Source organism: Bacillus sp. PPSBB_11 (genome assembly GCF_038023285.1).
In the GTDB taxonomy this organism is placed as follows: domain Bacteria; phylum Bacillota; class Bacilli; order Bacillales; family Bacillaceae; genus Bacillus; species Bacillus altitudinis.
The window spans coordinates 171,706-229,376 of record NZ_CP150633.1 but is presented as its reverse complement, the minus strand read 5'-3'; the positions used below and the strand labels follow the sequence as shown (position 1 = coordinate 229,376).

The window sequence follows — 57,671 nt, the reverse complement described above, 5'->3', positions numbered from 1 at the left end:
AAAGAGAGAAAAAAGGAGCGAGGAGCATGCCGGAATTACCAGAGGTTGAGACCGTCCGGCGCACTCTTCAGCGGTTAGTCAAAGGAAAAACGATTGAAACGGTCGATATCAAATGGCCAAATATCATCAAACGTCCTGGGGAACCGGAAGAGTTCGCTAGAAGGATGGTAGGAGAAACCATTCAAACCATTGAAAGAAGAGGGAAGTTTCTACTCTTTCATTTAGACCACTATGTGATGGTCTCCCATTTAAGAATGGAAGGGAAATACCGTGTACATGAAACTGGTGAGCCTTATGATAAACATGTACACGTCGTCTTTACGTTCACAGATGGTACCGAACTTCGGTACCATGATGTCCGTAAATTTGGGACGATGCATCTATTTCAGCCAGGCGAAGAAGAAAAAGAACTTCCGCTATCACAGCTGGGATATGAACCTTTTTCAGACTCATTTACACCAGACTATTTATGGGAGCAATTAAAGAAAACCTCCCGCGTGGTCAAAACGGCTTTACTTGATCAAAAGATTGTGGTTGGCCTTGGTAATATTTATGTAGATGAAGTGCTGTTTAAATCAGGCATTCATCCAGAAACAAAAGCGAATCAGCTAAGTCTTGCATCTTGTAAGGTGCTCCACAAACATATTATTGATACGCTTCAAGTGGCTGTTGATGCAGGAGGTAGCACGATTCGTTCCTACATCAATTCACAAGGTGATATTGGGACTTTTCAATTACAGCTTCTTGTATATGACCGGCGGGGAGAACCTTGCCAGACGTGCGGCAGTATCATAGAAAAAACAGTGGTTGGAGGGCGCGGCACTCATTTTTGTGTGACCTGCCAAAAACGCCCTTCATAAAGGTAAGCCGTCAGCATGCTTCCTTTTTGCCATGCATACGATAAAAAACATTCTTTTTTCAGCAAGGTGTAGACTGACACACAGCCCACCTGCTCTTCATATAGTGAAGAAGAGTCTAAGGACGCCTAGAGACTCTTGATCATCGTTGCATGAACAGAAAGGAAGAGTACAGGTATGATTTCGTTTTCGCTTCTGTTTTTAGCTATTGCCGTCAGCATTGACAGCTTTTCTGTAGGTTTTACGTATGGTCTTCGCAAGATGAGAATTCCATTTAAAGCCATCGTTATTATTGCTTGCTGTTCAGGAATTGTGTTGCTCATTTCCATGCTGATTGGCAGCCTGCTCACGACATTCCTCCCTGTCTCAGTGACAGATAAACTGGGTGGAGGCATTTTAATTGCCATCGGACTTTGGGTTCTGTATCAATTTTATAAACCAGCGAAAGAGCGTGATTTGCTCCTTCATGAAAAAACACTTCTCAATGTAGAAGTGCAGTCTCTTGGGCTTGTCATTCATATTTTGCGAAAGCCTACAAGTGCAGATATTGACCGCTCTGGCACCATTAATGGAATGGAAGCGGTGCTTCTTGGAATTGCTTTATCCATCGATGCATTTGGTGCAGGGATTGGTGCAGCGATTCTTGGTTTTTCTCCAATTGTCATGAGCATCACGGTCGCTGTGATGAGTTCTCTTTTTGTATGCATCGGACTGCGTGCGGGTCATTATTTGGCCAATTGGCGCTGGATCGATAAACTCGCATGCTTACCAGGGCTGTTGCTCATTTTAATTGGGGTGTGGAAGCTGTAAAGGAGGAAACGAATTGACGCTCGTCATTGGATTAACAGGCGGGATTGCTAGCGGAAAAAGCACAGTCTCGCAGATGATAAAAGAAAAAGGCATTCGGGTGGTGGATGCTGATATCATTGCAAAAGAAGCGGTTTCTAAAGGATCGGCTGCCCTTCATCAAATCGTTCAAACTTTTGGTGAAGAGGTTCTTCTGCCAAATGGTGAACTGAACCGGCAGCAGCTTGGAACGATCATTTTTTCTGATGAAGAGAAAAGAAAACAGCTCAATGCCATCGTTCATCCTGAAGTCAGAAAGGAAATGCTTGAGCAGCGTGATGAAGGGGTGAGCAACAATGAAACATTTGTTGTGCTTGATATCCCGCTCCTATTCGAGAGCAAGCTGGAAGGGCTAGTCGACCGCATCATCGTTGTGTACACGACGCCTGAATTGCAGCTGTCGCGGCTCATGAATCGAAACGACCTGAGCGAGGAAGAAGCACTGAATCGCATTCAATCCCAGCAGTCTCTTGAGGAAAAATGCCAAAAAGCAGACCGTGTGATAGAAAACACAAAAGATCTTGCTTTTATTAGAAAGCAATTAGAGAACATATTAAACGAATGGGAACATACAGATAAGTAAGAGTACATACAGTACTCTTCTTTTTTTATGCTTTTTTCGTCAATTTCATTGCAAAGAACAGCCCTTTTTTGAAAATATACGTTTATATACTGGCAATTACATTCTAATGTGATATACTAATTTCATAAATAAATTTATTGAGTATAACACATAATAGAGGAGTGACCTGTTCATGAAGGTAAAAGCAGCGATCAATGGGTTTGGCAGAATTGGACGCATGGTCTTCAGAAAAGCAATGCTTGATGATCAAATTCAAATTGTAGCGGTGAACGCAAGCTATCCTGCCGAAACGCTAGCACATTTAATTAAATATGACACAAATCATGGACGTTACGAATGCGATGTGACAGCAGAAGATGACGCGTTGATTGTCAATGGCAAAAGAGTGCTTTTGCTCAATAATAGAGACCCAAAGCAGCTTCCATGGGGAGAGCTTGGGATTGATATCGTGATCGAAGCAACAGGGAAATTTAATTCAAAAGATCAAGCGATGGGCCATATAGATGCCGGAGCGAAAAAGGTCGTACTTACAGCTCCAGGTAAAAATGAAGACGTTACAATTGTAATGGGTGTCAATGAGGATGATCTTGATCCTGAAAAGCACGTCGTTATTTCAAACGCATCTTGTACAACAAACTGTTTAGCGCCAGTTGTCAAATTGTTAGATGATGAATTTGGCATCGACAACGGCTTAATGACAACGGTTCATGCTTATACAAATGATCAAAAAAATATCGACAACCCCCACAAGGATTTGCGCCGGGCAAGAGCATGTGCCCAGTCCATCATTCCAACGACGACGGGTGCCGCTAAAGCGCTTTCTTTAGTACTGCCGCACATGAAAGGGAAATTACATGGACTTGCACTTCGCGTACCGGTTTCAAATGTGTCGATGGTTGATCTTGTGGTCGACTTGAAAAAAGATGTCACGGCAGAAGAGGTCAATGCTGCCTTTGCAACGGCTTCAAAAACATCTCTTGCTGGCATATTAGATTACACCGATGAACCACTTGTCTCCACAGACTTTAACACAAACCCTTATTCTGCTGTCGTTGATGGACTCACAACGATGGTGATGGAAGGCAGAAAAGTAAAAGTTCTTGCATGGTATGACAATGAATGGGGCTATTCTTGCAGAGTGGTTGATCTTGTAAAGTTTGTTGGTTCACAGATGAAAGAGCTTTCAGCTGTTTGAAATGAAGAAGACTGAACGTCCCTTTTCAAGAAATGAGAGAAAATCCCACTAAAAACACAGCTTGCAAAATGGGTCTAAACAAAGTATACTATTTTTCGTGAACTTCTTGTTCGCAGACTCATTCGGGTATACTTAAAGGGTTAGGACCTCTTTGGACTAACTTTCCCCCGTGGTATATGTCCGGTCCGGCTGCTTAGAACTTCACTCTTTCATTCTTGTTTAAGGGGGGTCCATGATGGAAACAATCGGACGTCACGTTATCTCCGAGTTATGGGGATGCGACTGTGATAAACTGAACGACATGGATTTTATTGAAAAAACGTTTGTAAATGCAGCTTTGAAATCAGGAGCTGAAGTAAGAGAGGTTGCTTTTCACAAATTTGCACCTCAAGGAGTAAGTGGAGTTGTCATTATTTCTGAATCTCATCTGACAATTCACAGCTTTCCTGAACATGGTTATGCGAGCATAGATGTTTATACTTGCGGCGATCTAGATCCGAATATTGCAGCAGATCATATCGGAGATGAACTAGGTGCTGAAACAAGAGAAAACATCGAAATTCCTCGAGGCATGGGACCTGTACAAGTGAAACAGGCGCAAGCCAAAGCACTGTAAACATAAAAAAGATTGCAATGGGAGCTGGCCAAAAGCATTAAATGCCTTTGTGTTATGCTCCTTTTTATATTTGTTCCATACACGGGCATCCAGCATGATCCAACCTGTCTATACTTTTGTTCTAGGAAAACAAAGGTTTTTTTTATAAAATAAAGAAGAGGGTTTATGACAAAGGGGATACGTGTATGACTTTAGGACAAAAGCTCAAACGATTCATTTCAAATCATACAGAAACATCTGACCATCATCCAGTGTCAGAGCTGAAAAGCCATTACTACAAATCGACACAAACTCAAGTTTTTCAAGCGGTAGAAGCCGTTCTTTCAAGAAACGATTCCTATCAAGTGACATCTGTTTCAGCAGAACGAGGTGAAATCAGCGCAAACATACGAACGCCGAAAAAAGCTTTTCTCGTGGCGACTGTCATTTCAATTCGTCCTTTTGAAACAGCTGTCGATTTTAACGTGACAACAGAAACAGCACTGCCAACAGACTTTGGCTACAGTCAAAAGGCTGTTTTGTCCCTCTATAAAGAACTAGACAAACAACTTCCAAGAAGAGATCGGAGCTGATGAAATGAAATGTCCCACATGTCAGCACCTTGGCACAAGGGTGCTTGATTCAAGACCAGTAGATGAAGGGAAGTCCATCCGTCGGAGAAGAGAGTGTGAAAGCTGTCAATATCGCTTCACGACGTTTGAAAAATTAGAAGAATTGCCATTGATTGTGGTGAAAAAAGAAGGAATTCGAGAAGAATTCAGCCGGGAAAAGATGCTGAGAGGCCTCATCAAAGCGTGTGAAAAACGTCCTGTCGCTTTAAAACAGCTCGAGGATGTCTGCTTTAACATCGAGAAGGAATTGCGTAACCAAGGCATGTCAGAGGTGAAAAGCGAGCTTGTAGGGGAAATGGTGATGGACGAGCTGGCGAAAATTGATGAAGTGTCTTACGTCAGGTTTGCCTCGGTTTACCGTCAATTTAAAGATATCAATGTATTTATTGATGAATTAAAAGATTTATTAAAGAAAGAACGCTAAAAAAGAGCTGAAGATTCTTCATGCTCTTTTTCCTGCGTAAAGCGTAAAACGCAAAAAGAGTGTACAATGAAGACAACCGTATTAAGGGAGGATCAGCATATGACAGAGCATTGGAAGGAAGTGCTAGCCGTCGATCCGTATGTCGTCAAAAGCGCTTCATTGCTCGGTGACATCGATAGACAGCTTATTACTCTTTTATATCAGCCGCTTATTGGCATGTCCGCTTTCAGTTTATACATGACGCTGTGGGGAGAGCTGGAACAAAATCGAATGTGGGGGAAACCCGCACCTCACCGTCAGCTGATGGTGATGCTGCAAACGAATTTAAATGATATTTTTGAGGAGCGCTTAAAGCTTGAAGCGATCGGATTACTCCGCACATATGAACAGGAAACGGAAGAAGGCAGACTGTTTACATATGAGCTCGTGCCGCCGCTGAGACCGGATGAATTTTTCCAAGACGGTATGCTGAATGTCCTTTTGTATCATCGGGTAGAGAAAGCAAAATATATGCAGCTTCGTGATTATTTTTCTTATCCAGGAGTTCCTGCTGATGCAAAGAACATCTCCCGATCGTTTGAAGAAGTGTTTCACGTCTTGCAGCCAGGAGAGCGCAAGATGACAGAGGAAATCAATCAGGCGTCATCGCTTGACGAGGGCTACGAATATGTGACAGTTGGCTCAAGTCAGCCTGCACCGCTTTCAGATGAATCTTTTGATTTTGATCTATTGTTAGCAGGCATGTCGGATATGATGATTCCGAGAAAGGCTTTGACAAAGCAAGTGAAAGAGACAATTAAGAAGTTAGCGGTCGTCTATGGCATCACCCCACTGCAAATGCAAAATATTGTCGCAGGTGCCTGTGGTTCAGATCAGATGATATCAACTGAGGATCTGCGAAAAGCAGCGAGAGACTGGTATCAAATTGAATACAGAGGTGAACAGCCGAAGCTGATTGATCAAAAACAGCCAAGGCATTTACGTCACAATGTCACGCAGAATTCAGGTGCAGATGCGCCTGATGCGAAATTGATTGAAAAGCTTGATCATATTTCGCCTAGAGAGCTTCTAAAAGATATGGCAGATGGCATTGAGCCGACGTATGCAGACTTAAGAATTGTTGAAGATATTATGCTTGAGCAGCAGCTAGAGCCTGGGGTCATGAATGTCTTGATCTACTATACACTGCTAAAAACGGATATGAAGCTGTCCAAAACATATATGCAGAAAATTGCCGCCCACTGGGTGCGAAAGAAAATTAAAACCGTGGCAGCTGCTATGAAAATTGCCAAAGAAGAGAATAGGCAAATGACAGAATGGGCGCAGCAAAAAAATAAGCGTCAATCATATGGATCAGGAAAAGTGATCCGCGAGGAGAAGCTGCCTGACTGGATGAAAGAAGCTGAAACGAAAGAACAGCCAAAAGAACAGACAGATAACTTGTCTACAGAGGACCTCGAACGAGAAAAAGAAAAATTGTTAGATCAGTTTAATAATATGAAAAAGTACAATGCACATTAATGTGAGGTGAGATGGAGATGAAACCGATCGGTCGTTCATTTGATCAGCTAAAAGGGCGGGTAGATTTTCGCGTGAGATACAATCAGATTAAAGAAAGTGTCCTAGCTGATGAAGATGTAAAAGCTTTCTTAAAGGAGCATCAAGAGGACATCCAAGAAGACATGATCAATCGCAGCTTGAACAGGCTCTTTGAATATGTACAACAATCAAAGGGCTGTTCTTACTGCTTAGAGGAAGAGAATGTAAATGTCATTTTAGACGGGTATCACCCGAAGCTTGTGATCAAAGGTCAAAGCATTGATATTGAATATTCCCCTTGTCCTGTCAAACTGCGGCTTGATAGACAGAAAAAACAGCAAGAACTCATGAAAAGCATGTACATTCCGCAGAATGTTCTTCAAGCGACGTTTGCTGATTTAAATGTGGTTGGAAGACAAGAAGTCATTCAAAAAGTAGGTCAATTCCTGCAAAGTTATGATGAAACAGGTAAGGGGAAAGGCCTCTATTTACATGGAAAGTTTGGGGTCGGAAAAACATTTATTCTGGCAGCGATTGCGCAGCAGCTAGCGGTAAAAGAGTATCCATCTCTCCTTGTATACGTGCCTGAATTTGTGAGAGAGTTAAAAAATTCGTTAGCCGATCATACACTCGAAGAGAAGCTGAATATGGTCAAGTCTACACCGATTTTAATGCTTGATGATATTGGAGCAGAGTCGATGACAAGCTGGGTACGAGATGAACTTTTAGGAACAATCTTGCAATACCGCATGGCAGAGCAGCTGCCGACTTTTTTCTCTTCTAATTTCTCACCGAATGAGTTAAAGCATCACTTTACGTACTCGCAGCGCGGGGAAAAAGAAGAGGTGAAGGCAGCTCGATTAATGGAACGTATTCTCTACCTAGCTGAACCAGTTCTGCTTGAAGGGGAAAATCGCCGTCATTTATAAAAAGATAGGTCACGTGAAGGGGAGCGGATGAAATGAATAAAAGAAAATGGCTGCTTTTCCTCGTGATTGGCGTTCTAGCTGCTGTGCTATGGTGGCTCAACAAACAGCATCTTCAACTGTCGCCGAAAGATGTGAAGAATTGGATTCTTCAATTTGGGATGCTAGCTCCCTTTGTCTTTCTTTTCTTATCACTTTTTCGTCCATTTGTGCTTGTCCCTCTCACCGTCTTTTCATTAGCAGCAGGTTTGGCATTCGGCAGTGTGCTTGGGACCATTTATGCCTTAGCTGGTGCGACAGCAGGTGCAACAGGATCTTTCCTGCTTGCCTCAACCTTCCGTTCAAACAAGCAGGAAACCGAATCAAGCAATCGGAAGCTAAAAGCGGTGACGTCCCGTATTCAAGAGCATGGATTTCTTTATATCCTCTTATTACGCATCGCGCCCATTCACTTTGATTTTGTCAGTTATGCCGCAGCAGCTTCACGTGCGAATTATCGTGCATTTGCGGCGGCGACTTTTTTAGGATTGATACCTGGTACTGTGGCGTTAAATGTCCTTGGATCAAGCTTTGTAAGCGGAAATTATGCCGCCTTAGCGATTGTTTGTTTGATTTATTTGATCTTTATCTCAGTGCCACTGATTTTAAAAAGAAAGATGCCTGATTTATTTTAGGCGTCTATTTTTTATGTTCCCCCCATATATATGTAACAGATGTCGTTAGGGGGGACAAACATGCTTGAAATAATCTTTGAAGATGAATATGATACCGCCGCTTTTTTACATCTTGCTGAACACTTGGACAGTCGGCATCACATTTCGATTCAACAAGGGAAAGACCGGCTTCTCATAGAAGCGAAGAAATCAGGAGAAGCCATAGAGCACATTGTGCGGACATTACTGATTCACTTTTTTTTGGAATGCAAAGAAAATGAACGCATGCGCAGCATCCTTGAAAACACATACTTATTTAAAGATCCAGAAGAGCAGCACCAAATTCTTTCAATCGCCCATAGCATCATGAAAGGGGATCTAGATGATATTCCTGGAATTCATCAAGACCCACCGAGGGAGGATCTGTTAAAAAAAGAGCTTGAGACGATTTCTTTACAGAAAGGTGTTTTTTCCATTGGTTCATTTATGACATTTAGGCTCTCAGCGTATGACAGAAGGCTGAAGAACTATGTTGAAGTATCCATCGAAGAATATAAAATGGAACAAGAATATCAAAACTTTATTCAATCCCTTCGAGACTATGTGATGTCAAGAGAACCTAAGCTTGAAAAAGTACATGTTGTGCATCAGGACCGCCTGATGATTTGGGAATTTCGGTACGCTTCTGAGCGTGATCAAAAACAATACATAGACAGACAGTTTGTAAGAGAGCATCCAATGTATATTGATTCGCAGTTGATTGCACCGCTTGTATCCATTGCGCCACAAAAAATTGACCTATTTACAGATGATACAGGTCACTCGATGGTGCAAACCATTCAAAATATTTTTCAAGAAAGAGTTGAGGTATTCCCTTCTCATTCGTTTCAGGAACAGCATGTTCAATTTGTTCCTAGTCATTTGGAAAAGAAAAGTGAAAAGCTTTCTTGATTTTCACGAAAAAACGTTTTATAATACGGTGTAACTTCATACAGAGACCGTATTGATAAGGACATGAACAAATGAACACCCGCTTAAAGAGAGGGAAGCCGTGGCTGAAAGCTTCCTAGCAGAGGACCATTTGCTTTACCACCTTTGAACATCAGCTGTGAACTGTTTAGTAATAGCTGACGGGAATTCCCGTTATTGAACCACAAGCCGTATTTGCTTTTGACAAAGCAAGCTGCAAATACGGGAAAAAGGGTGGAACCACGATTCCGTTTATTCAACCTCGTCCCTTTCCAGGGGGCGGGGTTTTTATATTGCCAAAAAAAGGAGTGACTAGAGATGTCAGAACAAATTCAACTTACATTTCCAGATGGAGCAGTCAAGGAGTTTGACAAAACAGCTACAACAGAAGACATCGCGGCATCAATTAGCCCAGGCCTAAAGAAAAAAGCGCTTGCCGGTAAATTGAACGGCAAAGAAATAGATCTGCGTACGCCGCTGTTAGAAAGTGGAACAATCGAGATCATCACAGATAAGAGTGAAGAAGCGCTCGATATTATGCGCCACAGCACAGCGCATTTGCTTGCACAGGCAATCAAACGCATTTATGGAAAAGAGCATCACGTCCAGTTTGGCGTAGGCCCTGTCATCGAAAATGGCTTTTACTATGATGTCGACATCGATGTAGCGATTACACCTGAAGATTTACCAAAGATTGAAAAAGAAATGAAAAAAATCATTAACAGCAATTTGCCGATTGAGCGCATTGAAGTTTCAAGAGAAGAAGCGAAAGCACGCTTTGAAGCAATTGGCGATGAATTGAAGCTAGAGCTGTTAGAAGCAATCCCAGAAGGCGAAGCCGTCACAATTTATGAGCAAGGTGAATTCTTCGATCTATGCCGCGGTATTCACTTGCCGTCTACAGGGAAAATCAAAGAATTCAAGCTGTTAAGCCTTGCAGGTGCTTACTGGAGAGGCGACAGTAACAACCAAATGCTTCAGCGTATTTACGGAACAGCTTTCTTCAGCAAAGAAGAATTAAACGAGCATTTACGTCTGCTTGAAGAAGCAAAAGAGCGTGATCACCGTAAACTAGGCAAAGAATTGAAACTGTTTGCGAACTCTCAAAAAGTGGGCCAAGGTCTTCCGCTTTGGCTGCCAAAAGGGGCCACAATTCGCCGCGTCATTGAGCGTTATATTGTTGATAAAGAAGTACGCCTTGGTTATGAGCATGTGTATACACCCGTTCTTGCGAGTGTAGAATTGTACAAAACATCAGGCCACTGGGCGCATTATCAAGAAGACATGTTCCCAGTCATGGAAATGGACAACGAAGATCTTGTTCTCCGTCCAATGAACTGTCCGCACCATATGATGATTTATAAAAATGAACCGCATAGCTATCGTGAACTGCCAATTCGGATTGCAGAGCTTGGTACAATGCACCGCTATGAAATGTCAGGTGCTTTATCCGGCCTTCAGCGTGTTCGCGGGATGACATTAAACGATGCCCATATCTTTGTTCGTCCAGATCAAATCAAAGACGAATTCATTCGTACAGTTCGCCTAATTGAAGAAGTGTATCAAGACTTTGGCTTGAATGACTACACATTCCGCTTATCTTACCGTGATCCAGAAGATACTGAGAAGTATTTTGACGATGATGCAATGTGGAATAAAGCACAGTCTATGCTGAAAGATGCAATGGACGAGCTTGGACATGACTACTATGAAGCAGAAGGCGAAGCGGCATTTTATGGTCCGAAGCTTGACGTCCAAGTAAAGACAGCTCTTGGAAAAGAAGAGACTTTGTCTACTGTACAGCTAGACTTCTTACTTCCAGAGCGTTTCGATCTCACATATATCGGAGAAGATGGAAAACACCATCGTCCAGTTGTCATTCATAGAGGAGTTGTGTCCACAATGGAACGCTTCGTTGCCTTCTTAATTGAAGAATACAAAGGAGCTCTTCCAACATGGCTGGCACCTGTACAATTCCAAGTCATCCCGGTTTCACCATCTGTCCATCTAGATTACGCAAAAAAAGTGCAAGAACGTTTGCAGCTTGAAGGACTGCGTGTAGAACTAGACAGTCGTGATGAAAAAATCGGATACAAAATTAGAGAAGCGCAAATGCAAAAGATTCCGTACATGCTAGTTGTCGGTGATCAAGAAGCAGAAAATGGCGCGGTCAATGTAAGAAAATATGGGGAACAAGATTCAGAAACAATGGACCTCGAAGCTTTTGTGAAACATGCAGTCGCAGAAGCAAAAAAATAATGAAGGCAAACGAAACAGTCAGTGATCTCATCTATTGAGGTTGCTGGCTTTTTTCTTATGGAAAAAAATTCTCCACTAGTGATCCATTTGCGCAAATGATACGTTTAGATAGTACGAAAGTATGGGTAAGTATGTACTATTAGAGAGAGGCAAATTGGGGGAATGAAAGCGATGATTCAAACAACAAACACTTCATCAACACAAGTATTGGAGCAATCAGCTGTGCTTCGTGCGTTAGAGCACTCACTGGCGATGATTGAATTTGATGTCACAGGTAAGGTCCTATGGGTCAATGATATTTTTGCAAAAGCCATGAAATATTCAAAGGAAGAAATGATTGGTTTAAAGCATAGACAGTTTTGTCCTCCGCATATTGCAGAAGACGCAAGTTATCAAATGTTTTGGAAGCGTTTGAAGAATGGTCAAGTGTTTCAGGAAAAGGTGCAGCGGATCACGAAGTACGGTGACACCTTATGGCTTGAAGCGACGTATACACCAGTGCTCAATGAAGAGGGGAACGTAGTGGCTGTCGTGAAAGTGGCAACAGATATTACGGAGAGAGAAAACACAATGAAGCAGGTAGTAGAAGACCTAAAAGATATGTCTGCAAAATTAATGGAGCGAGCGGAAATCGGCATCCAGCATAGTCAAAGTGTAAATGCTTCTTTTGAACATATCGCGAGTGAAACGGATCAAAACATGAGTTTGCTAGAAGGGTTAACAGAGCAGGTGGAGTCGATCAGCTCAATTGCTACAACGATTAACAGTATCGCTTCCCAAACACAGCTGCTCGCATTGAACGCGGCCATAGAAGCTGCGCATGCGGGTTCCTATGGAAATGGCTTTAGTGTCGTCGCGGCAGAAATCCGTAAGCTTGCGACAGATTCAAAGGAAGCGATTGTAAAGGTGGATCGTTATGTGAAGGCGATCCATTTAGAAGTTGAAAAGGTCAGCAACGGAACAAGCCGTGCAAAGACAAGCGTGTTTACAAACCGGGATCTTGTCAAGCAAGCAAGCGAGGAATTCATGAATGTAGGAGAAGCAGCACGCGGCTTAGATCGTCAAGCACAAAGTTTAGCAGCAATTGTATAGCCGAAAACGAAAAAACACCAATCTCGATCAGGAGAAGGGTGTTTTTCCTATGGTTTATTTTAAAATATCAAACAATTCGTGTAAGTCTTTAATTTCATAATCTGGTGTCACATCTGTTTCATTTTTCTTGCCATGACGATTGATCCAAACGGTTTGGATGCCAGCGCGAGAAGCGCCGAGAATATCTGTTTTTGGATTATCTCCTACCATGATGACGTCATCTTTTGTGAGATTTAACAGCTGAAGGCAGTGCTCAAAGATGCCAGGATCAGGCTTTCCTTTTCCGTAATCTCCTGAAATCACAATTTCATTAAAGTAAGGGGCAAGTTCCGGAACACCTGCAAGTTTTTCTTTTTGCAGACTAGGATCTCCATTTGTTAAAAGAAGTAATTCATAGCTCCCCTTCAGGCGCTCTAAAACAGGATACGTTTCTTCATAGACATACGGGCGTTTTCTGCGCTCTGCTGCAAAGAAGTCTGCTAAGTATTGACCAAATGCTTCATCGTCAATTCCTGCCTCTTTTAAGCCGTTCGTCCAAGCATTTTTGCGATACTCTGGTGCAAGGGCGTTCAGCTTTTGAAAGCCTTCGCTAATCGGCTCACTAAAATTAGACCACAGTCCTTCAAAAGGATTAATGCCAATCATGACAGTATAATCATATGTTTCATAAGAAGAGTACAGCTTTCTTGCTTCTTCACGTACAATCTGTTCAAACGATTCTGGATCAAGTCCATATTTCTTTTCCGCTTCCCTGCATGTTTCCTGAAAAGTGGTATGAATGCTTTTTTCATCCCAAAGCAAAGTATCATCTAAATCGAAAAATACGGCTTTCATGATCTTCTCCCTTGTTATGTATGTAGTTACCCTCAATTGCATGTGACAGGCTCATGTTCATTTTACAATAGAAGTTTTAGAGTTTAAATAGATTATTTAGTAATAAAAAAAGTGCACAAAAATGTGCACTCTTACATTATTTTGATAAATCAATGGTCTTATACTTACCGCCAGTCCATCCTAATCCTGATGAGACTTGAAGTGAGAATTTCTTTTCGTTTGGAACTTCAAAAGCAATTCTACCTTTTTTAGATAATTTAGGATTTATTTGTTTTAAGAAGAAACTTGAATCCGTATCATTTACATACATATTATTTGTTGCAAGTGATTTGTATTCTGTGCCGTCTTTGCCAATTAACCTGAACATCTCAGTATCTACCATTCTACCTTTTTTACCTGTATTTTTGACCGTTACTTCAACAATTACAAATTTGCCGTCTGTCGTTACATCGCTCAAATACTGTTTTTGCAAAGATTTCGCTTCTGTTACGCTGTTTACTTGATAAGTAAAGTCTTCGACTGCTACTTTATCTCCAATTTTATGCGTTTTTTCTTTATCATTTTTCTTTTCGCTACTCGTTACTGCATTTTTAGAACCAGTATTTGATGTATTATCTTTTTTGCTGCCGCCCCCAGCCATACAAGATACAAAGATAATAATCAAAATGAGAATAATGATACTAAGACACCCAATCTTAAAAAACTTTTTCAAATAAATCCCCTACTTTTCCTTATTTTATTAAATGAATTTGAATACTTCTCCAATGATAAGTCTAAAGAATTATAAAATCAATCATTTTTTTGAAAAAATAGATATAATATCCTTTTTTATATGGAATATGATTTATATTTTGGTTTATTTTATATATACAACTTGATTTATATCGGTGTGTTAATGAAATATTGAAGGAATTGAACAGACTTTATTTTCTTTTTAAATAAGTCTTGTCCAAATCGTTTCGTCATGCTAAAATGAAAAAGTTGTTTCAAGAGTTCGGTTACTTGACGGACAAATGAAAATTGTGTAGAATAGTTAACGAATTGAATAGATATCACAAGCAGAAGCACCCGCTTCTCACCTGATTGACACATGTTTGTAGTTGACAGGTTGACCGTACATTTATTTTTTCATGCAAATGTTCGCAGTGTGGGTGTTTTATATGCCCACACTTTTTGTTTGCCTGTAAAACATACAACGAAATGGTCAAAATGAATTGTGAACTCAATTCAAAATCTCATGGAGGTGGCTCACTATTAGCAAAGATCAATTAGTTAATGAAGGTATTCGTGCGCGTGAAGTTCGTTTGATCGGACAAAATGGCGATCAGCTTGGGATTAAAACCCGCCAGGAAGCTCTGGAAATTGCTACGAAAGCCAATCTTGACCTTGTGTTAGTTGCTGCAAATGCAAAACCACCTGTTTGCCGAATCATGGACTATGGTAAGTTCCGATTCGAACAACAGAAGAAGGAAAAAGAGGCACGTAAGAATCAAAAAATCATTAGCTTAAAAGAAGTTCGGTTGAGCCCGACAATCGATGAACATGATTTTAACACGAAGCTCCGTAATGCAATCAAATTCCTTGAAAAGGGAGATAAAGTGAAAGCTTCTATCCGCTTTAAAGGCCGTGCGATTACGCATAAAGAAATCGGACAGCGCGTGTTAGACCGTTTCTCTGAAGCTTGCGCTGAAGTAGCAACAGTAGAAACAAAACCTAAGATGGACGGACGCAGCATGTTCCTCATGCTTGCACCAAAAGTCGAAAAGTAAAAGTAACAGAGGGAGGAAACATCCAATGCCAAAAATGAAAACTCACCGCGGATCTGCTAAACGTTTCAAAAAAACAGGTTCTGGTAAACTTAAACGTTCTCATGCGTACACAAGTCACTTGTTCGCTAACAAATCTACAAAGCAAAAACGTAAATTGCGTAAGAGCGCAATCGTAAGTGCTGGAGATTTCAAACGTATCAAACAACAACTTGCAAACATCAAGTAATCTGGAATAGGAAACATAGGAGGGAATTACAATGCCAAGAGTAAAAGGCGGAACTGTGTCGCGTCAGCGTCGTAAAAAGGTTCTTAAATTAGCAAAAGGTTATTTCGGTTCAAAACATAGATTATATAAAGTAGCAAACCAACAGGTGATGAAATCTGGAAACTACGCTTTCCGTGACCGTCGTCAGAAAAAACGTGACTTCCGTAAACTATGGATCACTCGTATCAATGCTGCAGCTCGTATGAACGGTCTTTCTTACAGCCGTTTAATGCATGGCTTAAAGCTTTCTGGTATCGAAGTAAACCGCAAAATGCTTGCTGATCTTGCTGTGAATGACCTAAACGCATTCAACCAGCTTGCTGATGCTGCAAAAGCACAACTAGACAAGTAAGTTATATAAAAGATCATTCCGCCAAGGAGTGATCTTTTTTTCTCATCATGTGAGGTGAAATCAATGAATATTGCTCTGATCGTGCTGCTCATCTTGGTCAATGTCTATGGGTTTTGTCTCATGGGAGAGGATAAACGCCGGGCGAAAGCACACAAATGGAGAATATCAGAAGCGCACTTATGGAGTGCCGCAGTACTTTTTGGTGCTGCTGGGTCATTTCTTGGCATGCAGTATTTCCGCCATAAAACGAAGCATCCTGCCTTTCAAATGGGTATGCCTGCTTTAATTGTTGTCCAATTGGTGATATTGGTCTATCTCAATCTCATCTGAAAAGGAGCAGACGCCGTTAAGTCGGCGTGTCTGCTCCCTTTTTTTGTTTGATTTTTTTGATGGGCTGATCCCAATCAATTTTTGTTTGAGGATACCGTTCAATGATGTTTTCCTCAAGTTTTTCAAAGTCTTCTAATGTGAATTCATTTAGCTTCTCAGGTGACTCCGTCCAAACGTAAATGGAGTGGACAAACAGAGGATGATCCTTAGAAGGAACATGCTTCTCCCCTTCAAACAAGACACCTTTATAGACGAAATTAAAATTTTTACGGGCATTTTGCTGTTCGTCCATAAAATAAAAGCCTTCTTTTAATTGTGCTTGTTTCAGCTTTCTTCTCGGGTTTGAGAAGAATTTTACCGCCATGTAGAAAATATAGACAAGCAATGCAACAAGAGCAAGTCTAATGAGGATGACAAACATGACAGGATGCACCTCCAATACCGTTATCTGATGTACTACGAATGAGAAAGACAAAAGGTTTCAACTTTTTTTAAAAAAATATTTCGATTAACGAAAAAATATTCATAAAAAGATCGTATTGAACGAAAGAGGTTTTGTATAATAAGAATGCACCATGAAGAAAAAGGAGGATACACAGAATGACAAAACTAGATCAAACATTAACTATGCTGAAAGACCTAACGGATGCAAAAGGGATTCCAGGAAATGAACGTGATGTAAAAAAAGTCATGCAGTCATACATAGAAACATATGCGGATGAAGTCTCTACAGACCGCCTTGGCAGCTTAATTGCTAAGAAGGAAGGAAATGCAAATGGGCCTAAAGTGATGCTTGCTGGTCACTTAGATGAAGTAGGATTCATGGTGACAAAAATCGATGACAAAGGCTATATTCGTTTTCAAACGGTCGGTGGCTGGTGGTCTCAAGTGATGCTGGCGCAGCGTGTCACCATTGTGACGAAAAAAGGAGACATTACAGGTGTGATTGGTTCTAAACCGCCACATGTCTTATCACCAGAAGCACGAAAGAAATCAATCGAAATCACAGATATGTTCATTGATATTGGGGCTTCGAGCAAAGAACAGGCAATGGAATGGGGAGTCCTCCCTGGAGATCAAATCGTACCTTACTTTGAGTTTACGGTAATGAATGACGAAAAAATGCTTCTTGCAAAAGCCTGGGACAACCGTATCGGCTGTGCAGTAGCGATTGATGTCATGAAGAATTTAAAGGATACTCAGCATGAAAATATTGCATACAGTGTAGCAACTGTCCAAGAGGAAGTTGGCTTACGCGGAGCTAAAACAGCTGCAGCTACCATCCAGCCTGATATTGGATTTGCTATTGATGTTGGAGTAGCAGGTGATACACCAGGTATTACTGAAAAAGAAGCAACAAGCAAACTTGGCAAAGGACCAACGATTGTCGTATTCGACGCTTCCATGGTTTCTCATAAAGGGCTTCGCGATTTTGTTGTCCAAACTGCAGATGAATTAAACATTCCTTATCAATATGATTCCATGCCAGGTGGAGGAACAGATGCTGGAGGTATTCACTTAACAGGTCATGGCGTTCCATCACTATCCATCGGGATTCCAAGCAGATATATTCATACCCATGCAGCTATGATTCATCGAGATGATTATGAAAATGCGGTGAAGCTTTTAACAGAAGTCATCAAAAGACTTGATCAAAAAACGGTCGAACAAATTACGTACGGTTCTTAATGATGAAACCTTTCCTCAGTATGGGGAAAGGTTTTTTAATTGCGTTGAATTTCCCAGGAAATGAACGTTGGAATGTAAGTTATGTCAAAAGAACTGTTTTCAGTAAATGAAGTGATATTTTTCTAGTGAGGAAGGCACATGTGATCCTTCTTGTATTTATGTAAGATGAAATCAATAAAAAGGACAGAGCCAATTGAGGCTCTGTCAAAAGAGAGTTTATGGAAGTAGGTGAAGCTTATATTAGATTAAATCAATTATCCCTATTTGTCAACTTGGTTTTAAAAGAAAGAAAAATCACTCAATTTATGTTATATTTGTAAAAAAATTGTTTATACAAAGGGGATGGTTAAATGAATGCGGTTTCAATTGTGATAGGATCGATGTGTATTTTAGCGATTGCCTATCGCCTCTATGGCACGTTTATGATGGTGAAGGTACTAAAGGTCACAGATGATCATCCTACACCGGCTCATGCACTCGAGGATGGGAAAGATTATGTGCCAACAAACAAATGGGTCACATTTGGGCATCACTTTGCTGCAATTGCCGCTGCCGGTCCATTAGTTGGTCCGATTTTAGCCGCACAATTTGGGTATTTACCTGGTCTCCTTTGGCTCTTAATTGGAGCGGTGATTGGCGGAGCTGTTCATGATCTCGTGGTCTTGTTTGCTTCGATGCGAAAAAAGGGGAAATCACTATCCGAGGTAGCGAAAGAGGAGCTTGGTCCTGTGGCAGGATTTTGCACAGGGCTCGCCATGTTATTTATTATTACAATTACAATGGCAGGACTGTCCATGGTTGTGCTTCATGCTTTAGAACGAAATCCTTGGGGAACCTTTGCAGTTGGTATTACCATTCCAATAGCGATGGGAGTCGGCCTTTATTATAAAAAGACAGGCAATTTAAAGCTGGCGACATCTGCGGGATTCATATTACTGATGTTGGGGGTATTCCTTGGACCGAATATTCAAGGAACAGCACTTGGAGATTTGTTAACACTTGATACAAAAACGCTTGCTCTTGCCCTGCCAATCTATGCGTTCTTTGCTGCAGCCCTGCCGGTTTGGTTGCTTTTGGCACCAAGAGACTATTTAAGCAGTTTTATGAAAATTGGTGTTTTCATCGCGCTGATTGCGGGAATCTTTGTGGTTAATCCAACCATCCAATTTCCGGCGTTTACGGAGTTTGTAAATGGAGGAGGACCTGTCTTAGCTGGACCTGTATGGCCTTTTATTTCGATTACCATTGCTTGTGGCGCGATTTCTGGTTTTCATGCATTTGTTGGCTCAGGCACAACGCCAAAAATGCTAGATCGTTGGAGTGATATGAAGCCGGTGGCGTTTGGCGCGATGCTCGTAGAATGTTTAGTGGGAATCATGGCGTTAATTGCCGCTACTGCGCTTCATCCGGGAGATTATTTTGCAATTAATAGTACACCTGAAGTGTTCCGAACGCTTGGTATGAGTGTCGAGAATCTTCCGCAGCTAAGCAAAGAAATCGGTCTTGACTTAGAAGGAAGAACAGGTGGAGCTGTTACATTAGCTGTAGGGATGGCGTACATCTTTACGGGTATTCCGTTCTTTAGTCATTTGGCCTCTTATTTCTTCCAATTCGTGATTATGTTTGAAGCCGTCTTTATTTTAACGGCGATTGACGCAGGAACCCGTGTCGCGCGATATTTGATCCAAGACTTCTTTGGAGAAGCATATAAACCGCTGAAACGAAATGACTGGGTACCAGGGTCAGTCTTTGCAAGTGCACTTGCTTGTTTTATGTGGGGATACTTGCTTTACTCTGGAGACATTGGGTCCATTTGGGCACTCTTTGGTGTGTCAAACCAGCTAATGGCCTCGGTCGGATTAATCATTGGGGCGACGGTTGTGTTAAAAATTGCGGATAAAAGGCGGTATATGTTGACTTGCTTAATTCCACTTGCTTACTTATATGTGACGGTGAATTATGCGGGTTATTGGATGGTTGCGAATGTCTATCTCAATCCTGAAGCATCTGGCTACAGTGTACTGAACGCCGTGCTTTCGATGATTATGCTGATTTTAGGTTTTGTCATTATCGTGTTCGCTATTAAAAAATGGGTCGAGATCTGGCGCGATCCAGCTCTTCGAATGGAGACGCCAATCACTGGCTAAATGAACAAAGCCGGCTTGCTCATAGATAAGCAAACCGGCTTCTTGTTATTGCTGATGCTCAGGCTTTAAGCCCTGCTCTAATGTTTCAAGAATTTCATTCTTTTCATCTTCAGATGCTTCTTGCCATAACACCTCAAACAAAACGCCAAGACCTGGCAGCATTTTTTCCTCGCCGCTTTGAATCGCATCTAAAATCGTATGCTCAAGCTGCTCTTGATTATGGCCAGTAATGTTTTGAATCACTGCGCCTCTTAAATTAAAATCCATTGCCCACACTCCTTTTTTGATGGTGATAGCCCTATTCTGTCTCAAAGACAGGTTTATTATGTAGTGTGCTTGAGATATAATAAATTCATGATATTTAAAGGAGTTAAAGTCGCTTGAAATTTATAGAATCAGCTAAAAACGCAAACATTAAACAATGGAAAAAGCTCCATACAAAAAAAGAACGAACGAAAACAGGGCTGTTCCTTGTTGAAGGAAAACACTTAGTAGAAGAAGCATTAAAAAGCGGGGTTGTGAAAGAGTTAATGGTCGCAACGCTTGATATGCTCCCTGCTGACATCGAGCCTGACATTGAGTTGTATGAATTAAGTCAAGAGGCTTTTACTGCGATGACGGAAACGGAAACATCTCAGCAAATCGCAGCGGTTTGTACCATTCCTGTATTTGAGGAGAAAAAGTATGAACGAATGCTTCTGTTAGATGCAGTGCAGGATCCGGGGAATTTAGGCACACTCATTCGGACAGCAGATGCAGCGGGTCTAGATGCTGTGGTCCTAGGGGATGGAACCGTTGATGCGTTTAACGGAAAAACGCTCCGTTCAGCACAAGGGTCTCATTTTCACCTGCCTATCTTAAAACAAACCCTACAACAGACAATTCCAGCATTAAAGGCGCAAGGCATACCTGTATATGGCAGTGCTTTGAAAGATGCGAAAGAGTATAGACACATAGCATCAGAAGGTCCATTTGCGCTAATTGTAGGCAACGAGGGAGCAGGTATTGATCCAGAGATTCTTCAAATGACAGATCAAAATTTATATGTTCCAATGTACGGACAAGCGGAATCATTAAATGTGGCTGTGGCAGCAGCAGTTCTTGTCTATCATTTGCGCGGATAGTGTTGCATCACGTCCTATTTTTCACTATAATGAAACTAATATTTTAAAAACCATGATAGAGGAAGATTGTTTCACGAAGCGTCCTATTAGGGAGAATGCATCGTAGACTGAAAGTGCATTTAAGGAATGCTGAAACAGGAATTCACCTCTGGAGTTGTCACCGGGACCGCAGGTTTTGCGTAAAGGTGGACCGGATTCGTTTGATTCCGTTATGTCAATGAAGCTTATTCGCACATATATTTGTGCTTAACAAGGGTGGTACCGCGACCACAACTCGTCCCTTCTTTTATGGAGGAACGAGTTTTTTTATTGTCTTCAAACAATCAAACACCCGTTTATTCAGACGGTTTTGTATATTAAAAGGAGGATCACACTCATGCAAGAAACGTTAAAACAGCTTGAAGCAGAAGCGATAGCAAAGGTTGAAGCAGCCAGCTCGCTCAAAGAAGTCAATGATATTCGTGTTCAATATTTAGGGAAAAAAGGTCCGATTACAGAAGTGCTGCGCGGAATGGGCAAGCTTTCCGCTGAAGAAAGACCAAAAATGGGCGCACTTGCAAATGAAGTGAGAGAGCAGATTGCTGGTGCCATTGCTGAAAAAAATGAGCAGCTAGAAGCAGAAGAAGTGAAAAAGAAACTGGCTTCTCAAACCATTGATGTCACATTACCAGCAAGTCCGATCAAAATCGGGGCAAGACATCCATTAACGATTGTCGTAGAAGATATTGAAGATTTATTTATCGGCATGGGCTATACCGTTGAAGAGGGCCCAGAGGTGGAAACAGATTACTATAACTTTGAAGCGCTCAATCTTCCAAAAGAACATCCGGCACGTGATATGCAGGACAGCTTCTATATTACTGAAGACACACTCATGAGAACACAAACATCACCCGTTCAAGCACGTACACTTGAGAAATATAAAGGCCAAGGTCCTGTGAAGATCATCTGTCCTGGTAAGGTATATAGACGTGACAGCGATGATGCCACTCACTCGCATCAATTCATGCAGATTGAAGGACTTGTGGTCGATCACAATATTAGCATGAGTGACCTCAAAGGAACGCTTGAGACAGTCGCAAGAAAAATGTTTGGGGAAGATCGTGAAATTAGACTGCGCCCAAGCTTTTTCCCATTCACAGAACCTTCCGTTGAAGTTGATGTGTCATGCTTTAAATGCGGCGGGAAAGGCTGTTCCGTATGTAAAGGAACAGGCTGGATTGAAATTTTAGGTGCAGGAATGGTTCACCCGAATGTATTAAAAATGAGCGGATTTGATCCAGATACTTACCAAGGCTTTGCTTTTGGAATGGGTGTTGAACGTATTGCGATGCTGAAATACGGCATAGATGACATTCGTCATTTCTACACAAATGATATTAGATTCACGAAGCAATTTAAGCAGGACTAAGAGGAGGAAATCAACATGTTTGTTTCATATAAATGGTTAGAGGACTATGTCGATTTAGAAGGCATTCAGCCGGATGAATTAGCAGAGAAAATCACAAGAAGCGGAATTGAAGTGGAAGCCGTTGAGTATAAAGGCGAAGGCATCAAAGGCGTTGTCGTTGGACACGTCATTGAACGTGAACAGCATCCGAATGCGGATAAATTAAACAAATGTCTTGTTGATATCGGCGAAGACGCACCGGTGCAAATTATATGCGGGGCTCCAAATGTGGATAAAGGACAGCATGTGGCTGTCGCAACGGTTGGTGCAGTCCTTCCTGGAAACTTTAAAATTAAAAAAGCAAAACTGCGCGGTGAAGAGTCTCATGGCATGATTTGTTCTCTGCAAGAATTAGGCGTAGAGAGCAAGCTCGTACCAAAAGAATATGCAGAAGGTATCTTTGTTTTCCCGAATGACGTGAAACCAGGAGATGATGCCCTTCAAGCGCTTCAATTAGATGATGCGGTACTTGAACTTGGCTTAACACCAAACCGTGCCGATGCTCTTAATATGCTAGGAGTGGCTTATGAGGTTGCCGCCATTTTAGGGAGAGACATCAAGCTTCCTGATACAGCGCATGACACTTCTTCTGAAAAAGCAGCAGACTATATTTCTGTTAAAATTGAGGATCAAGAAGCGAATCCACTTTATGCAGCGAAGATCATTAAAAACGTAAAGATTGGACCAGCACCGCTTTGGATGCAAACAAGATTGATGAATGCAGGTATCCGCCCAATTAACAACGTCGTGGATATTACGAATTTTGTCTTACTTGAATACGGTCAACCTCTACATGCCTTTGATTATGACCGGTTTGGTTCAAAGCAGGTGGTCGTACGTAAAGCGGCTGAAAATGAAATGATTCAAACTCTGGATGAACAAGAACGTACATTGTCTTCGAAGCATCTTGTCATTACAAATGGCACAAAAGCGCATGCTGTTGCAGGTGTCATGGGCGGTTTTGAATCAGAGGTGCGTGATGAGACGACAACGATTCTTTTAGAAGCGGCATATTTCAACGGTCAAACCGTCCGTCAAGCATCTAGAGACTTAGGGCTTCGCAGTGAATCAAGCACACGATTTGAAAAAGGGCTCGATCCGCAGCGGACGACATCAGCAGCCGAAAGAGCAGCGCAATTGATCAGCACCTATGCAGGCGGTGAAGTGCTAAGCGGTACAGTTGAGGAAAACCACCTTGAAACAAGTATGAATGTCATCCACGTATCAACTGAGCGTGTGAACAAGGTGCTTGGCATGAGCATTTCAAAAGAAGATATGATTCAGATTTTCAACAAACTAGGCTTTACTGTGGGTGAATCAAATGATGTGCTTGTCGTAACGGTTCCTTCCCGCAGAATGGATATTACGATTGAAGAGGACCTCATTGAAGAAGTTGCGAGATTATACGGATACGACAATATTCCATCTACACTGCCTGCGACAGCTGGTACCGTTGGCGGTCTCACGCCATACCAAGTGAAGCGCAGAAAGGTGAGACGTTTCTTAGAGGGCGCAGGGCTTTCTCAAGCGATTACGTATTCATTAACGAATCAGCATAAGTCCACAGCCTTTGCTTTAAATCCAGCTTATCAAACAAGACTTTCCCTGCCAATGAGTGAGGAACGCAGTGTGCTGAGACAAAGCCTTCTGCCGAACTTACTTGATTCTGTCGCATATAACTTAGCAAGACAAGCTGATTCTTTTGCCTTTTACGAAACGGGTTCTGTTTTCTTAGCGGAAACGGAAGGCGCAAAACCAGTTGAGAAAGAGCATGTGGCAGGTGCGTTAACAGGTCTTTGGCATAAAAATCTTTGGCAGGGCGAGAAAAAAGCTGTCGATTTTTATGTAGCGAAGGGTATTGCGGAAGGGCTGTTTGAAAAGCTTGGTGTATCAGAAGAGATCACGTATGTTCAAGCAGAGCGTGAGGGCCTTCACCCAGGACGTACAGCCGATGTTTATTTAAATGGAAAAGTGATTGGCTTTGTAGCTGCACTTCATCCAGTAGTGGAAAAAGAATTAGATTTAAAAGAAACGTATGTATTTGAATTTGATTTAACAGATGTGATGACGTCTGAAACAGAGGATATGAAATATACGGCTATTCCGAGATTCCCAGCAGTGACAAGAGACATCGCACTTGTCGTCGATCAGCATATTTCAAGCGGACAGCTGGAGCAAGTCATTTATGAAGCTGGCGGCCAATTGCTCACAGACCTTTCCGTCTTTGATGTGTATGAGGGTGAGCATATGGAAGAAGGCAAGAAATCTGTTGCATTCTCTCTGCAATATTTAAACCCAGAACAAACGTTGACCGAGGAAGAAGTCACGGCTGTTCATACAAACGTATTGAAAGCATTAGAAGATACGTATCAAGCCGTCTTGCGCGGATAATAAAAAGAGCTATCGCTTTATGGGCGATAGCTCTTAGCGTGTAGACAAACCCTCGCATTCTTTGTCAGTCCTGCGCGCTGGTACTCACGAATGTCAAATTCGCTCTGTGCCAGTGCTCGTCCTTCCTAGACTGCAAAGGTTTTCTATCACGCTGAAAAGAAGACAAAGGGCTAAAATCAAGTTCATTTTAGCCCTTTGTCAACAATCTGAGAGCTATCGCTTTATGGGCGATAGCTCTTTTTTAATTATAACCATTTTTTCGCTTTTTGGGTGTTGGCAAAATGAAGTTTTGTAAATTGGCGTAAAGCCTCTTCGCCGTGCTGTTTCATCAGCTTTGCTGCCGCTTTGTCAACATGCGGACCGGCCCCTTTTGGAATGTCAAAGCCCGCTGCTTTTGATAATTTATCCATTTCAATTAAAAAAGCATACCTTGCAATAATAGAAGCTGCAGCAACTGATAAGTGAATGCCTTCTGCTTTCGTACTAAAATATGTACGCTCCCGAATGATCTTTTTCCCCGCAAGGTGCCTGAAATAAATGCCTGGTTCGGCAAATTGGTCAATGAGAATGGCTTCTGGTTTCTTGCCATCCAGTTTTTCTAGCACGGAGGTGATGACTTGGTTATGAAGCAGTGCCTTCATTTTTCCTTGGCTCATACCCTTTTCCTGCATCGCATTGTATTTTTCATTCCGAAGCACGAGAAGGCTGAACGGGATGGTTTTGATCAAGTCTTTGGCAATGTTGATAATCTGCGGATCTTTGAGTCCTTTTGAGTCTTTCACCCCGAGCTCTTTCATGAGAGCAAGCTGACTGGAATCAACATAAGCCGCACAGACCGTAATGGGTCCAAAATAATCGCCAGTACCGACCTCATCTGAGCCAATAACCGACATGGAAGCAATGCCGGGTGGTGGGCTGTACTGTGTGATGGATGATGTTTTTTTGCTTTTTGTTTCAGCTGCTTGTAAATGGTTGAACTGACTCGCTTCAGCTTCTGCCTTTTGTCCTTGGAACAGCACTTTTCCAGATTTGTAAGCTGTAATCGTACAGCCGGGAACCTTTGCTTGAAATAGAGCGCCTGGCGGCAAAGTGTCAGTTAAATGCTGAGCGTACACGCTCTTCATTTTTTTCATGTCTTCTGATGTTGCTTTTAAGACGGATTGGGGCACAGTGGATAACTCCTTTTTACCTTGATATCATTGATTTCTAAAGTGTACCATAACAGGGAAGGGCTCGTCTTTCCATTCAATGTCTAAACATGTTATGATAGAGACTAGGATTCTCGTGGAATGGAGGAGAAACGTTGTCTGACGGCGGTAAAACGAAAACAACAGTTGAGATTTACGGACAGTCCTATACGATCATCGGTCAAGAAACGAAGATGCATATGCGACATGTTGCTTCAATTGTTGATGATAAAATGAGAGAAATCAATGAAAAAAATCCATACCTTGATATAAACAAATTAGCTGTACTGACAGCAGTCAATGTCGTCCACGACTACTTGAAATTAAAAGAGCAATACGAAAAACTAGAGCTTCATCTAAAAGAAAAGGAATGAAATTACCGTGATCGATATCATCATTTTGTTTTTGCTTCTTATGGGAACGCTTGTCGGTCTAAAACGCGGGTTTATTCTTCAATTTATTAAATTGATTAGCTTTGTTGTTTCTATTTTAGTGGCTTCTATGTTTTATCAGTCACTTGCACCACAGCTTACGTGGATTCCAGCACCTAATTTTAGCGGCGGTCAAGCGCAGCTTGCTTTCTTTAGTGGGAATCTAGAAACAGCTTATTATAATACCATTGCGTTTATCATTCTGTTTATCTTGACCAAAATCCTGCTAGCTATCATCGGCGGATTGCTCACAACCATTGCAAGTATCCCTGTGATTAAACAGGTCAACAAACTGCTTGGCGCTGTTTTAGGATTTCTTGAAACCTATCTATTTGTGTTTATTCTATTGTTTGTGGCCGCATTACTTCCAGTCGATGCGCTTCAAACGATGATGAGCAAATCAATGTTAGCAGATGTGATCGTAAATAGCACCCCTTACCTGTCCGGTCTTGTCAAAGACCTCTGGTCGACGTATGGAGTTTAAGAACTTCTCCTTTCTTGGAGAAGTTTTTTCGCATTCCATGACAGAAAGTTGTCGGATGAAGGGAAAGTTTGTATATTTATATAGGAAGATGCCAAAGCGGCTGGAGGATGAGAGATGAATAAAAAAGATATTATCAAACTTCTTGAAACAATTGCAGTTTATATGGAGCTAAAAGGAGATAATCCTTTTAAAATTTCTGCCTTTCGTAAAGCAGCTGCGGCACTGGAACAAGATGACCGCAGCCTTTCTCAAATAGATGACCTATTAGCATTACCCGGCATTGGAAAAGGAACCTTTGCTGTGATCACAGAGTATATCGAAAAAGGACAGTCTGAAACACTCGAACAATTAAAAAAAGAAGTGCCTGAAGGACTTGTCCCGCTCTTAAAATTGCAAGGACTCGGCGGGAAGAAGATTGCTAAGCTCTACCAAGAGCTTGGTGTTTACGATGCACAGTCTTTAAAAGAAGCATGTGAAGCGGAAAAAGTACAAACGCTTGCTGGGTTTGGCAAAAAAACAGAAGAAAAGATTCTTGCCGCTCTTGAGGAGGCAGGGAAGCAGCCAGAACGACTGCCAATTGGCTTTGCATTAGATGTGGCAGAGCGAATTGATGATGCGCTGGAACAGATGGAGGGAATCATCCGTTTTTCAAGAGCGGGCAGTTTAAGACGTGCGCGTGAAACGGTTAAAGATTTAGATTACATCATTGCGACTGATAACCCTGAACAAGTGAGAAAGCAGCTTGTTGCTCTTGATGATGTCAAAGATGTCATTGCGAGCGGTGATACGAAGGTATCTGTCATGCTTGCACTTGATTTTGAAATCAGTGTAGATTTCCGGCTTGTGACAACAGACCAATTTGCAACAACGCTGCACCATTTCACTGGCTCAAAAGATCATAACATTCGTATGCGACAGCTTGCGAAGGAGCGCGGTGAGCGTATTAGTGAATATGGGGTTGAAACGATCGAAACTGGGGATGTGAAAACATTTGAAGACGAAAGCGCTTTTTATGCACATTTCCAACTTCCGCTCATTCCGCCAGAAATTCGTGAAACCGGAGCAGAGATTGATTCGTATAAAGAAAGTATGCAATTTGTAGAACGAAAAGATATCAAAGGCGATCTTCATATGCACTCGACATGGAGTGATGGCGCTTTTTCTATTCGCGAAATGGCAGAGGCATGTATCGCAAAAGGCTATGAATACATGGCCATTACAGACCACTCACAATATTTAAAAGTAGCAAACGGTTTAACAAAAGAACGTTTGCGTTTGCAAGCAAAAGAAATTGACAAGCTGAATCAAGAATTCGAGCATTTTCACATTTTCAAAGGGGTCGAAATGGATATTCTGCCGGATGGATCGTTAGATTATGATGATGACTTTCTAGCAGACATGGATTTTGTCATTGCGTCTATTCATTCTAGTTTTTCTCAGCCGGAGGAAGTCATTATGGAGCGCCTAGAAAATGCCTTGAATAATCAGCATGTGGATTTAATTGCCCATCCAACTGGCCGTTTGATCGGTAGACGAGACGGCTATGCTTTAAATATTGATCAGCTCATAGAGCTTGCGAAAAAAACGGGCACTGCACTGGAACTCAACAGCAACCCGTCAAGACTTGATTTAAAAACAGAGCATTTAATGAAAGCAAACGAAGCGGGTGTGAACATCATGATCAACACAGATGCACACAACATCGCCATGCTCGATCATATGGACGTCGGTGTCACAGCTGCAAGAAAGGGCTGGACACCAAAAGCAAATGTCGTGAATACATTTTCACTCAATGAGATGAAAAAGTTTTTAACGCGTGACAGGTAGTCGTTAGGAGGCTGGACCATGCTGCAACAAAAAGTGTTAGCATCATTAGAATTTCATAAAGTAAAAGAAAAAGTCATGTCCTATACTGCTTCGACTTTAGGGAAAGAAAAAGCGCAGGACTTAATACCACTCACAGATATCGAGAGCATTCAGCATCTGCTAGAAGAGGTAGCAGAAGCGCAAGATGTGATTCGTTTAAAAGGATCTGCGCCGTTTGGCGGGTTAATGGATATTAGACGAGGCGTCAAACGAGCAGAAATAGGCAGTATATTAAGCCCTGCTGAGCTGATGGAAATTGCGGCGCTGTTATATACCACAAAAAACATGAAGCACTTTCTCACCTCTATGTATGAGGACGGAGTAGAGATACCCCGTCTTCATACATATGCAGAATCGCTGATTTTACTGCCAGACGTGAGAAAAGAAATCGAAAGCTGTATTGGTGATAATGGAGAAGTGCTTGATCACGCAACGCCTGCACTCCGCACCATACGAACGCAGTTACGATCACTAGAATCAAAAGTACGAGATAAATTAGAATCAATGATTCGTTCACAATCTGCCTCGAAAATGCTGTCAGACACCATTGTGACCATTCGTAATGATCGGTTTGTCATTCCCGTAAAACAAGAGTACCGCTCGAATTATGGAGGGATTGTTCACGATCAATCTTCTTCAGGCGCAACTCTTTTTATTGAGCCGCAAGTGGTCGTAGATTTAAATAACACCTTGCAGCAAACTCGCCTAAAAGAAAAGCAAGAGATTGAAAAGATTTTGCAAATGCTGACAGCGAGTGTGTCAGAGCACATTGATGAATTGCTTCATAATGTGAATGAACTTCAGACATTAGATTTTATTTTCGCCAAAGCCAAATATGCAAAAGCAGAAAAAGCCACAAAACCTACTGTGAATAACCAAGGGGAGATTTATTTAAAACGGGCAAGACATCCCCTATTGCCCCGAGATCAGGTTGTGGCAAATGATATTGAGCTAGGGAAAGATTTTTCTACGATCGTCATCACAGGTCCAAATACAGGCGGTAAGACCGTCACTTTAAAAACACTCGGACTTCTTACGCTGATGACGCAGGCAGGTCTTCATATTCCAGTCGAAGAAGGATCAGAAGTGGCTGTATTCGATCAAGTCTTTGCTGATATTGGAGACGAGCAGTCTATTGAACAGAGCTTGAGTACTTTCTCATCTCATATGGTCAATATTGTGGATATCTTAAAGCATTTGACGTCTAATTCACTCGTGTTATTTGATGAATTAGGTGCAGGAACAGATCCTGCTGAAGGTGCAGCACTTGCGATGAGCATCTTAGATGAAGTTCATCAAACAAATGCGCGCGTCATCGCAACGACTCACTATCCTGAGCTGAAGGCATACGGATATAACCGAGAAGGCGTCACAAATGCGAGTGTAGAGTTTGATATTGAAACCTTATCCCCTACATATCGCTTGCTCATCGGGGTGCCGGGACGAAGTAATGCATTTGAAATTTCCAAGCGTCTAGGACTGCCTCATCATTTAATTGACCGTGCAAAAGCAGATATGCACGCAGAACATAATGAAGTCGATCAGATGATTGCTTCATTAGAAGACAGCAAAAAACAAGCAGAAGAAGAACTGCATGAGACAGAATTTTATAGAAAAGAAGCAGAGAAGCTCCATAAAGAATTGCAAAAACAAATCCTTGAATGGAATGAACAAAAGGACAAACTGCTGGAAGAAGCTGAACAAAAAGCGGCAGAAAAAATTGAACAAGCAACAAAAGAAGCAGAAGAGATTATTCAGGAGCTTCGGTCCATTAAAAGTGAGCATCGTTCATTCAAAGAACATGAACTCATTGATGCGAGAAAGCGTCTTGAAGAAGCTGTCCCTGAGTTTGACCGTAAGAAAAAACCAGAGCCGGTGAAAAAAGCAGCAAGACAGCTAAAGCCAGGCGATGAAGTCAAAGTGCTGACGTTTGGCCAAAAAGGAACGCTCATCGAACAAACGGGTAACAAAGAATGGAGTGTCCAAATGGGCATTCTAAAAATGAAAGTAAAAGAAAAAGATATGGAATTTATCAAATCAGCACCGGAATTTAAACAAGAGAAAGCCATCACGGCGGTCAAAGGAAAAGACTATCATGTATCACTTGAGCTTGATTTAAGAGGAGAGCGTTATGAGAATGCCTTAAGCAGAGTCGAGAAATACTTAGATGATGCCGTCTTAGCTGGCTATCCGCGTGTGTCGATCATTCACGGTAAAGGCACTGGCGCCTTGAGAAAAGGGGTCCAGGAATTATTAAAACAGCACCGTAGTGTAAAAAATGCTCGTTTTGGAGAACAAGGCGAGGGAGGATCAGGCGTCACCATCGTCGAATTAAAGTAAAAAGGAGAAAACGCATGAAAGCCTTTTGGGAAAATGAACTTGTGGAAATTGCCGCCTATTACAGCGTGGCCGTCCTATGTCTTGTCTTATTTCTGACCATATTTGAACTCGTGACCTCCTATAAAAACTGGGAAGAGATTCAGCGGGGGAACTTAGCTGTTGCTATGGCAACCGGCGGGAAGATTTTTGGGATTGCCAATGTCTTTCAGCATTCCATCGCCCAGCACAACTCGCTTCTTCAAATGGTCGGATGGGGCGTATACGGCTTTGTGATGCTGCTCGTCAGCTATTTCATTTTTGAATTTTTAACACCACGATTTAAAGTAGACAAAGAGATTGAGAATGATAATAGAGCGGTCGGGTTTATTTCACTCATTATTTCTGTTGGGCTGTCTTATGTAGTAGCAGCCGGCATTTAAGGAGACGACATGGAAAAACTAGCCAAAGTATTAATTGTAGTTGCCTGCACTTTTGCGGTTATTGGTGCCGTTTACATGTTCCTGTAAAATGAAGAATACATTCTAGAAAGCTGTCAGGGAAAACCTTGACAGCTTTTCACTCATCAAAGGCGGCGAATCAGAATGAATCAAATCTTGCAAAAAGACGAACTCATAAAGCGCATTGACAGTTGTCTCAAAAAGACATCTCTTCCCCAAGACATATATGAACCGTATATTGCACGTCCTTTTCAAACGACTGGTTTTTTTGATGATTTGAGCCCCTATATTGAAATTGATCCAGCCGGCTATTTTCTTATTCAATATGAACGAGGGATTAAAGTGCTTCATAAAAGAACAAAAGAGGCGGATGAAGTCATTTATTGGATTTTAGAAGACACCATCTTTCTAACTGTGTATCTAGACATGATGAGACAATATCAAGTGGACAACATCCACACACATTTACCTAATGACCCTAGTATCCATAAACAGATCGTGGAGAGAGTCCATGAGTCATTTCGTGAGATCGGTGGATTATACGAAAAGTGGCATCATGAAGGGAAAAGAGCCTCTATAGAAACACCGGCGAAAAAATGAAGATGTGTCATGGAACGAGCTCGATTTGAAAAAAGCAAACAGCCATAAGGAAAAGTTTGCTATAATAAAATAGTACGAAAGTTCAGGAAGGAGGGTTTTTATGCAGTCAGATAAACGTTGGCTTCTGCATTACCCGAATCAAATTCCCCACGAACTCACCATCCCAAATGAAACGTTGCAATCTTACTTATTCAGCTCCACAGAGGCAGCACCTGAGCATACAGCCATTCATTTTTTAGGAAAAAACATCACCTACCAGCAGTTACAAGAAGATGCACTGAAATTAGCCAGTCACTTGATTGACATCGGTGTCAAAAAAGGCGACAGAGTAGCGATTATGCTGCCAAACTGCCCGCAATCGGTGATTTCTTATTATGCGGTTTTAATAGCAGGTGGCATTGTCGTTCAAACCAATCCGCTTTATACGGAGAAAGAACTGGAATATCAAATGGAGGACAGCGGCTCTAAGGTGCTGATCACTCTCGATCTACTGTATCCAAAGGCCTATAAAATGAAAGCGCTGACAAGTATGGAGCATTTGATCATCACAAAACTACAAGATTACTTGCCATTTCCAAAAAACATATTGTTTCCGATTGTCCAGCGAAGGAAAAACAACATGGTCATCCAAGTGGAGAAGAGTGATTCCATTCATCATTTCTCACAGATCATGAAAGAGTCGTCAGGAGAACAGATTCCGCAAATATCCTTTCAACCGAAAGAGGATGTCGCAGTTTTGCAATATACAGGCGGAACGACCGGTTTACCAAAAGGGGTCATGCTCACACACGAAAATATAGTAGCCAATACAGAAATGTGTGCATCCTGGATGTATAAAACGAACCGCGGAAAAGAGCGGATTCTTGGAATCATTCCGTTCTTTCATGTATACGGCATGACGACCGTGCTAAACCTTGCAGTCAAAGAAGGTCATCAAATGATTCTTCTTCCGCGTTTTGATGCAGCGGATGCCTTGAAGACCATTGAAAAACAGAAACCGACGCTGTTCCCAGGAGCACCAACGATGTATATTGCCCTGCTTCATCATCCGAATATTGAGAAGTATGACCTATCATCCATCACCGCATGCTTAAGCGGATCGGCCGCTCTTCCTGTTGAAGTCAAACAGAGCTTTGAAAAACTAACAGGAGGAAGGCTGGTGGAGGGATATGGACTTTCAGAAACTTCTCCTGTCACTCATGCCAATTTCTTATGGGGAGCGAACAAAATAGGAAGTATCGGGTGCCCTTGGCCGAATACAGATGCCGGTATTTATTGTGAAGAAACGGGTGGACTCAAAGCGCCATATGAGCACGGAGAGATTATCGTCAAAGGTCCTCAAATCATGAAAGGGTACTGGAATCAGCCGGATGAGACAGCGGCAGTGTTAAGAGACGGCTGGTTTTTCACAGGAGACATTGGGTATATGGATGAGGATGGTTTTTTCTATATCGTAGACCGGAAAAAGGATGTCATCATCGCGAGCGGCTATAATATTTACCCAAGAGAGGTTGAAGAAGCCCTTTATGAGCATGAGCTTGTACAAGAAGTTGTTGTGGCGGGTATTCCAGATCCGTATAGAGGGGAAACAGTAAAAGCCTTTGTTGTCCCGAAGAAGGATGCCTATGTAACAGAGGATGAACTGGATCGTTTTGTTAGAACAAGAATAGCCTCATTTAAAGTGCCGCGTGTCTACGAATTTAAGGAATCACTGCCTAAAACGGCTGTAGGGAAAATCTTGCGCAGAGTGTTAATTGAAGAAGAAAAAAGAAAGCAATCATCTTCAACAGAAGAACCAGTCGATCAATGAGAGAATGAACCAGCATCATCCGGTCAAGCGGCCGGATGATTTGAATTGTACGTGTCTGCTCTGGTATGCTAAAGGTTGAAAAGAAAGAAGAACATCACTTGACAAATCACTCGTTTCTTTTTAACATAAAGTTATGAATGAATGCTCATTCAATTTAGAAAGGGACGAAGCACATTGAAGCAGAAAAGACCGAAGTACATGCAAATTATTGATGCAGCCGTTGTGGTGATTGCAGAGAACGGCTACCATCAATCACAAGTTTCAAAGATTGCCAAACAAGCAGGAGTAGCAGACGGAACCATTTATCTCTATTTCAAAAACAAAGAGGATATTCTGATCTCGTTGTTTAAAGAAAAAATGGGACAATTCATCGAACGGATGGAAAACGATATTCAAAAGAAACCGTCTGCGAAAGAAAAGCTTCTTCTCCTCATTCGAGAACACTTTCGCCTGCTATCGCAAGACCATCATTTGGCCCTTGTGACACAGCTTGAACTCAGGCAGTCAAACCTTGAACTGCGCCAAAAAATCAATGAGGTGCTGAAAGGGTATTTAAATATGCTAGACTCCATTTTAACCGAGGGAAAGAAGACAGGAGAATTTAGACAAAATCTAGATGTCCGCTTAGCGAGACAAATGGTATTTGGGACGATTGATGAAACCGCTACAACATGGGTCATGAATGATCAAAAGTATGACCTGCCAGCACTCGCAGAAAGTGTACATGATCTTCTCTTAAACGGAATACATCAATCTTAAAGACAATTGAAAAAGGATGATTGACATGGAAAAAATACTTAGCTTACACCAAGACGAACAGACAGCACTCATCACGATTCAACACCCGCCTGCAAATGCCTTATCCTCTCAGCTTCTCACTGAACTCAACGACATGTTTGATCAGCTTGAACAAAACAGTGAAGTGAGAGCTATTGTCATTCATGGAGAAGGTAGATTTTTCTCAGCAGGTGCTGATATTAAAGAATTTACGACCTTGCAGGAAGAATCTGATTATGCCAGCCTTGCAGACAGAGGACAGCAAGTGTTTGAACGAATTGAACAATGTCCAAAACCGGTGATTGCTTCCATTCACGGGGCAGCATTAGGCGGCGGGCTTGAGCTGGCGATGTCGTGTGATATTCGAATCGCAACAAAAGATGCAAAGCTGGGACTGCCGGAATTAAATCTCGGTATTATCCCAGGATTCGGCGGAACGCAGCGCCTGCCTCGCTACGTTGGATCAGCTAAAGCACTTGAAATGATGGGAACAGCTGAGCCAATTACAGGAGAAGAAGCATTTGCCTGCGGACTTGTTTCAAAACTTGCGGAAACAGAGGAAGAAGCGCTGGAAACAGCGAAAACATTGGCGGCGAAATTTGCAGCGAAAAGCCCTAAAACGCTTGAGTATGTGCTTGAGTTATTGAATGCGACAAAAGTGTACTCATATGATGGCGGAATGAAGCTGGAAGCCAAAAAGTTTGCTGAGGTGTTCCAGTCGAATGATGCCAAAGAAGGCATCCAAGCTTTTATTGAAAAGCGTAAACCGAATTTTAAAGGGGAATAAGGGATTAGTACGACACAAGGGGGAGAAATGAATGAATATTTTTGTTTTAATGAAGCGTACGTTTGACACGGAAGAGAAAATCTCTATTCAGTCTGGTGTTATTCAAGAAGATGGGGCAGAGTTCATTATTAATCCTTATGATGAGTACGCAATTGAAGAAGCGATTCAGCTTCGGGATGAGCACGGGGGAGAAGTAACGGTCGTGACAGTTGGCAATGAAGATGCGGAGAAGCAGCTTAGAACAGCACTTGCAATGGGCTGCGATCAAGCCGTTTTATTAAATGTTGAAGATGATTTGGAGGAGTGGGATCAGTTTTCCGCTTCTACGATTCTATATCACTATTTCAAGGATAAAGAAGCTTCCTTGATCTTAGCAGGGAATGTAGCGATTGACGGCGGGTCTGGACAGGTGGCCCCGCGTCTTGCTGAATTACTCGGTTTTCCATATGTCACAACCATTACAAGTATTCAAATCGACGGCGGCTCAGCTTCAATTGAGCGAGATGCAGAGGGTGATGTGGAAGTGATTTCTGCCGAGCTCCCGCTAGTGGTCACCGCGCAGCAAGGTCTCAATGAGCCTCGTTATCCATCGTTACCAGGCATCATGAAGGCAAAGAAAAAGCCTTTAGAAGAACTGGAATTAGACGATCTAGATCTAGATGAAGACGATGTGCCATTTAAAATCAAAACAATCGAACGTTTCTTACCGGAGAAAAAAGAGGGTGGCAAGGTGCTGAGCGGCGAGCTTCAGGATCAGGTCAAGGAACTGACAGACCTGCTAAGAAATGAAGCAAAAGTCATCTAAACATCCACTTTACGATATCACGAGAACAAGGGGGAGCTTATAGGATGAGTAAAAAAGTTGTTGTACTTGGAGAAAGTCGTGACGGTAAATTAAGAAATGTGACATTTGAAGCGATTGCTGCCGCTCACGAGGTGGCTGATGGCGGTGAAGTGATTGGCGTTTTAATAGGAGATCACGTCAAAGATCAAGCGGATGAACTGCTTTATTATGGAGCGGATCATGTGATGATCGTCGAGCACCCGCATCTTTCTTATTATACGTCTGATGGTTTTGCGCAGGCGCTTCAAGCAATATTAGATCAAGTCAATCCTGATGCAGTGCTCTTCGGTCATACATCAATCGGAAAAGACTTGTCACCCAAAATAGCTGCACGCCTGCAAACTGGCTTAATTTCAGATGCAATAGATGTAAGCGTTACCGGTGAACATCTTGTTTTCACTAGACCGATTTATTCAGGAAAAGCTTTTGAAAAAGTCATTTCAACAGATCGTCTGCTTTTGGCTACTATCCGTCCAAACAACGTGGCACCGCTGGAGCGTGATGCGTCACGCAGCGGAGAAGTGACGCCAGTTTCTGTCGATATTCAAAACCTAAGAACGATCGTGAAGGAAGTCATTAAAAAAACATCAGAAGGTGTAGATTTATCTGAAGCGAAGGTTATTGTCGCAGGAGGCAGGGGGGTCAAGAGCAAAGAAGGCTTTGAACCGCTGAAAGAACTTGCCCAAACGCTTGGCGCAGCAGTCGGTGCCTCGCGTGGTGCATGTGACGCTGACTACTGCGATTATGCCCTGCAAATTGGTCAAACCGGTAAAGTGGTCACACCTGACCTTTACATTGCCTGCGGGATTTCAGGAGCTATTCAGCATTTAGCCGGTATGTCCAACAGTAAAGTCATTGTTGCAATCAACAAAGACCCAGAAGCTGAAATCTTCAAAATCGCTGATTACGGAATAGTTGGTGACTTATTCGAAGTCGTTCCGCTTTTAAATGAAGAGTTAAAAAAGATGAATATCCATTCTTAACGCTCATACACTCAGAATGCCTAGGTATTCTGGGTTTTTTTGTATGTTATCACGAAACAAAGGAGCGGTTTACAAGTGAATGGGACAGTAAAAGTCAATGAAGTGATTGGACGCATTTCTAAACACATCTATGGACACTTTCAAGAGCATTTAGGAAGAGGAATTTATGACGGAATTTGGGTAGGGAAAGATTCAGAGATTGATCATGTTGAAGGGATTCGTACTGATGTGCTAAAGGCCCTTCAAGCCTTACATATCCCGGTGCTGAGGTGGCCGGGTGGCTGTTTTGCAGACGAGTATCATTGGGCAAACGGCGTCGGTGATCTGAGTGAACGAAAGCCGATGGTGAATACTCATTGGGGTGGCACCGTTGAATCAAATGCGTTTGGTACACATGAATTTATGAGACTGTGTGAATTACTTGAATGTGAGCCTTATATTTGTGGAAACGTTGGAAGCGGTTCTGTTCAAGAATTAGCAGAATGGATTGAATATATCACATTTCCTAAAGGGACACCTATGTCGGATTGGCGCATTCAAAATGGAAAACAAGAACCGTGGGAGCTGACGTATGTTGGTGTAGGTAATGAAAGCTGGGGATGTGGTGGAAATATGACGCCAGAGTATTATGCAGACTTATATAAACGCTACCAAACGTATGTGAGAGAATTTGCTGGTCAGCGCATTTACAAAATCGCATGCGGTGCGAATTCAAATGATGTGAATTGGACAAAAGTATTAATGGAGCGTGCAGCGCCTTGGATGGATGGGCTCAGTTTGCATTACTATACGGTCCCAGGAACATGGGAGAAAAAAGGGTCTGCGACTGATTTTGATGAGGATGAGTGGTTTACAACGCTGAAAAAGGCGTCTGAAATGGAGCGGCTTGTCGTGGAACACGGAAAAATCATGGATCGTTATGATCCAGACAAGCGAATTGGGATGATTATTGATGAATGGGGGACATGGTATGATCCAGAACCGGGGACAAATCCAGGTTTTTTGTATCAGCAAAACACATTAAGAGATGCTCTAGTCTGTGCCTTGCATTTTCATATTTTTCATCGCCATTGCGAGCGGATTCATATGGCGAATATTGCCCAGACCGTCAATGTGCTACAAGCGATGGTGTTAACGCAGGACGAAAAGATGCTCCTGACACCTACCTATCATGTATTTCACATGTTTCAAGTGCATCAAGAAGAAGAAGCGCTTGAAGTAGAATTGAATGCGCCTTCGTATGAACGCCGGGGTGAAAAAATTCCTCAAGTCAGTGTGTCAGCCTCGCGGTCATCTGACAAGATGCATATTAGTTTATGTCATGTGAATCCCCATGAAAAAGCAGACGTATCTCTTGCGATAGAGGGAATCGATGCAAAAACGAAGGTCACTGGCCGTGTGCTGACTGCTGATCGGATGAATGCACACAACACGTTCGATGATCCTCAATCCGTTCAGCCTGCGGACTTTCGGCAATTTGCTGTTAAGCACGGCGAGCTGACTATTGATCTGCCGCCTATGTCGGTTGTCATGTTGACCGTCGATCTGGCTTGATCGCATATTTCAATGTTTGATGAGAAGAATGTTGGGGCATCATACATTGTAAATGAAGCGGAAAGGGAGTTATGTCATATGCTTAGAACCATTCTGATGATCATTGGTGCGATTGTTGTTATTGGTGCGATTATACGGTTTGTTTTTTAATTCATTTCATAAAAAATGATTCGTAAGCATTTCATTCGCAAGTCACTTTGGTAGATGCTATACTAAAAAGCATAATTTACATTGGAGGAATGAATAATGGCAATCGTAAAAGCTACTGACGCAACATTTTCACAAGAAACTGCAGAAGGTGTTGTTCTTGCAGATTTTTGGGCACCTTGGTGCGGACCTTGTAAAATGATTGCTCCAGTTCTTGAAGAACTTGATCAAGAAATGGGCGATAAAATGAAAATTGTTAAAATTGATGTGGATGATAACCAAGAAACTGCTGGTAAATACGGCGTTATGAGTATCCCAACACTTCTTGTTTTAAAAGACGGTGAAGTCGTCGAAACGTCTGTTGGTTTCAAACCAAAAGAAGCACTTGCTGAGCTTGTCAACAAACATCTATAAACCAATCTACGCCCAAGCGGCATAATCATTGAAGCGGTTCTCGTAAAGACGAGAGCCGCTTTTCTTTCAGCGTGGTATAAAACAAGTGTTCGTGATACACTAGAAGGAGTGAAAGAGGAAAACAAGGACGGATGAAAATATGAACAAATTGATCAAAGAAAAGCTGTCAGTCTTACCTGATCAACCAGGCTGTTACTTAATGAAAGATAGACAAAATACGATCATTTATGTGGGAAAGGCAAAGGTATTAAAAAATAGGGTCCGCTCTTATTTTACAGGATCTCATGATGCCAAAACGCAGCGGCTTGTCAGTGAAATTGAAGACTTTGAATACATTGTCACCTCTTCAAATATTGAGGCACTTATTTTAGAGCTGAATTTAATCAAAAAATATGACCCGAAATACAATGTCATGCTCAAGGATGACAAAACGTACCCTTTTATTAAAATTACGAATGAACGTCACCCTAAGCTGATTGTCACTCGCAATGTGAAAAAGGATAAAGGGAAATACTTCGGTCCATATCCGAACGTACAAGCAGCAAGAGAAACGAAAAAGCTGCTCGACCGTTTATATCCACTTAGAAAATGTGCGACACTCCCTGACCGAGTCTGTCTTTATTATCATCTTGGACAATGTCTTGCTCCGTGTGTGTATGACATTTCAGAAGAAACGAATAAACAGCTCGTCGACGAAATCACAAGATTTCTAAACGGAGGACATCAACAAATCAAGAAAGAATTAACAGAAAAGATGCAAGAAGCGGCCGAACAATTAGAATTTGAGCGGGCAAAAGAGCTGAGAGATCAAATCGCATACATTGACTCAACGATGGAAAAGCAAAAGATGACGATGAGTGACTTATCCGATCGTGATGTATTTGCCTATGCTTATGATAAGGGCTGGATGTGTGTCCAAGTTTTCTTCATCAGACAGGGGAAATTAATCGAACGTGATGTCAGCCTATTTCCGATGTATCAAGACCCTGAGGAAGAATTTCTCACGTTTATGGGGCAGTTTTATGAAAAGAACAACCATTTTCTGCCGAAGGAAATTTTGGTGCCAGACAGCGTCGATCAAGAGATGATTGAGCAATTGCTTGAAACGAATGTTCATCAGCCGAAAAAAGGAAAGAAAAAGGATTTGCTTTTACTTGCCCACCAAAACGCCAAAATTGCTCTCAAAGAAAAGTTCTCGCTTATAGAGCGTGATGAAGAACGGACAATTGGTGCAGTGAAGCAGCTTGGAGATGCACTCAATATTTATATGCCATACCGGATTGAGGCGTTTGATAACTCCAATATCCAAGGAGCAGACCCCGTATCCGCTATGGTTGTCTTCCAAGACGGGAAGCCGTATAAAAAGGAATACCGAAAATACAAAATTAAAACCGTTGAGGGGCCTGATGATTATGCTTCCATGCGTGAAGTCATTAGAAGGCGGTATACCCGTGTGTTAAAAGATGAGCTGCCGCTTCCTGACTTGATTTTAATCGATGGAGGAAAAGGACAAATCAACGCAGCCATAGATGTGCTCGAAAATGAATTAAATCTGTCTGTTCCTGTGGCAGGTCTTGTGAAAGATGAAAAACACAGGACATCGAATCTGATGATGGGTGATACGCTTGAAATTGTTGCGCTCGAACGGAATAGTCAGGCCTTTTATTTATTGCAGCGTATTCAAGATGAAGTGCACCGGTTTGCGATTAGTTTTCACCGGCAGCTGCGCGGGAAGAATGCTTTTCAGTCTATTCTAGACGATGTCCCAGGTATCGGGGAAAAGCGTAAAAAGCAGTTGCTTAAACATTTTGGCTCTGTGAAAAAGATGAAAGAAGCCTCTATACAGGATTTTCAGGACGCTGGTATTCCGAAACAGACGGCTGAACTTTTAATGGAGGCATTAAAAAAATAGATTGTACTTTTTCCAAAAGTCTGTTAAGATGTGACTAATTTAATAAATGAACGTGTTGTTTGTTGAAGATAGAGGTGCGAACTTCAAGAGTAAGCCTTCAGAGATCGAGGGGATCTAGGAAGAGGGCTGAAAGGGGAGCGTCGCCGAAGTGAATAAAATCCACTCATTTTATTCGCTGGCTGTACATTGAAGAAATGTAGGGCTGTCAAGAATGTATTTCTTGGAGGGCTATCTCATTGTTTGCATCGTTTGATGATGATTTTAAAGCAATGGGAGATTTGTTCTCTCATTGCTTTTTTATTTGCAGTGAACAGAGCAGTCTCCGCAGCCTCTTCTCTCACACGTGATCTTTTGAAAAAGGGTGGTAGACATGGGACTAATTGTACAAAAATTTGGTGGAACATCTGTTGGATCGACAGAAAAAATTCGCAATGCCGCAGAGAGAGTCATCGCTGAACGCGAGGCAGGAAATGATGTGGTCGTGGTTGTGTCTGCGATGGGCAAATCAACGGATGTTTTAGTAGATTTAGCGAAAGAACTCACAGACGAACCAAGCAAAAGAGAAATGGATATGCTGCTCACGACTGGAGAACAAGTGACCATTTCGTTACTGGCCATGGCACTGCAAGCAAAAGGTTATGATGCCATTTCCTTTACAGGCTGGCAAGCTGGGATGAAAACAGAGAAGGTGCACGGAAATGCAAGAATCGTGGACATCGATGAAGCAAGAATCAAAGAAGAACTGAGTGCGGGAAAAGTCGTCGTTGTAGCAGGTTTCCAAGGAATTGCGGATGATCTACATATTACAACACTTGGGCGTGGTGGATCAGATACGACAGCAGTGGCACTAGCTGCGGCACTCAAAGCGGACAAATGTGATATTTATACGGACGTACCAGGTGTGTTTACAACAGATCCTCGTTATGTGCCGTCTGCGCGAAAACTTGCAGGAATTTCATACGATGAAATGCTTGAGTTAGCCAATTTAGGAGCAGGTGTGCTGCATCCGAGAGCGGTCGAATTTGCGAAAAATTATCAAATCCCACTAGAAGTCCGTTCTAGTATTGAAAATGAATCGGGTACGTTAATTGAGGAGGAATCATCCATGGAACAAAATTTAGTTGTAAGAGGCATTGCATTTGAAGATCAGATGACACGCGTGACGGTATGTGGCCTTTCAAGCGGTTTAACAACGCTATCGACGATTTTTACGACACTTGCAAAGCAAAATATCAATGTCGATATCATCATTCAGTCTGTCACAAGCACCAATCAGACCTCCATCTCTTTCTCTGTGAAAACGGATGATTTGTCTAAAACAGTTGAAGTATTAGAAGAATACAAAGGTGCGCTTGGTTATGAGCAGATTGAGACAGAAAGCAAATTAGCCAAAGTATCTATCGTTGGCTCTGGTATGGTTTCAAACCCAGGCGTTGCGGCTGAAATGTTCGCTGTGTTAGCTCAAAAAGACATTCAAGTGAAAATGGTCAGTACGTCTGAGATCAAAGTCTCAACAGTCGTTGATCGTGAAGATATGGTGAAAGCGGTAGAAGCCCTTCATGATGCGTTTGAATTATCAAAGGTGAGCGCCGCTGCTCATTCTTAAATCTTCAAAAGAGGTGTATCCCATAAAAAGATACACCTCTTTTTTATATTGGAAATCATCAGCATATGAAGAAAGAAAAACATGCGTAAACCGGTACGCCAACTGTGCTATGATAGAAGGGTATATAAAAAAGGCGTGACACGAAGTCATCGCCTTTCATAAACAGTGTTAGCTAGGGTCTCTTAAATCCCATTTAACGGTTAAAATGACTTTATCAGCACGCTTTTTTACTTGTTCATAGGATTCAGCCACGTGCTCATTTAGAAGCTGAATCTGTTCAGCGATAAAACCTGCTTCCATTTGAAAGCATGGCTCCTTTTGATAGCTGAGTCGATTCGATACAAGTGGACCTTCGAGCTCAAACTCAATTTCCTGTTTTTTAGAATGGACCATCGTGAGAGTTCCCCATCCGGCATCATGGAAAAATTCGGGGATCTTTTCCCATGACTCTTGAGGAAATTTACGAGCAAGCAGTTTACCCGCAAAATACATCATAGATGAATGATCCTGACCAAGAATGTCAGGCAGCAGAACTTCGCGTATCAGCTCGTAGGCAAATCCATTGACTTCAATTTCTTTTAGCTGTTCTAAGTTAGATTCGAATTTATTCATTGTATGGCTCCCCTCTTTCAACAATTTATTATAGCTTATGTGGGCATATGATGACAGAGTTTTCCCTGAAGTCTAAGAAATTCTTATTGTAGTAAAACGAATTTTGATTTAAAACTTTTAAATTTCGGAAAATTTTAATTTATGTACGCGGTTTCTTGACGCTTTTTTGACATAGGAGTAAAATGAAATTGTCAATAAATTTGAATAAAGTGCTTACAATTGAAAGAAGCGGGGGTAAGACAATTTTCAAGCAATTGCACTTTTTTTACTAGGGGGTAAAGTAATGTCGGGGAACAAAGAATTTTTTTATCGGAGATTGCATTCTTTGCTTGGCGTCATTCCGGTCGGTCTATTTTTAGTACAGCACTTAGTGATTAACCACTTTGCGACGAATGGACCAGAGGCGTTTAACAAAGCTGCACACTTTATGGAACAGCTTCCATTCAGATATGCACTTGAGCTGTTCGTGATTTTCTTACCACTGATCTATCATGCTGTTTATGGGGTGTACATAGCCTTTACGGCACAAAACAACACGTCTCGCTTCAGTTACTTAAGAAACTGGTTGTTCAGACTGCAACGGATTACAGGTATCATCACATTGATTTTTGTCACTTGGCACGTATGGGAAACACGCATTCAAGCGCAGCTTGGAGCTGAAGTAAACTATGACATGATGGCGAATATTTTAAGCTCTCCATTTATGCTAGGTTTCTATATTGTCGGCGTTTTATCTACTATTTTCCACTTTGCTAATGGCTTGTGGTCATTTGCTGTCAGCTGGGGAATTACAGTTTCACCACGCTCACAAAGAATCTCCACATATGTGACATTAGGTATATTTATAGCGCTTTCATATGTAGGGCTAAGAGCAATTTTCGCTTTTGTTTAAGAGGAAATAGATTAGTAGAAGAGGGAGAGGGGCTACAATGAGTAATTCTAGCATCATCGTTGTCGGAGGCGGCTTAGCTGGTCTCATGGCAACTATCAAAGCAGCAGAAGCGGGAACAGCTGTTAAACTATTTTCAATCGTACCTGTGAAACGTTCGCATTCTGTTTGTGCACAGGGCGGAATTAACGGAGCGGTCAATACAAAAGGTGAAGGAGATTCACCTTATGAGCATTTTGATGACACGGTATATGGCGGAGACTTTTTAGCTAACCAGCCGCCAGTAAAGGCAATGTGTGAAGCAGCGCCGTCCATTATCCACTTACTTGATCGTATGGGTGTAATGTTTAACAGAACACCAGAAGGATTACTGGACTTCCGCCGTTTCGGGGGAACACAGCACCACCGTACAGCATTTGCTGGTGCGACAACAGGTCAGCAGTTATTATATGCACTAGATGAGCAGGTTCGCCGCTATGAAGTAGCAGGGCTTGTGACGAAATATGAAGGCTGGGAATTCCTTGGTGCTGTGTTAGATGACGAGGAAGTATGCCGAGGCATTGTCGCACAGAACTTGACGACAATGGAAATCGAATCCTTCCGTTCAGATGCTGTCATCATGGCAACAGGAGGCCCTGGTATCGTATTCGGTAAATCAACGAACTCCATGATTAATACCGGATCAGCTGCATCGATCGTTTATCAGCAAGGTGCTCATTATGCTAATGGAGAATTCATTCAAATTCACCCAACAGCGATCCCAGGAGATGACAAGCTGCGTCTCATGAGTGAATCAGCTCGTGGTGAAGGTGGACGTGTTTGGACATATAAAGACGGAAAACCTTGGTACTTCCTAGAAGAAAAGTACCCAGCATACGGAAACCTTGTACCGCGTGACATTGCAACGCGTGAAATTTTCGACGTATGTGTGGAGCAAAAGCTTGGCATCAACGGAGAGAACATGGTGTATCTAGACCTTTCTCACAAAGATCCAAAAGAGCTTGATATTAAGCTTGGTGGAATCATTGAAATCTATGAAAAATTCATGGGTGATGACCCGCGTAAGCTTCCGATGAAAATTTTCCCGGCTGTTCATTATTCAATGGGCGGATTATGGGTTGATTATGATCAAATGACGAATATCAAAGGCTTGTTTGCTGCAGGAGAATGTGATTACTCTATGCACGGCGGAAACAGACTTGGTGCAAACTCATTGCTTTCTGCGATTTACGGCGGAATGGTTGCAGGACCAAATGCTGTGAAATACATTAGCGGTCTTGAAAAGTCTGCAGAAGATTTATCATCTGCAACATTCGACAGTGCCGTGAAGAAAGAGCAGGAGAAATGGGACAACATCCTTAGCATGGATGGCACAGAAAATGCATATGTGCTTCATAAAGAGCTTGGAGAATGGATGACGGACAACGTGACAGTGGTTCGTTACAACGAGAAGCTCTTAAAAACAGATCAGAAGATTGAAGAACTGATGGAGCGCTATAAGCATATTAACATCAACGATACAGCTTCATGGAGCAACCAAGGCGCTGCCTTCACGCGTCAGCTTGACAACATGCTTCAGCTGGCACGTGTCATTACGATTGGGGCTTACAACCGGAATGAAAGCCGAGGCGCACACTATAAACCGGAATTCCCAGAAAGAAACGATGAAGAATTCCTAAAAACAACGATGGCTACGTTCAAAGGGAAAAACCAAAAACCTGCATTCCACTATGAGGACGTCGATGTATCGTTAATTGCACCTCGTAAACGAGATTACTCGAAGAAAAAGGTGGAGAAATAAGATGAGTGAAAAAAATACGATTCAATTTATTATCACACGTCAAGATACAGCAGATGGCAAGCCTTATGATGAGGAATTCGAAATCCCTTACCGTCCGAATATGAACGTCATTTCCGCACTCATGGAAATCAGACGTAACCCGGTCAATAAAAAAGGTGAAAAAACAACGGCGATCAACTGGGACATGAACTGTCTTGAAGAAGTATGTGGCGCTTGTTCCATGGTCATTAATGGAAAGCCTCGCCAGTCATGTACAGCACTGATTGATCAGTTAGATCAGCCGATCCGTCTTCAGCCGATGAAAACGTTCCCGGTTGTGAGAGACTTGCAGGTTGATCGAAGTCGTATGTTCAATTCATTGAAAAAAGTCAAAGCATGGGTGCCAATCGATGGCACATATGATCTTGGACCTGGACCAAGAATGCCTGAGAAAAAGCGTCAATGGGCGTATGAGCTTTCAAAGTGTATGACATGTGGTGTCTGCCTTGAAGCTTGTCCAAACGTGAATGATAAGTCTTCCTTTATGGGCCCTGCACCGCTTTCACAAGTTCGTCTATTTAACGCACATCCGACAGGTGCAATGAATAAGTCTGACCGTTTAGAAGAAATTATGGGTGATGGCGGTCTTGCAAACTGCGGGAACTCTCAAAACTGTGTGCAGGCTTGTCCGAAAGGAATCCCGCTCACAACATCAATTGCAGCACTTAACCGAGATACAACATTACAAGCTTTCCGTAACTTCTTCGGAAGCGATCACGCAGAATAACATCACATTCAGTCCTCCTTGCCAATCATGATGAGTGTTTACAAGAGGCTGGATGCAAAAACATAACAAACGCCTCTTCCAATACGGGAGAGGCGTTTGTTTGCGAATAAGGAGTGGATCAAATGAGGCTGCCGTCATATATTGAAGAACCGTTTGAAGAGTGGAGGGCATCGTTTCGATTTTATGTGGAAACAACCGTCCGTTTTTCAGAAACGGATATGTTTGGTCACATGAACAATGTCACCCCATTTGTGTATTTTGAAGAGGCGCGGATTGCCTTCTTTCAAAAAACGGGAATTGTAGATAAGCGAATGAAGCGCGCGAGAGAGACGATTACGGTCGTGGCAAACCTTCAATGTGATTACATCAAGCAAGTGGAAATCGGTGAGAGGCTGCGTGTGTATGTAAAGCCAGAAAAGGTTGGATCAAGCTCTCTCATCCTTCATTATTTAGGAGAAAATGAACAGCAAGAACCGTGTTTTACAGGCTCAGTCACGATGGTGCAAATAAGTAAAGACACCGGTGCCCCTGTACCGTTTACAGAAGAGGAAAAAGAGACTTTTCAGGCCCAGCGACATTAAAGAATCACGGTCACATGTTTCATTTTGTTATAATAAAAGAATCATAATGAAGAAGAAACAAAGGAGAGCACATGAAGATCTTTCAATACGACACCATTGATAGTACAAATAATGAAGCGAAAAGGCTTATTCAGCAAGGAGAAACCCCTTCATTTGCTGTATATGCCCGGCAGCAGACAGAAGGGAGAGGCAGGCTTGGCAGACCGTGGGAAACGCCTACAGGGAATGTGGCTGTCACGATGACAGTAAAACCGCCAGTAGATATCTCCACCCAATCAACGATTGCCCCGCTGACGGCACTCGCCATTTATGATGTACTCAAACCACTCATGAGAGCAGAGGATCAGCTGGCAATCAAATGGCCAAATGATCTATTGATTAATGAAGCGAAAGTATCTGGTACATTAATTGAAGCAGACCGCAGCGCCATTTACATCGGTGTAGGCATCAATGTAGAGACAAAGCCGGAGCACGTTCCGTATAAAACCGTTTGCCTATCAGAACTGACTGAGGTGAAAGCGGACCAGCTAGTGAAAGATTTGGCAGCGGCCTTTGAAAAATACCATGCACGCTGGCAAATGGAAGGATTTGAAGCCCTCACTGCCCTTTATAACAAACGATTATATCGGCTGAATCAACCGCTTCGTATTTCATTAGATCGTGAAAAGCAAACATGGCAGGAAGGAACTTGCTGTGGTGTGAACCGTTATGGTCATATTCAGTTAAAAGATGATCAAGGACATATAAAAGCCCATTCAGCAGGAGATATTGATGCACCGCCCAAGTAGACAATTTCTCGTTCGATGAGTGTGTATAAAACCGTTGCATTCGGTGTTAAAACGGATTTGCTTTAAGATCTTCACACTGAAAAAAGACAAAGAGCTAAAATCAGTTCATTTTAGCTCTTTGTCGACAAGATGACGTCTCATTTATGCTTCTCTTTTTATTTGAGGTTGAACCATATAGTCTTTTTTTGTAAAGACCACTCCATCTAGGATTTCTCTTGCGGTTCGAATGACTTTCACTCTGCTTTGTGAGATATCAATTTCAGTTTGCATAATACCAGCAGGATGACCAATACGGAGGGAATCATCTTTTCCTTGAAACAGCTGAGCTGGAAGCGTTTGATCCATGAAACAGCTGGCTGACACACAGACAGATCCGGTAATGGCAAGTGCTTGGTGCGGTCTTTGCATCGATAGCATCCGAACGATGATGTCCATATCTGCTGCTCTTCTCAATATTCCATTTGTATCTACATAATCAGCAGGCTCGCTGATGATCGCAAGCTTTGGAACAGCTGGAGACTGTAATGTGGCTAGTTCTTTTGGTGCAAAATGGCACATTTCAGCAGCGATGGAACGAATCTCTTCTAAATCATCCAGCAATTCGTCTGTAAACTCCTCAGGCAATTCAGTTCCTTTTAATTGAATATCTTTGGCACGGACAAAGGCGATTGGATTTGCAATGTCTACGATTGAGATCGGAATCTCTCCAAACTTTGTCTGGATCGTATCCATTTTGTTTCCAGTCGGAAAGGTTTTACCTGTGACAGCGCCTTCAGGTTTCTCAAAGGATAAATAAATGGGAGAACCTGTTCCTTTCACTCCTGGAATTTCTGCCTGTCCTTCAAATTTTACTTCTCCGTTCTCGACTTCTACCTCTGCCACAATGATTTTATTCGTGTTGGTATTCAGAATACGTACTGTTGTGACAGGCTCAACTGCTTGGACAAGTCCTTTAATGATGGCATACGGTCCAACTGCTGATGAGATATTCCCACAGTTTCCTTTAAAGTCGACAAATCTTTCATTGATGCTGACTTGTGCAAACGTATAGTTCACATCCACATCTGGACGAGTGGCTTTATCGATAATGGCCACCTTACTTGTTAAAGAATTACCGCCCCCGATTCCATCAACTTGCAGCCGGTCAGGGCTACCCATAATGTCTAATAGAAATGCTTCGAGCTCATCGTGTTCGTAAGGTGCATCATTGGCTTGAATGAAGACCCCTTTGCTTGTACCGCCTCGCATGATTGTGATTGGAACTTTTCTCATTGCTCTCACCCTCAATTGTTTAGTTACTATTTATCTAATCAAAATGGTAAAGTATAATAAGAAATAAGTTAAATACATTATTTTAAGATAAACTGATAAAATATTTTTATAATAAGGTCAAAAGGAGGGCACACAATGGATGAGAAAGATTGGCGGTTTTTAAAGGTGTTATATGAAGAGAAGAACATCACAAAAGCGGCAGAAAAATTATTTGTATCGCAGCCTGCCTTAAGTTATCGATTGAAACAGCTTGAAGAGGAATTTGACATGAAGCTTTTCTTTAAAAGAAAGCGAGGCATTGAATTTACATCAGAGGGCGAATACTTGGCTAAATACGCAAATGACATGCTCAAGCAGCTCCAGCAAACGAAAGATGGCATGCTCAATATGCAAAAAAAGGTCAAAGGAACGATCAGGTTAGGGGTGTCGAGTAACTTTGCTCAATATAAACTGCCGGAAATTTTAAGAGAGTTTTCTAAGCAGTATCCACATGTTCAATTTATGGTGAACACAGGATGGAGCACAAAAGTCATGGATTTATTAGGGACATCAAGTGTACATTTAGGGATTTTAAGAGGAGATTACGACTGGAATGGAGAGCGATTTTTGCTTGATAAAGAACGCCTTTGTATCATTTCAAAATCAGAAATACAGCTAAAGGACCTTCCGAAACTGCCGCTCATTGACTATCACACGGATAGTTCATTAAAACGATTGATTAACAGATGGTGGCAGGAGACGTTCACGATGCCTCCGCTTGTGACAATGGAGACAGACAGGCAAGATACATCAAAAGAGATGGTGAAGCATGGTTTAGGTTATGCCATTGTCCCGGAAATTTGCCTCAGACCAAGTGATGAGCTATTTGTAAAAGGTCTTTCGTATAAAGATGGACAGCCTGTTTTAAGAGATACATGGCTCATGTACCAGCCGGATTCCCTTCATTTGTCTGTTGTGAAAGCATTCATTGAGTTTTTAAGAAGTCAGCAAGGCTAATTATAAAAAAAATTTATTGAATAGACGAAAAAATCGATATTTTCATTATAAAAAAAGCTATTATATCCTTGAAATAGAAAGCGCTAACATTTCGGGCCGCAAGTGCAAAAGGGGCGCTTGTGGATCGTGTAAAGAAGAGGATGGAGGGATATGAAGTGCTAGCTATTTTAGGGATCTTGATGGTCGTGACTTTTACATTTCTTATTATGACAAAACGTATGCATCCGGTGGTGGCTCTAACCGTTGTGCCAATCATCTTTGCATTAATCGGTGGATTTTACAGCGGATTAGGGGACATGATGCTTGATGGACTCAAGACCGTTGCACCATCTGCTGCTTTATTGTTATTTGCCATCTTATTCTTCGGTGTCATGCTGGATGCTGGATTGTTTGACCCATTGATCAAACTGATTTTACGTCTTGTGAAAGGCGATCCGGTGAAAATTGCTTTTGGGGTAGCGATTTTGTCTATGCTTGTTGCATTAGATGGTGATGGAACGACAACGTACATGATTACCGTATCAGCTATGCTGCCACTTTTCTTAAGAATTGGGATGAACCCACTGATTTTAGGGACGATTTCATTATTATCATTAGGCATTATGAGTGGAATGACGCCTTGGGGCGGTCCAGCCACTCGTGCGATTGCTGCACTTGGTTTAGATGCAGCGGAATTCTTCATTCCATTACTCCCGACGATGATAGGGGGCGGTCTTTTTATCCTTTTTACAGCGTATGTTCTTGGAAAAAAAGAACGGAAGCGCATTGGGGTTGCCGAGATTCAGTATAAAGAAGAGGTCTCGATCTCTCCTGAATTGGCGGCATCAATTGAAGATGGCGTTGCAGATATGAAGAGACCAAACCTGATTTGGGTCAACTTCTTCCTGACGATTGCTGTCATGGTGACACTTGTATTGGATATCGTACCGATTCCTGTACTCTTTCTCATTGGCTTTGTCATTGCGCTTATGATCAACTATCCAAAAGTTGAAGATCAGCGTGAGCGGATTTTATCGCATGCAGGAAATGCCTTAACGGTCATTACCCTTGTGTTTGCAGCAGGAATTTTCACAGGCATTTTTTCTGGAACAAAAATGGTGGAGTCCATTGCTAACTTGGTCATTTACATGATTCCAGATTCATACAGCTCATTTTTTCCACTCATTGTCGCTTTGACGAGTATGCCATTTACATTTGTTCTTTCAAATGATGCGTATTATTTCGGGGTGCTGCCAATCTTAGCTGAGGCCGGCGCAGCTTACGGAATTGATCCAGTGGAAATTGCGCGCGCCTCTATTATCGGACAGCCTGTCCATTTACTGAGTCCGCTTGTGGCTTCCACATTACTACTTGTGAGTATGCTGAATAAAGATATCGGTGATTTGCAAAAGTACGCACTGCTATGGACCGTACTCACAGCCCTGTTTACAACACTTATTGCTCTTTTAACAGGAGCCATTTCGATATTTTAAAAGCTTGTTTGATCAAGGACGATGTCTCTATAGGGGACTCGTCCTTTTTTGTGCGGCTTGAAGGGGAGGAAATTGGACGCTCATCTGCGGGAATTCTCGATTTTAACGTCACCTACCTCAAGTACCCGGCATATGATATCTCGACTATACAGAATCCCATTCTATAGAGACTAGAGCTCTCACCTTAGCAAGGAGGGTTACAATACTTGAAGGAGAAAGAGTTTCAATCCAAGCCGCTATTAACCAAAAGAGAAAGAGAAGTATTCGAATTGCTCGTCCAAGATAAAACAACAAAAGAAATTGCAAGCGAGCTTTTTATTAGCGAAAAGACTGTTCGAAATCATATTTCGAATGCCATGCAAAAGCTAGGAGTCAAAGGTCGTTCACAGGCCGTAGTCGAGCTTCTGCGTATGGGTGAGCTAGAGCTCTAACGTCAGCCGGTTTTCCTTCCGCACCAGGGAGGAGCCGGTTATTTCTATATCGTTTCCATGAGTCTCTTCTTGCAATTTCATTGAAAAACGAGGAAAATAGGAATGTACGTTTTAATCAAAGTGAGATGCTATAGTGAGGTATCAATGAAATGGAAACGAATGAGTCAGGCCATGTTGCAGAAATTGAAAAATCATTGCGCCATATTGCTGCAATCATTAAGCAAAAAGGTAGAGAAATTCTGAATCAATATACGATTACACCTCCTCAATTTGTGGGGCTTCAGTGGCTTTATGAATTCGGAGATATGACAATAGGTGAGCTATCACAAAAGATGTATTTGGCTTGCAGCACGACAACCGATTTAATTGATCGAATGGAAAAAAGTGAACTTGTTGAACGGGTGAAAGATCCGTCTGACCGCCGCGTGGTTCGCATTCATTTATTGCCTGAAGGTGAGCGGATCATTCAAGAAGTGATTGTCAAACGCCAAGAATACGTCAGTGAACTTCTAGGGGCTTTCTCAGAAGAAGAAGCCATCGTTTTCAACCAATCTTTAACGAAACTACAGCAGCAAATGAAAAGAAAATGAGGCGATTTTGTTGGATCAACCAATCGGCGTGATTGATTCCGGCGTAGGCGGTTTAACCGTTGCGAAGGAAATCATGAGACAACTGCCAAAAGAAAAGATTATTTATGTAGGCGACACAAAACGATGTCCATACGGCCCTCGAGCAGAAGAAGAGGTTCTTCAATATACATGGGAAATGGCACACTACCTATTAAGACATCACCATATTAAAATGCTTGTCATTGCGTGTAACACTGCGACGGCGATAGCACTTGATGAAATTAAAGCAACACTTGATATCCCGGTCATTGGCGTGATCCAGCCCGGAGCCCGCACAGCGATCAAGGTCACAAACAATCAGCATATTGGCGTCATCGGCACAGCCAATACGATCAAAAGTGAAGCCTATAAAGAAGCACTGCTTTCTTTAAAAGCAGGACTAACTGTTCAAAGTCTGGCATGTCCAATGCTTGTGCCGTTTGTGGAAAGTGGTACGTTTTTAGATCATACAGCAGATGAAGTCGTAAAAGCTTCTCTTGAACCGATGAAAGAAACAGGCATTGATACGCTTATTCTTGGCTGCACGCACTACCCGATTTTAAAAGAACCGATTCAGCGCTTTATGGGCAGTGGCGTCAACATCATTTCTTCAGGAGACGAGACAGCGAGAGAAGCGAGCACCATTCTTTCATATAAAGGGCTGTTAAATGACTCGAAGGAAGAGCCTGTTCATACGATTTACACAACAGGGCAGCAACAAAACTTTCAAAACATCGCTCAAGACTGGTTCGGCTACCTGCCAGGAAAGGTCGAAACGGTTTCGCTTGAACACGTATATCAGCAATAACCTACTTCTCATGGAAGTGGGTTATTTTTTTATGAAAAGGGTCTAATCCTCTGAGGGAGCTCGTATACATACTAGTACAAACCACTAGAGGAGGGTGAAGTATGCTGAAAAAAGGAACTACAGCAGCTGTTACGTGTATTGCGTCAGCCATGCTTTTATCAGGATGCGGATTGTTTCAAACAGACCAAGCGAAAACAGAGATTGATCCACCACAAAATGTCACGTTTGTGAAAGAAAATAAAGAAGAGAAACAAACAGCGAAAGAAGGAAAAGAAGAGAAGCAAGCAGATACCGTCATGAGAGAATTATATTTAATTGATAAAAATGGATATGTTGTCTCTCAATCCATTCCGCTGCCGAAAAACGAAGGAAGTGCGAAACAAACACTTGAATACCTCGTAGACGGGGGACCGATTTCTAACCTGATGCCAAATGGGTTCAGAGCCGTGCTGCCGGCGGACACGAGCGTATCTGTCGATATTAAAGATGGCACTGCGGTTGTTGATTTCTCAAATGAATTCAAAAACTATAAAAAAGAAGACGAACAGCGCATTTTACAATCAGTCACTTGGACATTAACGCAGTTTGATTCGGTAGCGAAAGTCAAATTAAAGATGAATGGCCATGAATTAAAAGAAATGCCTGTGAATGGGACGCCGATTTCAGATGATTTAAGCAGAGAGGACGGCATTAATATTCAGCACGAGGCTGCGGCTGATATGACATCGACAAAGCCTGTGACCGTCTACTATTTAGCAGAATCTGACAAACAGACGTACTATGTCCCGGTGACCAAAAGAGCACCACAAGACGATGATGATCCAATTACAGCAGCCATTGATGAGCTCGTCTCTGGGCCAAGCAAAACAAGCCAATTGCTGACAGACTTTGATCAAGATGTGAAGCTCAATGATGTTCCGAAAGTAAAAGACGGTCATGTGACACTTGATTTCAATGAATCCATTTTTGGCAGTGCAGATGAAAAGAAAAAAGTCATTTCACAAAAAGTTCTTGATAGCATTGTGCTCACATTAACCGAGCTGCCAGATGTGAAAAGCGTGTCTGTGAAGGTAAACGGAAAGGCAGAGCTTGTGAACGAAAAAGGAACAGAACTCACAAAGCCAGTTTCAAGACCAGAACAAGTGAATACAGGTAGTTTTTAACGTCACACATTGATATAATGGAGAAAAAGAGGCATGCACATTCGCTGCCTCTTTTTTATTCCAAGCGATTAGAACGGATCGAGGTTGTCAAAGTTAATAGGAGAACCCCGCTGACACCCGCGCGGAATGTATATTGTAACGGAGGTAAAACATGAGATTAGATGAAAGACAATACGACGAATTAAGAAAAATTGAAATACAGGCAGGCTATATTACGCACCCAGAAGGCTCTGTCTTAATCTCAGCGGGAAATACGAAGGTGATTTGTAACGCATCTATCGAGGACCGCGTACCTCCTTTTTTAAGAGGAGAAGGAAAAGGCTGGATTACAGCAGAATATAGCATGCTTCCAAGAGCAACGGCACAAAGAACGATAAGAGAATCATCTAAAGGAAAAGTCACAGGACGTACTATGGAGATTCAGCGTTTAATTGGACGAGCACTCCGCGCAGTCGTTGACTTAGAAAAGCTTGGCGAACGCACCATTTGGATTGATTGTGACGTCATTCAAGCAGACGGCGGCACACGCACAGCGTCCATCACAGGTGCTTTTGTTGCTATGACACTTGCGATTCAAAAGCTACGAGCTGAAAGAGTTATCAAAGAAAACCCGATTACTGATTATTTAGCGGCGATATCCGTCGGAATTGATTCTCAGCAAGGACTTCTGTTAGATTTAAACTATGAAGAAGATTCTTCTGCTGAAGTAGATATGAATGTCATCATGACAGGCGCTGGACGCTTTGTTGAACTTCAAGGCACTGGCGAAGAAGCGACATTCTCAAGAGAACAACTAAACGGACTGCTTGATTTAGCCGAAAAAGGCATCAAAGAATTAATTGAAAAGCAAAAAGCAGTGACAGGAGAAGTTATCGAATAAAGAGAAGGGTTTGATCAGGATGAAAACTGCCATCATCGCAACGCACAATGCGGGCAAAGCGAAAGAATTCAAAGCCATTCTTGAGCCAAAAGGATTCACGGTCAAAACACTAGCGGACATCGGATTTACGGAAGAGATCGAAGAAACAGGACATACCTTTGAAGAAAATGCGATCATCAAAGCCGAGGCCATTCAAGCCAAAGCAGGTGAAATGGTGATTGCAGACGACTCGGGTCTGTCGATTGATTACCTTGGCGGAAAACCTGGCGTGTATTCAGCGAGATACGCTGGTGAGCATAAAGACGATGCGGAGAATGTGGAAAAAGTGCTGAGCGAACTTCAAGGCATTGAAAAAGAAGACCGTACAGCCAGATTCAGATGTGCCCTTGCTGTCAGCATACCGGGAAAAGAAACAAAGACGGTAGAAGGATCAGTAGAAGGCTTCATCGCAGAAGAGCCGATCGGCGAAAATGGCTTCGGATACGACCCAATTTTCATCGTCAAAGACAAAGACCAGACGATGGCCGAGTTATCACCAGAGGAGAAAAACAAGATCAGCCATCGAGCGGTCGCGCTTCAAAAGCTTTCATCACTGCTAGACGCAAATGAATAAGGGGGAATGAAGCCATGAAGATACTCATCATTAGTGACAGTCATGGACTCACAGACGAACTTCAAACCATTGCCAAACGGCATGCAGCTGAAGTTGACATGATGATTCACTGCGGAGATTCAGAACTCGAAACGAACCACCCAGCACTCGAAGGATACAAAGTCGTCAAAGGAAATTGTGACTTTATGGGCGATTTTGAAGAAGAGCTCCTGCTCCCACTTGATGGAGGCGGAAAACTATTTCTCACTCACGGACATCTGCATGGCATCAAACAATCCTTACTTCAAGTCTACTACCGTGCAGAAGAGCTGGGCGCAGACATTATCTGCTTTGGCCACTCGCACATCCCAGGCAGTGAACTGCTAAGAGGAAAACTCCTCATTAACCCAGGCAGCGTGCACCTGCCAAGAGTGCGAAAAGAGCGCAGCTATGCTATACTGACACTAGATGGAAGCGAAGCAAACGTACAGTTTTTTACGGACGAAGGTCAAGTCATTCAAGACCTCGAAAACACTGTCACATTGGAAGGTATTTCATAAGGGTGCAGCATTTGCCCCTTATGAAAAAACTTTCGAAAAACCGTTGACTTTAAAGAACAATAGTAATATAATAAATCTTGTCGCTGAGGTAATACACCTTGCACACTACATAACAACATGTCCCAGTAGCTCAGCAGGATAGAGCAACGGCCTTCTAAGCCGTCGGTCGGGAGTTCGAATCTCTCCTGGGACGTATAATGATTTAAAACTGTTAAAAAGCCCGAAACGTTGATAAAACAACGTTTCGGGCTTTTTTTTGCTAGTATGTATTAAATGCTCTGATCAATCCTATAAATGTAATTAAAATATGGATTTAGAGAGTTGGAATGGTATTCTTCTAGCATGAAACATT

General features: G+C 42.2%; 58 protein-coding genes, 1 tRNA gene, 1 riboswitch and 2 other annotated features. Of the genes, 52 read left to right on the top strand and 7 right to left on the bottom strand.

The window, feature by feature from the left end:
• Positions 1 to 26: 26 nt before the first annotated feature.
• The 13 genes from mutM (at position 27) to V7L95_RS01110 (ending at position 12,570) form a co-directional block, all read left to right on the top strand.
• Positions 27 to 860 carry a DNA-formamidopyrimidine glycosylase gene (gene mutM, locus V7L95_RS01170; protein WP_007501686.1) on the top strand — a complete coding sequence of 278 codons (834 nt, stop codon included), beginning with the start codon at positions 27 to 29 and terminating at the stop codon, positions 858 to 860.
• A 174-nt stretch (positions 861 to 1,034) separates the two neighbouring features.
• A complete protein-coding gene (gene ytaF / locus V7L95_RS01165) occupies positions 1,035 to 1,667 on the top strand; it encodes a sporulation membrane protein YtaF (protein ID WP_007501684.1) in 633 nt (210 codons plus the stop codon).
• A gap of 13 nt (positions 1,668 to 1,680) precedes the next feature.
• Complete coding sequence (gene coaE / locus V7L95_RS01160; RefSeq protein WP_340967818.1) at positions 1,681 to 2,286, top strand: dephospho-CoA kinase; 606 nt, start codon at positions 1,681 to 1,683, stop codon at positions 2,284 to 2,286.
• Between the two features lie 172 nt (positions 2,287 to 2,458).
• Positions 2,459 to 3,481, top strand: coding sequence for a glyceraldehyde-3-phosphate dehydrogenase (locus V7L95_RS01155; protein WP_008346043.1), 1,023 nt, complete (start codon positions 2,459 to 2,461; stop codon positions 3,479 to 3,481).
• Between the two features lie 235 nt (positions 3,482 to 3,716).
• Positions 3,717 to 4,097, top strand: coding sequence for an adenosylmethionine decarboxylase (speD, locus tag V7L95_RS01150; RefSeq protein WP_003216492.1), 381 nt, complete (start codon positions 3,717 to 3,719; stop codon positions 4,095 to 4,097).
• Between the two features lie 185 nt (positions 4,098 to 4,282).
• Entirely contained in the window at positions 4,283 to 4,669 is a 387-nt protein-coding gene (locus V7L95_RS01145; protein WP_017358264.1) for a hypothetical protein, read from the top strand.
• A 4-nt stretch (positions 4,670 to 4,673) separates the two neighbouring features.
• Positions 4,674 to 5,132: a transcriptional regulator NrdR gene (nrdR, locus tag V7L95_RS01140; RefSeq protein ID WP_003216720.1), complete on the top strand. Its 459-nt coding sequence runs from the start codon at positions 4,674 to 4,676 to the stop codon at positions 5,130 to 5,132.
• A gap of 99 nt (positions 5,133 to 5,231) precedes the next feature.
• Positions 5,232 to 6,653: a replication initiation and membrane attachment family protein gene (locus tag V7L95_RS01135; RefSeq protein WP_017367826.1), complete on the top strand. Its 1,422-nt coding sequence runs from the start codon at positions 5,232 to 5,234 to the stop codon at positions 6,651 to 6,653.
• 17 nt (positions 6,654 to 6,670) lie between these two features.
• Complete coding sequence (gene dnaI / locus V7L95_RS01130; RefSeq protein ID WP_008346034.1) at positions 6,671 to 7,600, top strand: primosomal protein DnaI; 930 nt, start codon at positions 6,671 to 6,673, stop codon at positions 7,598 to 7,600.
• A 32-nt stretch (positions 7,601 to 7,632) separates the two neighbouring features.
• Entirely contained in the window at positions 7,633 to 8,271 is a 639-nt protein-coding gene (locus V7L95_RS01125) for a TVP38/TMEM64 family protein (protein ID WP_007501676.1), read from the top strand.
• A 60-nt stretch (positions 8,272 to 8,331) separates the two neighbouring features.
• Positions 8,332 to 9,201 carry a putative sporulation protein YtxC gene (ytxC, locus tag V7L95_RS01120; protein ID WP_039168873.1) on the top strand — a complete coding sequence of 290 codons (870 nt, stop codon included), beginning with the start codon at positions 8,332 to 8,334 and terminating at the stop codon, positions 9,199 to 9,201.
• Positions 9,202 to 9,244: 43 nt separating this feature from the next.
• Positions 9,245 to 9,492 (top strand) — a binding site (T-box leader).
• Between the two features lie 45 nt (positions 9,493 to 9,537).
• The gene (gene thrS / locus V7L95_RS01115; protein WP_007501674.1) at positions 9,538 to 11,478 is read left to right on the top strand and encodes a threonine--tRNA ligase; all 1,941 of its coding nucleotides are present in this window, start codon (positions 9,538 to 9,540) and stop codon (positions 11,476 to 11,478) included.
• Between the two features lie 171 nt (positions 11,479 to 11,649).
• A complete protein-coding gene (locus V7L95_RS01110) occupies positions 11,650 to 12,570 on the top strand; it encodes a methyl-accepting chemotaxis protein (RefSeq protein WP_113747287.1) in 921 nt (306 codons plus the stop codon).
• A 54-nt stretch (positions 12,571 to 12,624) separates the two neighbouring features.
• On the opposite strand, the gene V7L95_RS01105 is transcribed toward V7L95_RS01110, so the two are convergent.
• Both V7L95_RS01105 and V7L95_RS01100 read right to left on the bottom strand, forming a co-directional pair.
• Positions 12,625 to 13,404, bottom strand: coding sequence for an HAD family hydrolase (locus V7L95_RS01105; RefSeq protein WP_039964096.1), 780 nt, complete (start codon positions 13,402 to 13,404; stop codon positions 12,625 to 12,627).
• Between the two features lie 136 nt (positions 13,405 to 13,540).
• On the bottom strand, positions 13,541 to 14,116 hold the full coding sequence (locus V7L95_RS01100) for a DUF4352 domain-containing protein (RefSeq protein WP_025207763.1): 576 nt from the start codon (positions 14,114 to 14,116) through the stop codon (positions 13,541 to 13,543).
• Between the two features lie 338 nt (positions 14,117 to 14,454).
• Positions 14,455 to 14,586, top strand: a sequence feature (ribosomal protein L20 leader region).
• A 71-nt stretch (positions 14,587 to 14,657) separates the two neighbouring features.
• On the opposite strand from V7L95_RS01100, the gene infC reads away from it, so the two are divergent.
• From infC to V7L95_RS01080, 4 genes are all read left to right on the top strand, one after another.
• On the top strand, positions 14,658 to 15,173 hold the full coding sequence (gene infC / locus V7L95_RS01095) for a translation initiation factor IF-3 (protein WP_024718649.1): 516 nt from the start codon (positions 14,658 to 14,660) through the stop codon (positions 15,171 to 15,173).
• Between the two features lie 25 nt (positions 15,174 to 15,198).
• Complete coding sequence (rpmI, locus tag V7L95_RS01090) at positions 15,199 to 15,399, top strand: 50S ribosomal protein L35 (protein ID WP_003216324.1); 201 nt, start codon at positions 15,199 to 15,201, stop codon at positions 15,397 to 15,399.
• 31 nt (positions 15,400 to 15,430) lie between these two features.
• Positions 15,431 to 15,790: a 50S ribosomal protein L20 gene (gene rplT, locus V7L95_RS01085; RefSeq protein WP_007501659.1), complete on the top strand. Its 360-nt coding sequence runs from the start codon at positions 15,431 to 15,433 to the stop codon at positions 15,788 to 15,790.
• Between the two features lie 63 nt (positions 15,791 to 15,853).
• Positions 15,854 to 16,120, top strand: coding sequence for a DUF1294 domain-containing protein (locus tag V7L95_RS01080; RefSeq protein ID WP_008346019.1), 267 nt, complete (start codon positions 15,854 to 15,856; stop codon positions 16,118 to 16,120).
• Between the two features lie 16 nt (positions 16,121 to 16,136).
• On the opposite strand, the gene V7L95_RS01075 is transcribed toward V7L95_RS01080, so the two are convergent.
• Positions 16,137 to 16,541 carry a hypothetical protein gene (locus tag V7L95_RS01075; protein ID WP_008346017.1) on the bottom strand — a complete coding sequence of 135 codons (405 nt, stop codon included), beginning with the start codon at positions 16,539 to 16,541 and terminating at the stop codon, positions 16,137 to 16,139.
• Positions 16,542 to 16,720: 179 nt separating this feature from the next.
• Between V7L95_RS01075 and V7L95_RS01070 the strand changes: the two genes are divergently transcribed.
• Complete coding sequence (locus V7L95_RS01070; protein WP_017358255.1) at positions 16,721 to 17,809, top strand: M42 family metallopeptidase; 1,089 nt, start codon at positions 16,721 to 16,723, stop codon at positions 17,807 to 17,809.
• A gap of 350 nt (positions 17,810 to 18,159) precedes the next feature.
• The gene (cstA, locus tag V7L95_RS01065) at positions 18,160 to 19,956 is read left to right on the top strand and encodes a carbon starvation protein CstA (RefSeq protein WP_007501652.1); all 1,797 of its coding nucleotides are present in this window, start codon (positions 18,160 to 18,162) and stop codon (positions 19,954 to 19,956) included.
• A gap of 45 nt (positions 19,957 to 20,001) precedes the next feature.
• On the opposite strand, the gene sspI is transcribed toward cstA, so the two are convergent.
• The gene (sspI, locus tag V7L95_RS01060; protein WP_008346010.1) at positions 20,002 to 20,223 is read right to left on the bottom strand and encodes a small acid-soluble spore protein SspI; all 222 of its coding nucleotides are present in this window, start codon (positions 20,221 to 20,223) and stop codon (positions 20,002 to 20,004) included.
• A 113-nt stretch (positions 20,224 to 20,336) separates the two neighbouring features.
• Between sspI and V7L95_RS01055 the strand changes: the two genes are divergently transcribed.
• The 3 genes from V7L95_RS01055 to pheT all read left to right on the top strand — a co-directional run bounded on the left by V7L95_RS01055 (position 20,337) and on the right by pheT (position 24,921).
• Positions 20,337 to 21,080 carry an RNA methyltransferase gene (locus tag V7L95_RS01055; protein WP_311754269.1) on the top strand — a complete coding sequence of 248 codons (744 nt, stop codon included), beginning with the start codon at positions 20,337 to 20,339 and terminating at the stop codon, positions 21,078 to 21,080.
• A gap of 376 nt (positions 21,081 to 21,456) precedes the next feature.
• On the top strand, positions 21,457 to 22,491 hold the full coding sequence (gene pheS, locus V7L95_RS01050) for a phenylalanine--tRNA ligase subunit alpha (protein WP_099496663.1): 1,035 nt from the start codon (positions 21,457 to 21,459) through the stop codon (positions 22,489 to 22,491).
• A 15-nt stretch (positions 22,492 to 22,506) separates the two neighbouring features.
• Positions 22,507 to 24,921, top strand: coding sequence for a phenylalanine--tRNA ligase subunit beta (pheT, locus tag V7L95_RS01045; RefSeq protein ID WP_206115637.1), 2,415 nt, complete (start codon positions 22,507 to 22,509; stop codon positions 24,919 to 24,921).
• A gap of 245 nt (positions 24,922 to 25,166) precedes the next feature.
• Here pheT and rnhC read toward each other — a convergent pair whose 3' ends face one another.
• A complete protein-coding gene (gene rnhC / locus V7L95_RS01040) occupies positions 25,167 to 26,090 on the bottom strand; it encodes a ribonuclease HIII (RefSeq protein ID WP_017358252.1) in 924 nt (307 codons plus the stop codon).
• Positions 26,091 to 26,224: 134 nt separating this feature from the next.
• On the opposite strand from rnhC, the gene zapA reads away from it, so the two are divergent.
• The 15 genes from zapA (at position 26,225) to V7L95_RS00965 (ending at position 43,100) form a co-directional block, all read left to right on the top strand.
• Entirely contained in the window at positions 26,225 to 26,482 is a 258-nt protein-coding gene (gene zapA / locus V7L95_RS01035; protein WP_008345998.1) for a cell division protein ZapA, read from the top strand.
• A gap of 7 nt (positions 26,483 to 26,489) precedes the next feature.
• Positions 26,490 to 27,023, top strand: coding sequence for a CvpA family protein (locus tag V7L95_RS01030; protein WP_008345997.1), 534 nt, complete (start codon positions 26,490 to 26,492; stop codon positions 27,021 to 27,023).
• Positions 27,024 to 27,137: 114 nt separating this feature from the next.
• The gene (gene polX / locus V7L95_RS01025; protein ID WP_206115635.1) at positions 27,138 to 28,850 is read left to right on the top strand and encodes a DNA polymerase/3'-5' exonuclease PolX; all 1,713 of its coding nucleotides are present in this window, start codon (positions 27,138 to 27,140) and stop codon (positions 28,848 to 28,850) included.
• Positions 28,851 to 28,871: 21 nt separating this feature from the next.
• Positions 28,872 to 31,229, top strand: a complete 2,358-nt coding sequence (locus V7L95_RS01020) for an endonuclease MutS2 (RefSeq protein ID WP_206116239.1) — start codon at positions 28,872 to 28,874, stop codon at positions 31,227 to 31,229.
• Positions 31,230 to 31,243: 14 nt separating this feature from the next.
• Positions 31,244 to 31,648, top strand: coding sequence for a DUF350 domain-containing protein (locus V7L95_RS01015; protein ID WP_007501637.1), 405 nt, complete (start codon positions 31,244 to 31,246; stop codon positions 31,646 to 31,648).
• Positions 31,649 to 31,810: 162 nt separating this feature from the next.
• Complete coding sequence (locus tag V7L95_RS01010) at positions 31,811 to 32,266, top strand: Imm63 family immunity protein (protein WP_206115633.1); 456 nt, start codon at positions 31,811 to 31,813, stop codon at positions 32,264 to 32,266.
• 100 nt (positions 32,267 to 32,366) lie between these two features.
• The gene (locus tag V7L95_RS01005) at positions 32,367 to 34,076 is read left to right on the top strand and encodes an AMP-binding protein (RefSeq protein WP_206115631.1); all 1,710 of its coding nucleotides are present in this window, start codon (positions 32,367 to 32,369) and stop codon (positions 34,074 to 34,076) included.
• A 174-nt stretch (positions 34,077 to 34,250) separates the two neighbouring features.
• A complete protein-coding gene (locus tag V7L95_RS01000) occupies positions 34,251 to 34,835 on the top strand; it encodes a TetR/AcrR family transcriptional regulator (RefSeq protein WP_017367816.1) in 585 nt (194 codons plus the stop codon).
• Between the two features lie 25 nt (positions 34,836 to 34,860).
• Positions 34,861 to 35,640 carry an enoyl-CoA hydratase gene (locus tag V7L95_RS00995; RefSeq protein WP_017358245.1) on the top strand — a complete coding sequence of 260 codons (780 nt, stop codon included), beginning with the start codon at positions 34,861 to 34,863 and terminating at the stop codon, positions 35,638 to 35,640.
• Positions 35,641 to 35,671: 31 nt separating this feature from the next.
• On the top strand, positions 35,672 to 36,445 hold the full coding sequence (locus V7L95_RS00990) for an electron transfer flavoprotein subunit beta/FixA family protein (protein WP_017358244.1): 774 nt from the start codon (positions 35,672 to 35,674) through the stop codon (positions 36,443 to 36,445).
• Positions 36,446 to 36,489: 44 nt separating this feature from the next.
• Positions 36,490 to 37,467 (top strand): electron transfer flavoprotein subunit alpha/FixB family protein, encoded by a 978-nt coding sequence (locus V7L95_RS00985; protein ID WP_017358243.1) that lies wholly within the window; start codon positions 36,490 to 36,492, stop codon positions 37,465 to 37,467.
• 75 nt (positions 37,468 to 37,542) lie between these two features.
• The gene (locus V7L95_RS00980; RefSeq protein WP_017358242.1) at positions 37,543 to 39,021 is read left to right on the top strand and encodes an alpha-N-arabinofuranosidase; all 1,479 of its coding nucleotides are present in this window, start codon (positions 37,543 to 37,545) and stop codon (positions 39,019 to 39,021) included.
• 246 nt (positions 39,022 to 39,267) lie between these two features.
• Entirely contained in the window at positions 39,268 to 39,582 is a 315-nt protein-coding gene (trxA, locus tag V7L95_RS00975) for a thioredoxin (protein WP_007501629.1), read from the top strand.
• Positions 39,583 to 39,721: 139 nt separating this feature from the next.
• Entirely contained in the window at positions 39,722 to 41,494 is a 1,773-nt protein-coding gene (gene uvrC / locus V7L95_RS00970) for an excinuclease ABC subunit UvrC (protein WP_007501627.1), read from the top strand.
• Between the two features lie 61 nt (positions 41,495 to 41,555).
• A riboswitch (Lysine riboswitch) is annotated at positions 41,556 to 41,733 on the top strand.
• A 131-nt stretch (positions 41,734 to 41,864) separates the two neighbouring features.
• The gene (locus tag V7L95_RS00965) at positions 41,865 to 43,100 is read left to right on the top strand and encodes an aspartate kinase (RefSeq protein WP_046527234.1); all 1,236 of its coding nucleotides are present in this window, start codon (positions 41,865 to 41,867) and stop codon (positions 43,098 to 43,100) included.
• Positions 43,101 to 43,268: 168 nt separating this feature from the next.
• Here V7L95_RS00965 and V7L95_RS00960 read toward each other — a convergent pair whose 3' ends face one another.
• Positions 43,269 to 43,712: a YslB family protein gene (locus V7L95_RS00960; RefSeq protein ID WP_008345974.1), complete on the bottom strand. Its 444-nt coding sequence runs from the start codon at positions 43,710 to 43,712 to the stop codon at positions 43,269 to 43,271.
• A 283-nt stretch (positions 43,713 to 43,995) separates the two neighbouring features.
• Between V7L95_RS00960 and V7L95_RS00955 the strand changes: the two genes are divergently transcribed.
• The 5 genes from V7L95_RS00955 to V7L95_RS00935 all read left to right on the top strand — a co-directional run bounded on the left by V7L95_RS00955 (position 43,996) and on the right by V7L95_RS00935 (position 48,537).
• On the top strand, positions 43,996 to 44,604 hold the full coding sequence (locus tag V7L95_RS00955; protein WP_007501622.1) for a succinate dehydrogenase cytochrome b558 subunit: 609 nt from the start codon (positions 43,996 to 43,998) through the stop codon (positions 44,602 to 44,604).
• A gap of 37 nt (positions 44,605 to 44,641) precedes the next feature.
• Positions 44,642 to 46,402 carry a succinate dehydrogenase flavoprotein subunit gene (gene sdhA / locus V7L95_RS00950; RefSeq protein WP_008345971.1) on the top strand — a complete coding sequence of 587 codons (1,761 nt, stop codon included), beginning with the start codon at positions 44,642 to 44,644 and terminating at the stop codon, positions 46,400 to 46,402.
• A gap of 1 nt (position 46,403) precedes the next feature.
• On the top strand, positions 46,404 to 47,168 hold the full coding sequence (gene sdhB / locus V7L95_RS00945; protein WP_017358239.1) for a succinate dehydrogenase iron-sulfur subunit: 765 nt from the start codon (positions 46,404 to 46,406) through the stop codon (positions 47,166 to 47,168).
• Between the two features lie 122 nt (positions 47,169 to 47,290).
• On the top strand, positions 47,291 to 47,749 hold the full coding sequence (locus V7L95_RS00940; RefSeq protein ID WP_007501614.1) for a thioesterase family protein: 459 nt from the start codon (positions 47,291 to 47,293) through the stop codon (positions 47,747 to 47,749).
• 71 nt (positions 47,750 to 47,820) lie between these two features.
• A complete protein-coding gene (locus V7L95_RS00935) occupies positions 47,821 to 48,537 on the top strand; it encodes a biotin--[acetyl-CoA-carboxylase] ligase (RefSeq protein ID WP_017358238.1) in 717 nt (238 codons plus the stop codon).
• 141 nt (positions 48,538 to 48,678) lie between these two features.
• Here V7L95_RS00935 and V7L95_RS00930 read toward each other — a convergent pair whose 3' ends face one another.
• Entirely contained in the window at positions 48,679 to 49,809 is a 1,131-nt protein-coding gene (locus tag V7L95_RS00930) for a PrpF domain-containing protein (RefSeq protein ID WP_017358237.1), read from the bottom strand.
• Positions 49,810 to 49,944: 135 nt separating this feature from the next.
• On the opposite strand from V7L95_RS00930, the gene V7L95_RS00925 reads away from it, so the two are divergent.
• The 10 genes from V7L95_RS00925 (at position 49,945) to V7L95_RS00880 (ending at position 57,512) form a co-directional block, all read left to right on the top strand.
• A complete protein-coding gene (locus V7L95_RS00925) occupies positions 49,945 to 50,805 on the top strand; it encodes a LysR family transcriptional regulator (RefSeq protein WP_007501609.1) in 861 nt (286 codons plus the stop codon).
• A gap of 155 nt (positions 50,806 to 50,960) precedes the next feature.
• Positions 50,961 to 52,277, top strand: coding sequence for a citrate:proton symporter (locus V7L95_RS00920; protein WP_017358236.1), 1,317 nt, complete (start codon positions 50,961 to 50,963; stop codon positions 52,275 to 52,277).
• Positions 52,278 to 52,483: 206 nt separating this feature from the next.
• On the top strand, positions 52,484 to 52,708 hold the full coding sequence (gene gerE, locus V7L95_RS00915; RefSeq protein ID WP_003184172.1) for a spore germination transcription factor GerE: 225 nt from the start codon (positions 52,484 to 52,486) through the stop codon (positions 52,706 to 52,708).
• Positions 52,709 to 52,857: 149 nt separating this feature from the next.
• Complete coding sequence (locus V7L95_RS00910; protein WP_007501606.1) at positions 52,858 to 53,298, top strand: MarR family transcriptional regulator; 441 nt, start codon at positions 52,858 to 52,860, stop codon at positions 53,296 to 53,298.
• Between the two features lie 10 nt (positions 53,299 to 53,308).
• Positions 53,309 to 54,124, top strand: coding sequence for a glutamate racemase (gene racE / locus V7L95_RS00905; protein ID WP_057079232.1), 816 nt, complete (start codon positions 53,309 to 53,311; stop codon positions 54,122 to 54,124).
• A 101-nt stretch (positions 54,125 to 54,225) separates the two neighbouring features.
• On the top strand, positions 54,226 to 55,287 hold the full coding sequence (locus V7L95_RS00900; protein ID WP_058213894.1) for a GerMN domain-containing protein: 1,062 nt from the start codon (positions 54,226 to 54,228) through the stop codon (positions 55,285 to 55,287).
• Between the two features lie 151 nt (positions 55,288 to 55,438).
• The gene (rph, locus tag V7L95_RS00895) at positions 55,439 to 56,167 is read left to right on the top strand and encodes a ribonuclease PH (RefSeq protein ID WP_206115573.1); all 729 of its coding nucleotides are present in this window, start codon (positions 55,439 to 55,441) and stop codon (positions 56,165 to 56,167) included.
• Between the two features lie 10 nt (positions 56,168 to 56,177).
• Positions 56,178 to 56,780 (top strand): XTP/dITP diphosphatase, encoded by a 603-nt coding sequence (locus tag V7L95_RS00890; protein WP_144716601.1) that lies wholly within the window; start codon positions 56,178 to 56,180, stop codon positions 56,778 to 56,780.
• A gap of 14 nt (positions 56,781 to 56,794) precedes the next feature.
• Positions 56,795 to 57,319, top strand: coding sequence for a metallophosphoesterase (locus V7L95_RS00885; RefSeq protein ID WP_024427164.1), 525 nt, complete (start codon positions 56,795 to 56,797; stop codon positions 57,317 to 57,319).
• 119 nt (positions 57,320 to 57,438) lie between these two features.
• A tRNA-Arg gene (locus V7L95_RS00880) sits at positions 57,439 to 57,512 on the top strand.
• Positions 57,513 to 57,671 lie beyond the last annotated feature (159 nt).

What these genes read in the sequence shown, in the direction of transcription:
- V7L95_RS01010 (WP_206115633.1), top strand. Translation starts at nt 31,811, where the DNA reads ATGAATCAAATCTTGCAAAAAGACGAACTCATAAAGCGCATTGACAGT.
- V7L95_RS00990 (WP_017358244.1), top strand. Translation starts at nt 35,672, where the DNA reads ATGAATATTTTTGTTTTAATGAAGCGTACGTTTGACACGGAAGAGAAA.
- V7L95_RS00960 (WP_008345974.1), bottom strand. Translation starts at nt 43,712, where the DNA reads ATGAATAAATTCGAATCTAACTTAGAACAGCTAAAAGAAATTGAAGTC.
- sdhB (WP_017358239.1), top strand. Translation starts at nt 46,404, where the DNA reads ATGAGTGAAAAAAATACGATTCAATTTATTATCACACGTCAAGATACA.
- V7L95_RS01145 (WP_017358264.1), top strand. Translation starts at nt 4,283, where the DNA reads ATGACTTTAGGACAAAAGCTCAAACGATTCATTTCAAATCATACAGAA.
- pheS (WP_099496663.1), top strand. Translation starts at nt 21,457, where the DNA reads ATGCAAGAAACGTTAAAACAGCTTGAAGCAGAAGCGATAGCAAAGGTT.
- dnaI (WP_008346034.1), top strand. Translation starts at nt 6,671, where the DNA reads ATGAAACCGATCGGTCGTTCATTTGATCAGCTAAAAGGGCGGGTAGAT.
- V7L95_RS00935 (WP_017358238.1), top strand. Translation starts at nt 47,821, where the DNA reads ATGAAGATCTTTCAATACGACACCATTGATAGTACAAATAATGAAGCG.
- V7L95_RS00995 (WP_017358245.1), top strand. Translation starts at nt 34,861, where the DNA reads ATGGAAAAAATACTTAGCTTACACCAAGACGAACAGACAGCACTCATC.
- pheT (WP_206115637.1), top strand. Translation starts at nt 22,507, where the DNA reads ATGTTTGTTTCATATAAATGGTTAGAGGACTATGTCGATTTAGAAGGC.
- trxA (WP_007501629.1), top strand. Translation starts at nt 39,268, where the DNA reads ATGGCAATCGTAAAAGCTACTGACGCAACATTTTCACAAGAAACTGCA.
- V7L95_RS01015 (WP_007501637.1), top strand. Translation starts at nt 31,244, where the DNA reads ATGAAAGCCTTTTGGGAAAATGAACTTGTGGAAATTGCCGCCTATTAC.
- V7L95_RS00925 (WP_007501609.1), top strand. Translation starts at nt 49,945, where the DNA reads ATGGATGAGAAAGATTGGCGGTTTTTAAAGGTGTTATATGAAGAGAAG.
- V7L95_RS01075 (WP_008346017.1), bottom strand. Translation starts at nt 16,541, where the DNA reads ATGTTTGTCATCCTCATTAGACTTGCTCTTGTTGCATTGCTTGTCTAT.
- mutM (WP_007501686.1), top strand. Translation starts at nt 27, where the DNA reads ATGCCGGAATTACCAGAGGTTGAGACCGTCCGGCGCACTCTTCAGCGG.
- V7L95_RS00985 (WP_017358243.1), top strand. Translation starts at nt 36,490, where the DNA reads ATGAGTAAAAAAGTTGTTGTACTTGGAGAAAGTCGTGACGGTAAATTA.
- rpmI (WP_003216324.1), top strand. Translation starts at nt 15,199, where the DNA reads ATGCCAAAAATGAAAACTCACCGCGGATCTGCTAAACGTTTCAAAAAA.
- ytxC (WP_039168873.1), top strand. Translation starts at nt 8,332, where the DNA reads ATGCTTGAAATAATCTTTGAAGATGAATATGATACCGCCGCTTTTTTA.
- V7L95_RS01125 (WP_007501676.1), top strand. Translation starts at nt 7,633, where the DNA reads ATGAATAAAAGAAAATGGCTGCTTTTCCTCGTGATTGGCGTTCTAGCT.
- speD (WP_003216492.1), top strand. Translation starts at nt 3,717, where the DNA reads ATGGAAACAATCGGACGTCACGTTATCTCCGAGTTATGGGGATGCGAC.
- uvrC (WP_007501627.1), top strand. Translation starts at nt 39,722, where the DNA reads ATGAACAAATTGATCAAAGAAAAGCTGTCAGTCTTACCTGATCAACCA.
- V7L95_RS00955 (WP_007501622.1), top strand. Translation starts at nt 43,996, where the DNA reads ATGTCGGGGAACAAAGAATTTTTTTATCGGAGATTGCATTCTTTGCTT.
- thrS (WP_007501674.1), top strand. Translation starts at nt 9,538, where the DNA reads ATGTCAGAACAAATTCAACTTACATTTCCAGATGGAGCAGTCAAGGAG.
- V7L95_RS01070 (WP_017358255.1), top strand. Translation starts at nt 16,721, where the DNA reads ATGACAAAACTAGATCAAACATTAACTATGCTGAAAGACCTAACGGAT.
- V7L95_RS00940 (WP_007501614.1), top strand. Translation starts at nt 47,291, where the DNA reads ATGAGGCTGCCGTCATATATTGAAGAACCGTTTGAAGAGTGGAGGGCA.
- V7L95_RS00900 (WP_058213894.1), top strand. Translation starts at nt 54,226, where the DNA reads ATGCTGAAAAAAGGAACTACAGCAGCTGTTACGTGTATTGCGTCAGCC.
- V7L95_RS01155 (WP_008346043.1), top strand. Translation starts at nt 2,459, where the DNA reads ATGAAGGTAAAAGCAGCGATCAATGGGTTTGGCAGAATTGGACGCATG.
- V7L95_RS01135 (WP_017367826.1), top strand. Translation starts at nt 5,232, where the DNA reads ATGACAGAGCATTGGAAGGAAGTGCTAGCCGTCGATCCGTATGTCGTC.
- rph (WP_206115573.1), top strand. Translation starts at nt 55,439, where the DNA reads ATGAGATTAGATGAAAGACAATACGACGAATTAAGAAAAATTGAAATA.
- V7L95_RS01005 (WP_206115631.1), top strand. Translation starts at nt 32,367, where the DNA reads ATGCAGTCAGATAAACGTTGGCTTCTGCATTACCCGAATCAAATTCCC.
- V7L95_RS00885 (WP_024427164.1), top strand. Translation starts at nt 56,795, where the DNA reads ATGAAGATACTCATCATTAGTGACAGTCATGGACTCACAGACGAACTT.
- nrdR (WP_003216720.1), top strand. Translation starts at nt 4,674, where the DNA reads ATGAAATGTCCCACATGTCAGCACCTTGGCACAAGGGTGCTTGATTCA.
- V7L95_RS01105 (WP_039964096.1), bottom strand. Translation starts at nt 13,404, where the DNA reads ATGAAAGCCGTATTTTTCGATTTAGATGATACTTTGCTTTGGGATGAA.
- V7L95_RS00965 (WP_046527234.1), top strand. Translation starts at nt 41,865, where the DNA reads ATGGGACTAATTGTACAAAAATTTGGTGGAACATCTGTTGGATCGACA.
- polX (WP_206115635.1), top strand. Translation starts at nt 27,138, where the DNA reads ATGAATAAAAAAGATATTATCAAACTTCTTGAAACAATTGCAGTTTAT.
- sspI (WP_008346010.1), bottom strand. Translation starts at nt 20,223, where the DNA reads ATGGATTTTAATTTAAGAGGCGCAGTGATTCAAAACATTACTGGCCAT.
- V7L95_RS00930 (WP_017358237.1), bottom strand. Translation starts at nt 49,809, where the DNA reads ATGAGAAAAGTTCCAATCACAATCATGCGAGGCGGTACAAGCAAAGGG.
- sdhA (WP_008345971.1), top strand. Translation starts at nt 44,642, where the DNA reads ATGAGTAATTCTAGCATCATCGTTGTCGGAGGCGGCTTAGCTGGTCTC.
- V7L95_RS01110 (WP_113747287.1), top strand. Translation starts at nt 11,650, where the DNA reads ATGATTCAAACAACAAACACTTCATCAACACAAGTATTGGAGCAATCA.
- ytaF (WP_007501684.1), top strand. Translation starts at nt 1,035, where the DNA reads ATGATTTCGTTTTCGCTTCTGTTTTTAGCTATTGCCGTCAGCATTGAC.
- V7L95_RS00910 (WP_007501606.1), top strand. Translation starts at nt 52,858, where the DNA reads ATGGAAACGAATGAGTCAGGCCATGTTGCAGAAATTGAAAAATCATTG.
- cstA (WP_007501652.1), top strand. Translation starts at nt 18,160, where the DNA reads ATGAATGCGGTTTCAATTGTGATAGGATCGATGTGTATTTTAGCGATT.
- V7L95_RS01080 (WP_008346019.1), top strand. Translation starts at nt 15,854, where the DNA reads ATGAATATTGCTCTGATCGTGCTGCTCATCTTGGTCAATGTCTATGGG.
- rplT (WP_007501659.1), top strand. Translation starts at nt 15,431, where the DNA reads ATGCCAAGAGTAAAAGGCGGAACTGTGTCGCGTCAGCGTCGTAAAAAG.